This window comes from Pseudomonas sp. MYb541 (genome assembly GCF_037479595.1).
GTDB classification, from domain to species: Bacteria; Pseudomonadota; Gammaproteobacteria; order Pseudomonadales; family Pseudomonadaceae; genus Aquipseudomonas; species Aquipseudomonas canadensis.
This window is the reverse complement of record NZ_JBBGYS010000017.1, coordinates 56,628-112,577: the sequence shown is the minus strand read 5'-3', so window position 1 is coordinate 112,577 and position 55,950 is coordinate 56,628. Positions and strand designations below refer to the sequence as shown.

Sequence of the window (55,950 nt, the reverse complement as noted above, 5' to 3'; positions counted from 1 at the left end):
ACATTGATTCGCTGGACATGGTGATCAACGTCGAATTGGCCCGCGACTCGGAAATCCACATCCACCGCGTCGGCCGTACCGGTCGTGCCGGTGAGACCGGCATCGCCATCAGCCTGGTAGCACCGTCCGAAGCGCACCGCGCCCAGGCCATCGAGCAACTGCAGAAGTCGCCGCTGAACTGGGATCAACTGGACAACCTCAAGCCGCAAAGCGGTGGCCCGTTGCTGCCACAGATGAGCACCCTGTGCATTGCGGCCGGGCGTAAAGACAAGGTTCGTCCAGGCGACATCCTTGGCGCACTGACCGGAGAAGCCGGCATCCCGGGTGCCCAGGTCGGCAAGATCGCCATCTTTGATTTCCAGGCCTTCGTGGCCGTGGAGCGCGGGATCGCCAAGCAGGCGTTGCAGCGCTTGAACGACGGCAAGATCAAAGGCCGTTCGTTGCGCGTGCGGATCCTGTAAGAACACCACCGCCCCCCTGTAGGAGCGAGCTTGCTCGCGAAAAACCTAAGCGCGCCGCGTTTAACCAGACAACACGCGTTTTCGTTCACGTTTTTCGCGAGCAAGCTCGCTCCTACAGTGATCGTATCGATTCATGTATGAGGACACCGTTTTGCGCTCGACCGAAGTTGTGATCATTGGCGCCGGCGCCGCAGGCTTGATGTGCGCCCTGACCGCCGCCGGGCGTGGGCGCAAGGTGATGTTGATCGACCATGCGAACAAGGCCGGCAAGAAGATCCTGATGTCCGGTGGTGGCCGCTGCAATTTCACCAATATGTACACCGAGCCGGCCAACTTCCTCTCGCATAACGCGCATTTCTGCAAATCAGCCCTGGCCCGCTACACCCAATGGGACTTTATCGGGCTGGTGGCCAAGCACGGCGTGCCGTACCACGAGAAGAAGCTCGGCCAGCTGTTCTGCGATAACAAGTCCAGCGACATCCTCGGCATGCTGCTCGATGAGTGCATCCAGGTCGGCGTGAGCCTGCATCTGGACACATCGATCCAGGAAATCGCCAAGCTCGACAGCGGCTACCAGTTGCAGACCACCCTGGGTGAGCTGCGCTGCGAATCCCTGGTGATCGCCACCGGCGGCCTGTCGATTCCCACCCTGGGCGCCACCGGTTTTGGTTATCAGGTGGCCAAGCAATTCGGCCACGAACTGCTGCCGACGCGCGCCGGGCTGGTACCGTTCACCATCACCGATCAGCTCAAGGACTTGTGCGGCGAGTTGTCGGGCACGTCGGTGGATTGCCTGGTGAGCTGCAACGGCCAGAGCTTTCGCGAAAACATCCTGTTCACCCACCGCGGCCTGAGTGGGCCGGCGATCCTGCAGATTTCTTCGTATTGGGAATCCGGCGACACGGTGGAAATCAACCTGCTGCCCGACCATGACGCCCACACTTGGCTGCAACAGCAACAAGTCGAGCGTCCCAACAGCGAGCTGAAAACCCTGCTGGGCGAGATCTTCACCAAGAAGATGGCCAACCTGCTGGCGGACACCTGGTTTGCGTCCAAGCCGATGAAGCAGTACACCCACGCCGAAATTGCCGACATCGCGCAAAAACTCGGCAACTGGCAATTGGTGCCGGCAGGCACCGAGGGTTATCGCACGGCGGAAGTCACGCTGGGTGGTGTGGACACACGGGAAGTGTCGTCCAAGACCATGGAATCGCTGAAAAGCCCCGGCCTGTACTTTATCGGTGAAGTGCTGGATGTGACCGGTCACCTGGGCGGCTTCAACTTCCAGTGGGCCTGGGCGTCCGGCTATGCCGCCGCGCAATACGCCTGACAAAAGGCTGTACTCGGTCAAAATGTGGGAGCTGGCTTGCCTGCGATAGCGGTGGTGAATTCATCGCCGCCATCGCAGGCAAGCCAGCTCCCACTTTCGTTTTGGGGTGGCACTCAAAAATATGCAATGAGATGTGATTGCCACGCTTGCCGTGACGTCACTGATGGCTCAATTTAGCGGCATCGTCCCGGAAGACTCCAGACTTCATGTCATCGACCTCGTTCAAGCAGTCCATGCGGCGCCTGTGGGCGCTGGATAAATTCAGTTACAGCATTCGGGTGTTCATCGCCCTCACCGGCAGCATGGCGCTGTGCTGGTACCAGGATGAAATGACGCTGCTGATCCCGTTGTTCCTGGGGATTATCGCCAGCGCCCTGGCCGAGACCGATGACAGTTGGCAAGGCCGTCTCAATGCCCTGGCGGTGACGCTGGTGTGTTTCAGCATCGCCGCGCTGTCGGTGGAGCTGCTGTTCCCTTATCCCTGGATCTTCGCGATCTCCCTGGCCCTGGCCACCTTCTGCCTGACCATGCTCGGCGCCTTGGGCGAACGTTATGGCGCGATTGCATCCGCGACGCTGATCCTGTCGGTGTACACCATGATCGGCGTGGACCAGCGCGGTGGCGCCGTTTCCGACTTCTGGCACGAGCCGCTGCTGCTGGTGGCCGGTGCCGCCTGGTACGGCGCGCTGTCGGTGCTGTGGCAGGCGCTGTTTTCCAACCAGCCGGTGCAGCAAAGCCTGGCGCGGTTGTTTCGCGAGCTGGGGCGGTACCTCAAACTCAAATCGTCGTTGTTCGAGCCGATTCGCCAGCTGGATGTGGAAGCGCGTCGCCTGGAACTGGCCCAGCAAAATGGGCGGGTTGTGGCCGCGCTGAATGCGGCGAAGGAAATCATCCTGCACCGCGTGGGCAACGGTCGCCCTGGCTCGAAAGTCAGCCGCTACCTCAAGCTGTACTTCCTCGCCCAAGACATCCACGAACGCGCCAGCTCGTCCCATTATCCCTACAACGCCCTGGCCGAGGCCTTCTTCCACAGCGATGTGCTGTTCCGTTGCCAGCGCCTGCTGCGCCAGCAGGGCAAGGCGTGCCAGGCCCTGGCCGAGTCGATCCAGCTGCGCCAGCCGTTCATCTATGACGACAGCTTCGCCGAGGCCCTGGGTGACCTGAACGCCTCCCTGGAACACCTGCGCATCCAGAGCAACCCGGCCTGGCGCGGCCTGCTGCGCTCGTTGCGCGCACTGGCGGCCAACTTGTCCACCCTGGACCGCCTGCTGGGCGACGCCAGCAACCCCGACAGCCTGGCGGACGCCACCGATAGCAACCTGCTGGACCGCGCCCCGCGCAACCTCAAGGAAATGTGGACGCGCCTGCGTACGCAGATGACGCCCACCTCGTTGCTGTTCCGCCATGCCCTGCGCCTGTCCCTGGCGCTGACCGTGGGCTACGGCATGTTGCATGCGATTCACGCCTCCCAAGGCTACTGGATCATCCTGACCACGCTGTTCGTGTGCCAACCGAACTACGGCGCCACGCGGCGCAAGCTCGGCCAGCGGATCATCGGCACCGCCATCGGCCTTACTGTGGCCTGGGCGCTGTTCGATCTGTTCCCGAGCCCGTTGGTGCAGTCGATGTTCGCTATCGCCGCCGGCCTGGTGTTCTTTATCAACCGCACCACCCGCTACACCCTGGCCACCGCCGCTATCACGCTGATGGTGTTGTTCTGCTTCAACCAGGTGGGTGACGGTTACGGGCTGTTCCTGCCGCGTCTGTTCGATACCCTGCTCGGCAGCTTGATTGCGGGCCTGGCGGTATTCCTGTTCCTGCCGGACTGGCAGGGCCGCCGCTTGAACAAGGTGTTGGCCAACACCCTGACCTGCAACAGCATCTACCTGCGCCAGATCATGCAGCAGTACGCCGCCGGCAAAAGCGACGACCTGGCCTACCGTCTGGCCCGACGCAATGCACACAACGCCGATGCGGCGCTGTCGACCACCCTGGCGAACATGTTGATGGAGCCTGGGCACTTCCGTAAGGAGGCGGATGTGGGCTTCCGCTTCCTGGTGCTGTCGCACACGTTGCTCAGCTATTTGTCAGGGCTGGGCGCGCACCGCGAAACCCAGTTGCCGGCCGAGGTGCGTGAACATCTGATCGATGGCGCCGGGAAAACCTTGGCGGCAAGCATCGATGAAATCGCCACGGGATTGGCCAACAAGCAGCCGATTGCGATCCAGAGCGATGCCGAGGAAGCGTTGGCAGCCGACCTGGAACAGATGCCGGATGAGATCGATGAGGGGCAGCGATTGGTGCAGACGCAATTGGCATTGATTTGTCGTCAACTGGGGCCGTTGCGCACGCTGGCGGCGCACCTGATCAAGGACACCAGCGCGGCTTAGGCCGCTACATCCCATGCTGCTTCATCAACCGCGCATAACTGCCATCGGCCTTCATCTTGGCAATCTCTCGATCAAAGCTGGCAACGATCTGTTCATGCTCGGGGTTCTTCAAACTCACCAGGATATGCAGGCTGTTTTCACTCAACGGCTTGGGTAAAAACTCCACCGAATTGCGCACCCGAGTCGATTCACGCGACAGGTAATAACGCGCAACATATTCGTCCTCCACCGTAAGCCGAACCCGCTGCGCCGCGAGCATGCGCACCGCCATGGCGAAATTGTGCACCGGCACTTTCTGCAACTGCGCATCGCCATCGAACGCCGATGAATAGGCATACCCACGCACCACCGCGATGGGGTAGTCGTGCAGTTGCTCAAGGTTCTGGAATTCAATGGGATCGTCACGCCGCTTGATGAAACGCACGCGGTTGAGCAGGTACTCGTCGGAGAATTGCCCCAACTGCGTGCGCGCATCGTCATACCAGGCGTTCACCAAAACGTCATAACGACCGTCGCCCACGCCCATCAACGCCCGGGCCCAAGGCACCTGTTCGAAGTCACTGGCATAACCCGCGCGGGCCAGGGCAGTGCTGACGATATCGGTGGCCAGCCCGCCATTGATCAAGGTGGCGTCGGTAAAGGGTGGCCAGGCATCCGCTACCAGGCGCAGACGTTGCGCGAACGCTGGCTGAACCAGTAGCAACACTCCAATCAAAGCAACGGCACGAGAGAATCGCGGCATGCTCAAAATCCTTGGCAGGCAGGCGGTGGCCTTAGCTCAGGCGGGGCCTGAGGTTCTAACAGTAGCTCAGATTACACAAAGAAACCGGCGCAGGGCGCACTCAATGATGGCAATTTGATTTCACTCACAAAAATAGCCGATTTAGACACAAACGCCTGCCGCGCTTACTATCCGCAACAGACATCTATAAGAGAACATGCCATGACCGTTGAATGGGTTTGCAAGCACCACGATGACCTGGGCAAGGAGCAGCTTTACGCCATCCTGCGCCTGCGCAACGAGGTCTTCGTTGTCGAGCAGAAATGCGTCTACCAGGATCTCGACGGGCAGGATCTTTCCGGCGACACCCACCATTTGATGGCCTGGCAGGACGACCAACTGGTGGCCTACCTACGCCTGTTGGACCCAGAGACTCAAGGCGGTGACGTAGTGATCGGCCGCGTGATTGTGGCACCGGTGGCGCGTGGCACCGGGTTGGGGCATCGGATGATGGAAGAAACACTCAAGCGGATTGAGGACATCTGGCCTGAAACACCGATATTCCTGTCAGCCCAGGCGCATCTGCAGGGCTACTACGGGCGTTATGGGTTTGTGGTGGCGGGTGAGGAATACCTTGAGGATGACATTCCGCACATTGGCATGCGAAAAGGTCAGGGGTAACCCAGCACCTGCTTGATCTGCGCCAGATTTGCTTCGATCCAGCGCCGATCGATCGCTCCCCAGTTGCGAATCCGATAGTGCCCGGCGTGGTTGCGGGCACCGTCCTCCTGCTCGAATTCACACAGGATATCCAGGTCGGCCAACGCCGCAATCGTGTCCTGCGCCGTGCGCCGGGGCATGCCGGTAACGTCGGTCAACGCCGGGACATTGCTGGCCTGCCCGCTATCGATCAGGTAAGCCACATACAGGCGGCGGTAGAAGCTGCTCTTGGTCTTGCTCACATCCATGGTCGGTCGCCTTGTGGTCAGGGTTTGCCCTACAGGTCGCGGTACGTGAGGTAGACGCGCAGGTCGAATTCCACCTGATGGTAGCCCGGCATCATGTGCTCACAGAGTTTATAGAACGCTTTGTTGTGGTCCGACTCCTTGAAGTGCGCCAGTTCGTGCACGACGATCATGCGCAGAAACTCCGGCGCGGCCTCCTTGAACAGCGCGGCAATGCGAATCTCTTTTTTCGACTTGAGGTTGCCGCCCTGCACCCGGGAGATCGTGGTATGCAGGCCGAGGGCGCGGTGCGTCAGGTCCAGGCGGTTATCGAACAACACCTTGTCGATGGCCGGCGCGTTGCGCAGGTGTTCCTGCTTCAAGGCCAGGGCGTAAGCGTACAGCGCCTTGTCGCTCTGTACGGCGTGGCGTTCGGGATAACGTTGTTCCAGATAGGCACCCAACTGGTCCTTGGCAATCAGTTGGCGCACTTGTTCCTGGAGGGCGGCGGGATAGGCCTGGAGGTATTTCAGCGCGGTCATGGGGTCTGCAACAGGTTCGGATGGCCGTCAGTGTAACGAATTCAGCCCAGACGGGCGCGGCACCAGTGCGTCACTTCCTCGGCCATCAACGGCTGCGCCGCCAAAGGGCCTTGGATAAACGGGCAACCGTTGGCCTTGAGCCATTGGGCTTGCTCCTGGGTTTCGACGCCCTCAGCCACCACCACAACCTCAAAATGCCCACACAGCTCAATGATGCTGCGCGCCATCACCGCGTCGCGCGCGGAACCCGGCAGGCGCGCAACCAATTGCGGGTCGAGCTTGAGCGTATCGAACGCCAGATCGCGCAGATGCGCCAGGGAGCAATTGCCCAGGCCAAAGTCATCCAGGGCAATGCGCACGCCGATCTGGCGCAACAGCTTGAGCTGCTTGGTCGACTCCTCCAGGTTACTCATCAGGCAGTCTTCGCTGATTTCCACCTCCAACTGTCGCCCCTGCAACCCATGTCGCTCCATCACCTGCTGCAGTTGGCTGGCCAGGTTGGGCATATTGAACTGGTTGCTGGAGAGGCTCACGCTCAGCACCAGCTCATCACCAAACGTTGCTTGCCACACTTGGCGCTGCGCGGCGACCTGTTGATAAATCCAGGTGCTGAGCTGGCTGATCAACCGCGCCTCTTCCAGCAACGGCAGAAACAACCCCGGCGGCACATCGCCAACACTCGGATGCTGCCAGCGCAACAGCGCTTCAACGCCACGCAGGCGGCCGTCCTCCAGAGAAACTTGAGGCTGATAGACCAGGGTGAAATCCTTGTTCTGAATCGCCGTGCGCACACTGTCTTCGAGCATCAGGCGCGAGCGGGCGCGGCCGTTCATTTCCTGGTCGTAATAGCGATATTGCTGACGGCCAGCGCGCTTGGCTTCGTACATGGCAATGTCAGCGGCGCGCAGCAGGCCGTTCAGGTCCGAGCCACAATCCGGGAACGTGGCGATACCGATGCTGACCCCCAGCATCACATCCAGGCCGTCGATCTGCTGGCACACCGACACTCGTTCGATCAGTTTTTCCGCAATCTTCGCGGCTTGCTCCGGGAATTCCAGTTCCAGCAATGCCGTGAATTCATCCCCACCCATGCGCCCGAGCATGTCGCCAGATCGCAAACAGGCCTGCATCTGTTCCGATACCCAGCGCAACACCCGGTCACCTGCGTCATGTCCCAACGAGTCATTAACCCGCTTGAAGCCATCCAGGTCCAGATACAGCAACACCAGAGATAGCTCATTACGCTCGCTGCGCAGCAATGTGTTCTCTGCTGCCTGGTGGAAACCACGCCGGTTCAACAACCCGGTCAACGGGTCGGTGACGGCCTGGAACTCCAGTTGCTGGTGCAGATGACGCACTTCGGACATGTCCAGCACCGTCACCACCATGGCCTTCTGCTCGACAGGCAACGGCGCGCAAGACAGCGCCACCGGCACCTGCTGACCGCGACCGGTGCGTAAAATGGCGTCATGCTGGCGCCACGTTTCGCCTTTGCGGTACGCCTCGAACATCGCGAACCCCAGCCAGGCCGGCACATGGGGTTTTTGCAGAAAACTCAGGAAGCTCTCTCCCTGCAATTCCGTCATGGTGGCATTCAGCAGCCGCGAAATAGCCGGGTTGGCGTACTCGATCACACTGCCCTCGCCCACCACCAGAATGCCCTCGGCGGCGTTATCCAGCACCGAGGCATTAAAGGCACGGGCGGACTCAAGTTCATGACTCAGGCGCTGCAAGGCACGGCGATTACGCTGGTGCTCCAACAGGGCTTGGACCTTGGGCTTGAGGATATTCGGGTCAAACGGCTTGAACAGATAATCGACGGCACCACTGGCATAGCCTTCCAGCACCGCTGCGGGCGACTGGGCGTTGGCCGTGAGGAAGATGATTGGCGTCATGCGTGTGCGTTGGCTGCCACGCATCAACCGTGCCACTTCAAAACCGTCCATGCCGGGCATCCGCACGTCCAGCAACACTAGGTCGACTTCGTGAGCGAGCAGTAGCTCCAAGGCTTCCAGGCCGGAAGCTGCGGTAATCACCCGCCAGTCTTCGCGCTGCAAAAGCGCACGCATGCTGATGAGATTTTCCGGGTAGTCATCGACCACCAGAAGAACCGAACTGCCATCGCCGTGGTGTGGAGCGCATTCCATGCTACGTCTCTTCCTTGGGAGCCACTCCGGTCAATTCTGAGAGAAAACCCGGACAAACGCTGAGGCCTCACTCTAGCCCCGGTTCCAAAAAAGCAGAAGTAACGGCAGTGCCATCATTGCGCCAATTTTCAGGAAGCCGACTAACGGTCAACCGCTACAGCCCACGATTCACGGGAAACATGGCTTTTTGGCATTCCTTTGACGCCAATAAATTGCCAGCAAACGTTTAACAAGACGGTTAACACCACCTATAAAGAACCTGTCTGGCCCACGGGCCAAAGCCTTCACCTTCTGTAAAAAGGCAAATGCCATGATCGACCTTTCCACCTGGAACCTCAGCATCCCAGTAGGCTCCCCGCCCGCGACCATCGACACCCCGAAGCTGATGAACGGCTTCAAAGACCAGTATTTCCAGGCCGAAGGCAGCAACGTGCAATTCTGGACACCCGTCACCGGCACTCGCACCGAGAATGCCGTGTACCCGCGCAGCGAATTGCGTGAAACCTACGCCGATGGGCGGCTGCGCAACTGGACCTACCCCGACGCGGACAACTTCCTGCGCGCCACGCTGGAGGTCAATCAGGTGCCTTCCACCGGCAAGATTGTCATCGGGCAGATCCACGCCTATGACAGCCAGAAACCCCTGATCAAGCTGGAGTATCAATTCAAGGAAAAGACCCAGACCGGCAATATCGTCGCCAAAGTGCGCATGCGCCCGGATGAAGATGAAGGACAGGTGATCATCGTGGCGTCGAACGTGCCGCTGGAGAAGAGCTTTACCTACGTGATCAACCTCAACAAAGCCGGGCTGCTCAGTGTGTATGCCGCGGATGGTGAGTGGAATGAACGTATTGGTGCCGCGTGGGGGGCGAAGCCGTTGTACTTCAAGGCAGGCGCCTATGTGCAGGACAACAGTGGGGATAGCAAGGAAGGCGCACGGGTGACGTTTGCCAAGTTGGATATTGACCACGACTGAATTGCAGCCACAAAAAAGCCCGCATCGCTGCGGGCTTCTTTATATAAACGCTGAGGCTTAATTCACCTTGGCGTTCAACTCACCTTTCAAATAACGCTGGTACATCGCTTCCAACGAGATCGGCTTGATCTTCGAAGCATTGCCGGCAGTGCCAAAGGCCTCGTAGCGCGCGATACACACATCACGCATCGCGGTCACGGTCGCGCCGAAGAACTTACGCGGGTCGAACTCGCTTGGGTTGGTGGCCATCAGGCGACGCATCGCGCCAGTGGACGCCAGGCGCAGGTCGGTGTCGATGTTGACCTTGCGCACGCCGTACTTGATGCCTTCGACGATTTCTTCAACCGGCACGCCGTAGGTTTCTTTGATGTCGCCGCCGTACTGGTTGATGATCGCCAGCCACTCTTGCGGGACCGAGGAAGAACCGTGCATCACCAGGTGGGTGTTAGGGATGCGCTTGTGGATTTCCTTGATGCGGTCGATGGCCAGCACGTCGCCGGTAGGCGGCTTGGTGAACTTGTAAGCGCCGTGGCTGGTACCGATGGCGATGGCCAGGGCGTCAACTTGGGTCTTTTTCACGAAGTCCGCGGCTTCTTCCGGGTCGGTCAGCATTTGGCTGTGATCCAGCACACCTTCGGCGCCGATGCCGTCTTCTTCGCCGGCCATGCCGGTTTCCAGAGAACCCAGGCAGCCCAACTCGCCTTCAACCGATACGCCGCAGGCGTGGGCCATGGCCACGGTTTGTTGGGTGACGCGTACGTTGTACTCGTAGTCGGTCGGGGTCTTGCCGTCTTCGCCGAGGGAACCGTCCATCATCACCGAGCTGAAGCCCAGTTGGATGGAGCGCTGGCACACGTCAGGGCTGGTGCCGTGGTCCTGGTGCATGCACACCGGGATGTGCGGGAATTCTTCGATTGCGGCGAGGATCAGGTGACGCAGGAACGGGGCACCGGCGTATTTGCGGGCACCGGCCGAGGCCTGGACGATCACGGGGGAGTCGGTCTTGTCAGCGGCTTCCATGATGGCGCGCATCTGCTCAAGGTTGTTGACGTTAAAGGCTGGGACGCCATAGCCGAACTCGGCTGCGTGGTCCAGCATTTGACGCATGCTGATAAGTGCCATTGTGTTGTCTCTCCCGGTCGAGGGTCGTTAATCGTGCAAGCCTGCCGTAGCGGCGGCTGCTATTCAAGTTATTGCCGGCCAGGCTTTCAATACCTGGCCTGCTGAATCGTTATTGCTGTCAGGCTTACTGCGCTTTGCAGCCGCGCCCGATCAAATCATCGGTGGCAACCCAGTAAACCAGGCCTTCCTCACCTTTTGTGTGAAACGCCAATTGGCCGTCGCTGTACAGCACGCCCGAGGCGGCAACGTCCTGCTTGAGGCGGTAAACCTGATCGGAACCGCCCAAACGGACATCCACCTCGGATTTGGCCTGATTAGCAAAGCGCCAGTTCACCTCGGCTTTGCTGTCGCAGGTCCAAGTGGTCCACTTGTCGGCAGTTTCTGCCTTGTTGCTGAACATGTTCATGCTGCTGCAGCCGGCCAACAGGGCCAGGGCTGCCAGGGCGAAAACGCCTTTCATTGCCAATCCTCGTGAGGCGACCGATGGCCGCCAGTTGATCAGACCCGTCAAGGGCAACCCTGTTCCTGACCGTTGGGCGCGGCGTCGTATTTCTCCAGCCGTTCGTTGCCGATGCGCTTGTTGATCACCGGCATGGTCTCGGCTTGCCAGTCCGCCTGGTAGCAGCTCTTTTTCTGCTGTGCCGCAGGCTTGCCAGCGTCCGGCTCTGCGTTTGGCGTGCTGCCGCAGCCGGCCAACAGGCCCGCTGCGATCACCATTGCCAACGACTTGATCATGGGAATACTCCTTTTCCGGATCACGAGCCTCAGCCTTTGGCTCGGGTTTCCAACACTTCCACGGCCGGCAGAACTTTGCCTTCGACGAATTCAAGGAATGCGCCGCCACCGGTAGAAATGTAGGAGATTTGGTCAGCAACGCCATATTTATCGATAGCTGCCAGGGTGTCGCCGCCGCCGGCGATGGAGAAGGCCGAGCTTTCTGCGATGGCCTTGGCCAGCACTTTGGTGCCGTTGCCGAACTGGTCGAATTCGAACACACCCACTGGACCGTTCCACAGAATGGTCTGCGAGGCTTTCAGCAGTTCGGCGAAGTTGGCTGCGGTTTGTGGGCCGATGTCCAGGATCATGTCGTCGGCGGCCACATCAGCGATCAGCTTGACGGTGGCTTCGGCGCTTTCGGCAAATTCCTTGGCGACCACTACGTCGACCGGCAATGGCACGCTGACTTTGGCGGCGATGGCACGGGCCGTGTCGAGCAGGTCCGGTTCGTACAGGGACTTGCCCACCGGGTGACCGGCTGCGGCCAGGAAGGTGTTGGCAATGCCGCCACCGACTATCAACTGGTTGCAGATCTGGCTCAGGCTGTTGAGCACGTCCAGTTTGGTGGACACCTTGGAGCCGGCCACGATGGCAGCCATTGGCTGAGCCGGAGCCCCCAGCGCCTTGCCCAGTGCGTCCAGCTCAGCAGCCAGCAGCGGGCCAGCGGCGGCAACCTTGGCGAACTTGGCCACGCCGTGGGTCGAGCCCTCAGCACGGTGAGCGGTGCCAAATGCGTCCATCACGAACACGTCGCACAGCGCCGCATATTGCTGGGCCAGTTCGTCGCTGTTCTTTTTCTCGCCCTTGTTGAAGCGTACGTTTTCGAACAACACGATGTCGCCAGCTTTCACGTCCACACCGCCCAGGTAATCAGCCACCAGCGGCACGTCGCGGCCCAGGGCCTTGCTGAGGTAATCGGCGACAGGCTTGAGGCTGTTTTCGGCGGAGAACTCACCTTCGGTCGGACGACCCAGGTGGGAGCAGACCATCACGGCCGCGCCTTTTTCCAGGGCCAGCTTGATGGTCGGCAGCGAGGCCAGGATTCGCGCATCGCTGGTGACAACACCGTCCTTGACTGGGACGTTGAGGTCTTCGCGGATCAGTACGCGCTTACCTTGCAGATCGAGGTCGGTCATCTTCAACACGGTCATGGGTCGCAGTTCCTGAATTACTGTTGAGGTTGTTTAGAGGCGATGTGCAGATAATGTTCCGCAACATCCAGCATTCGGTTGGCAAAGCCCCATTCGTTGTCGAACCAGGCCAGGATGTTCACCAGCCTCGGGCCGGAAACGCGGGTCTGGCTGGCATCGACAATTGCCGAATGCGGGTCATGGTTGAAATCGCAACTGGCGTGCGGCAACTCGGTGTAGGCCAGCAGGCCTTTGAGCGGGCCGCTGGTGGCGGCGTCGCGCAGGATCCGGTTGACCTCTGTCGCATCGGTGTCGCTGACGGTTTGCATGGTGATGTCCAGGCAGGACACGTTCACCGTCGGCACCCGTACGGCTTTGGCCTGGATTCGCCCGGCAAGTTCCGGCAACAGTCGTTCGATACCGCGAGCCAGGCCCGTGGACACCGGAATCACTGACTGGAACGCCGAACGCGTGCGACGCAGGTCTTCGTGGTGATAGGCGTCGATCACCGGCTGGTCGTTCATTGCCGAGTGAATCGTGGTGATCGACACATAATCCAGGCCAATCGCCTGATCCAGCAGGCGTAACAGCGGCACGCTGCAGTTGGTGGTGCAAGAAGCGTTGGACACCAGCAGCTCATCGCCGGTCAGGCAATCCTGATTGATGCCGTAGACGATGGTGGCGTCGACATCCGCCTCGCTGGCCATCGGCTGGGAAAACAGCACACGCGGTGCGCCGGCGTCGAGGAAACGCTGGCCGTCGGCACGGGTGTGATAGACACCAGAACATTCCAGCACCAGGTCGACGCCCAATGCCTTCCAGTCGATGTCTTCGGGGGTGGCACTGCGCAAGACCTGCACGCAGTTGCCATTAATGTGCAGACAATCGCCTTCGACCCGTACTTCGCCGGGGAAGCGACCGTGGGTGGAGTCAAAGCGTGTCAGGTATTCGATGCTGGCCATGTCGGCCAAATCATTGATCGCGACAATTTCAAACCCGGCCGCCGCCCCTCGCTCGAACAGAGCACGCAAGACGCAACGACCAATGCGGCCGTAGCCGTTGAGTGCAACTTTGTAGGGACGCGGTTGAGGCATGGGGTTCTCGCATTATGGGCGACACAAACCATTGTAGGAGCTGGCTTGCCAGCGATGAGGCCATCAGCTTCAACATGGATGTTGGCTGGACGGACGCCATCGCTGGCAAGCCAGCTCCTACAAGGGGTGCGGCGGCCAGTTGACCGCCGCGTTCGCGCTTTAGTCTTCCAGCAGCTCTTCAGCCTGACCCAGGATGTTTTCCAGGGTGAAACCGAACTCTTCGAACAACGCTGGCGCCGGCGCCGACTCACCGTAGGTGGTCATGCCAATCACGCGGCCTTCCAGGCCCACGTACTTGTACCAGTAGTCGGCATGCGCCGCTTCGATGGCGATGCGCGCGCTGACCTGCAACGGCAGCACCGATTGCTTGTAGCCGGCGTCCTGGGCTTCGAACACGCTGGTGCACGGCATGGACACAACGCGTACGTTGCGACCTTGGGCAGTCAGCTTGTCATAGGCTTGAACGGTCAGGCCCACTTCGGAACCGGTGGAGATCAGGATCAGCTCCGGCTCGCCAATGCAGTCCTTGAGCACGTAGCCGCCACGGCTTATGTCGGCGATCTGCGCGTCGGTACGCACTTGGTGCTGCAGGTTCTGACGCGAGAAGATCAGCGCCGAAGGGCCGTCCTTGCGCTCGATGGCGTGCTTCCAGGCCACGGCGGATTCCACCGCGTCGGCTGGGCGCCAGCAATCCAGGTTCGGCGTGGTGCGCAGGCTGGTCAGTTGCTCGACCGGCTGGTGCGTCGGGCCGTCTTCACCGAGGCCGATGGAGTCGTGGGTGTAGACGTGGATCACGCGCTTCTTCATCAGCGCGGCCATGCGTACGGCGTTGCGGGCGTATTCCATGAACATCAGGAAGGTCGCGCCGTAAGGCACCAGGCCGCCGTGCAGGGATACGCCGTTCATGATGGCGCTCATGCCGAACTCACGTACGCCGTAGTACATGTAGTTGCCGCTGGCGTCTTCCGCCGACACGCCCTTGCAGCCTTTCCACAGGGTCAGGTTGGAGCCGGCCAGGTCAGCCGAACCGCCGAGGATCTCCGGCAGCAGCGGGCCAAAGGCGTTCAGGGTGTTCTGGCTGGCTTTACGGCTGGCGATGGTTTCGCCCTTGGCCGCGACTTCAGCGATGTAGGCCGAGGCTTTTTCCGAGAAGTCGGCAGGCAGGTCACCCGCGAGGCGACGCACCAGCTCATTGGCCAGCTCAGGGAATTCGGCGGAGTAGGCCGCGAAACGCTGGTCCCACTCGGCTTCGGTGGCCAGGCCTTTTTCCTTGGCATCCCATTCGGCGTAGATGTCGGCCGGGATTTCGAACGGGCCATGGTTCCACTTCAGGGCTTCACGGGTCAGGGCGATTTCCGCGTCACCCAGGGGGGCGCCGTGGCAGTCTTCTTTGCCCTGCTTGTTCGGCGAACCGAAACCGATGGTGGTCTTGCAGCAGATCAGGGTCGGCTGCGCACTCTTGCGGGCGGTGTCGATGGCGGTCTTGATCTCTTCCGGATCGTGGCCGTCGACGTTGCGGATCACCTGCCAGTTGTAGGCTTCGAAACGCTTAGGGGTGTCATCGGTGAACCAGCCTTCGACTTCGCCGTCGATGGAGATGCCGTTGTCATCGTAGAACGCGATCAGCTTGCCCAGGCCCAGGGTGCCGGCCAGGGAAGCGACTTCGTGGGAAATGCCTTCCATCATGCAGCCATCACCCAGGAACACGTAGGTGTGGTGATCGACGATGTCATGGCCAGGGCGGTTGAACTGCGCGCCCAGGACTTTTTCAGCCAGCGCGAAGCCAACGGCGTTGGCCAGGCCTTGACCCAGGGGACCGGTGGTGGTCTCGACGCCTGGGGTATAGCCGAATTCCGGGTGGCCCGGGGTGCGGCTGTGCAGTTGACGGAAGCTTTTCAGGTCGTCGATGGTGACGTCGTAGCCGGTCAGGTGCAGCAGCGAGTAGATCAGCATCGAACCGTGGCCGTTGGACAGCACGAAGCGGTCACGGTCGGCGAACGACGGGTTGCTCGGGTTGTGTTTCAGGTAGTCACGCCAAAGCACCTCGGCGATATCCGCCATGCCCATCGGGGCACCGGGATGGCCGCTGTTGGCTTTTTGCACGGCATCCATGCTGAGGGCACGAATGGCGTTGGCACGCTCACGACGGCTGGGCATCGCTGATCTCCTGGGGTTTGCTGAAAAGAAACGGAAAAAAGGACCGGCATTTTCCCTCAGCCACCGCCTGCGGGCAATGACAGATAGTCACTTGAGGACGTTTTTCCTGTGCTTTGGGCATCAATCCCTTGCAGAAACCTTTAGCCGGTTCGTCTAAAGGTTATAGCGGCGGCTTATAACCGCCACTTATCGATCAATATCAAAACTTTTTGATATTGGCCTTGCGATGCATTCCGCCCGTCACTAGACTGCTGGCCTTATGAATCTACCCATGCCCTCACTGCGCCCCGACGACGGCGATGAACTGGCAGCCTTGTGCAAGGCCGCTGGCGACCCGTTGCGCTTGAACGTGTTGCGCGCACTGGCCAACGATTCCTTCGGCGTACTGGAACTGGCGCAGATCTTTGCCATCGGCCAATCCGGCATGAGCCACCATTTGAAGGTGCTGGCCCAGGCCGACCTGGTGGCTACCCGCCGTGAAGGCAATGCGATTTTCTACCGCCGTGCGCTGCCCCATACCGAGCTGCTGGGCGGCAAACTGCACGCAGCCCTGCTTGAAGAAGTGGATAACCTGAGCCTGCCGGGCGACGTACAGTCGCGTATCGGCCAGGTGCATGGACAACGCGCCGCCGCCAGCCAGGATTTTTTCGCACGGGTTGCCGAGAAATTTCGCGCCCAGCAAGACCTGATTGCTGGCCTTGCCCAATACCGCGACAGCGTATTGGCGCTGCTCGACAAATTGAGCTTCAGTGATGACGCCACGGCACTGGAAGTCGGCCCTGGCGACGGCGGTTTCCTGCCAGAGCTGGCACGGCGCTTTCAGCAAGTCACAGCGTTGGACAATAGTCCGGCGATGCTCGAGCTGGCGCGCCAACTCTGCGAGCGTGAGTCGCTGGGCAACGTCAGCCTCCAATTGGCCGACGCACTGAACGGCACAAACTTAAAGGCCGACTGCGTGGTGTTGAACATGGTCTTGCACCATTTCGCCGCCCCCGCCGACGCCCTCAAGCAAATGGCCGGGCTGCTGCACCCCGGCGGTAGCCTGTTGGTTACGGATTTATGCAGCCACAACCAGAATTGGGCCAGGGAGGCCTGCGGTGATCTCTGGTTGGGTTTTGAACAGGATGATCTGGCCCGTTGGGCCACCGCTGCGGGACTTGTTCCCGGGGAAAGCCTCTATGTAGGTTTACGTAATGGTTTCCAGATCCAGGTCCGCCATTTTCAGCGGCCGGCTGGCGACACTCACCATCGGTAAATATCAGGAAAACATCGAGATGAGCGAATACTCCCTTTTCACCTCCGAGTCCGTGTCTGAAGGGCATCCGGACAAAATCGCCGACCAGATTTCTGACGCGGTGCTGGACGCCATCATTGCTGAAGACAAGTTCGCCCGTGTGGCGTGCGAGACTCTGGTGAAAACCGGTGTAGCGATCATCGCTGGCGAAGTGACCACCACCGCCTGGGTTGACCTGGAGCAGATCGTTCGTGACGTGATCACCGACATCGGCTACACCAGCTCCGACGTCGGCTTCGACGGCGCAACCTGCGGCGTGATGAACATCATCGGCAAGCAATCCCCGGACATCAACCAGGGTGTCGACCGTGCCAAGCCTGAAGATCAAGGCGCCGGCGACCAGGGCCTGATGTTCGGCTATGCCAGCAACGAAACCGACGTGCTGATGCCTGCGCCAATCACCTTCTCGCACCAGTTGGTACAGCGTCAGGCCGAAGCGCGTAAATCCGGCTTGCTGCCGTGGCTGCGCCCGGACGCCAAGTCCCAGGTGACCTGCCGTTACGAAGGCGGCAAAGTCGTCGGTATCGACGCTGTTGTACTGTCGACCCAGCACAACCCGGACGTGTCCTACGCCGACCTGCGCGAAGGCGTGATGGAGCTGATCGTCAAGCACGTGCTGCCGGCCGAACTGCTGAGCAAGGACACCCAGTTCCACATCAACCCGACCGGCCAGTTCATCATCGGCGGCCCGGTAGGTGACTGTGGCCTGACCGGTCGCAAGATCATCGTCGACAGCTACGGCGGCATGGCCCGTCACGGCGGTGGCGCGTTCTCGGGTAAAGATCCATCCAAGGTTGACCGTTCGGCTGCTTACGCGGGTCGTTACGTGGCCAAGAACATCGTTGCTGCCGGCCTGGCCGAGCGTTGCGAGATCCAGGTTTCCTACGCCATTGGTGTGGCCCAGCCTACGTCGATCTCGCTGAATACCTTCGGCACCGGCAAGATCAGCGATGACAAGATTGTGAAGCTGGTGCGTGAGATCTTCGACCTGCGCCCTTACGCGATCACCACCATGCTCGACCTGCTGCACCCGATGTACCAGGAAACCGCAGCCTACGGCCACTTCGGTCGTACCCCTGCGCAGAAGACTGTCGGCGACGACACGTTCACCACCTTCACCTGGGAAAAAACCGACCGCGCCAACGACCTGCGGACTGCTGCCGGCCTATAATCGCTATCGATGCACAAGAGCCCCGCCGAGTTATTTCGGCGGGGCTTTTTTATTGCGCGACGACCTTCACGCTTTTTGGATCCAAAGCTTGCAGGCCCAATGATGGCCCCTTAGAATCCGCGCCCTCTCGGGCCCTTCACCTTATTTGGATATTGCCCTGCGCCAGCCCGGGATTCATCAGTGCGCAGGCAATCGAACATTGAGGTTTTTCATGCGCATTTCCACGCTCGCCCCTGCCGCCCTTCTGCTCAGCCTGTTCGCCCTGCCGGTAAACGCCGCCGACCTGAGCGCACTGAGTGGCGCCCTTAGCGCCCAACTGGGTGGCGGCAACTCCGGCGATTGCCAGAAACAAGCCAACGACCTGCAAGCCAAGATCGATGCCGCCGAAGCCCAGAAAGACACCCTGAAAGTGAAGGCCTTCAAAGCCGCGCAGGACCAGATCAACAAAGGTTGTGACAAACTTTCTGAAGCCCAGGCCAAAGCCGACGCCAAGCAGCAAACACAGGAGGCCAAGGCCGATAAGCCAGACGCCGTGAAGGCCCTGGGTGGTCTGTTCAAGTAAACAGAAACACTCAGTAAAAAGCCCCGCAGCGTCGGGGCTTTTTTGTGCCTGAGTGGATCATTTAGGCTGGGCACCCTTTTCGAGCAAGGATGCTCATGATGCATTTACTGCTAGCGCTTTTACTCAGTATTTTACCCAGCGTGGGGTGGGCCGAGGAGTGTCCCGACGCAGCCCGGGCACAGGTCAAGACCTTGGCCGAACAGATACGCTTGTGGGACGACAGCTACCACCGCCTCAACCAATCACCCGTCAGCGACGAACTCTATGACCAGGCGCGTCAACGCCTGGCCCGCTGGCGCCAATGTTTCCCCGATTCTCTAACGAAACCCGACAAGCCACTGGCGAGTTCACGCGGCACCCACGTTCACCCCATTGCCCATACGGGTCTAGAGAAGCTGCTCGATGAACAGGCGGTCGGTACCTGGCTGCAAACACGCGAAGAGGTATGGATTCAACCCAAGGTGGATGGCGTGGCGGTGACGCTGGTCTATCAACGAGGTCGCCTGCGGCACGTGATCAGCCGGGGCGACGGCTTGATGGGCCGCGACTGGTCAGTGTCCGCGCGCAGGATCCCCGGCATTGTCCAGCAACTGCCGGAGCCTATCGACCTGGTGCTGCAAGGCGAACTCTATTGGCGACTCGACGACCATGTGCAATCGGCAAACGGCGGGCTCAATGCCCGCAGCAAGGTGGCCGGGCTGATGAGCCGCCTGCATCTGAGCGACGCCGACGCTGCCGGTATAGGCCTGTTCGTGTGGGCGTGGCCGGAGGGGCCTGACTCGTTTACCGAGCGCCTGGCCACACTGGCACGCTGGGGTTTTACCGATAGCCGACGCTACAGTCAGCCCATCCGGGATATCGCCGAAGCCACGCACTGGCGCGCCTATTGGTACAACCATCCATTGCCATTCGCCAGCGATGGGGTGGTGCTGCACCAGGCGCAGCGCGCACCCGCCAAACGCTGGCAAGCCAGCGAACCTTATTGGGCGGCGGCCTGGAAATATCCGGCTGCCAAGGCCCTGGCACTGGTGCGCAGTGTGCAATTCAAGATCGGTCGCACCGGACGCATTACGCCCATGCTTGAGCTGGAACCCGTGCGGTTGGATGACCGGCAGATCAGCCGGGTGAGTACCGGTTCATTGAAGCGTTGGCAAGCGCTGGATATCCGCCCTGGCGACCAGGTTTCCATCAGCCTGGCGGGCCAGGTGATCCCGCGACTGGATGAAGTCATCCTGCGAAACACTCACCGAGCAGACCTGAAAGTGCCTGATCCACGGGACTTTCATGCGTTGAGCTGCTGGCAACTGGACCCTGGCTGCGAAGAGCAGTTACTCGCGCGCCTGACCTGGCTGAGCAGCAATCAAGGCCTTGCATTACCCCATATAGGCCGCGAGACCTGGAACATATTGATCCAGGCCGGTCTAATCGCAGGCTTTCTCGATTGGTTAACCCTGGATGCGGCAGAGCTTGCTAACATTAATGGCTTGGGTGATCGCAGCCGCGCGCGCGTGCTCGAAAGCCTCCACAACGCGCGGCAACAGTCCTTTGCTCAATGGCTCAAAGCCTTGGGCGTACCGCCTGCGGCACGCAACAACCTGGAAGGCGACTGGCAGACGCTGGTCGCGCGCGACACCCAGGCCTGGCTGGCCATCGATGGCATCGGCCCGGGCCGCGCGGCGCAACTGAGCGCTTTTTTCCGCGACCCGCAAGTACAGGCCTTGGCAGACACATTACACGTGGCCGGCATCGACGGTTTTTGAACCCGAGCCGACCATCAGATTGCGACCTTGGAGCTCCACATGAAATTTCTAGCCCCCTTTGCCCTGCTGACCGTCGCAAGCTTCATGGCGACACCCCTGCTGGCCGCCGAAGAGGCCCCTCAGCTCACCGGCTGCGCTGCCAAACGCCAAGCCATCAGCACGCAGATCGAACAGGCCAAGGCCCACGGCAACAGCGCCCAGCAAGCCGGCCTGGAAAAAGCCCTGAGCGAAGTCACCGCCAATTGCACCGACGCGTCCTTGAAGAAGGAGCGCGAAAACAGGGTGCTTGATGCCAAGCATGAAGTCAGCCGCCGTCAGGCCGACCTCGACAAGGCCATGAAAAAAGGCGACGCAGACAAGATCAACAAACGTAAGGACAAATTCGCCGAGTCCCGCAAAGAACTGCAGGACGCAGTGGAAGAACTCGATCAGTAAAACCGGTCAGTGGTCCCGGAACTGCTTATGGCAGGCGCTGCAGGCATCTTCGACTTTCTGCACTGCCGGCCCCAGGTTGCTGGCTTTGTAAGGCTGAACCTGGCTCGCGGTCACCAATTCACCGGTGGCCGCTTCAAGGTCGCGGGCCAGTTGCTGGAATTGCGCCTGCTTCTGCCAGACATCATCCTTGGCACTGGTGTGATCTTCTTCGCGCACGCTCGGAAAATGCTTCCAAGGCTCATGGGACAACGCGTCCAACTTGAGCGCGCCTTCGGCAAATTTGGCGCCGTCGAACGGGATACGCCCACGCAGCATGCCGCCCAGGTCTTCGCCAGTCTTGAGCATCTGTTTGAAGATCGCCTTGCGCTGGCCCAGCGGCGAATTCGGATCCACGCCGCCACAGGCGGACAGTGTCAGGCAGGCCAGCAATACAACAGTCAGTCTTTTAAAAGTCATGGTTGCTTCGAGGTCACGGGAAACGGCGGCCAGTATCCTCGCCCCGCCCGCAAAGACCAATAGCCCTATTAATAATAAGGGTTGCCCAGCAGCGTTGCGACGCGGGCAACCGCTTCAGGAAGTGTTTGTATGAATGTCACCTTGAAACCCTGGAGCCGGCGCCTGGCGTGGGCTCTGCCGATGATCGCACTGCTGGCCGGCTGCGACGCGGGCAAAGAAACAGCCAAAGATGAAACACCCAAGCCCCACGCCGTCGCCACTTATGTCAATGCGCCGTGGGAAGCGTTGCCGGCGGTGTCCGACAGCGACTTGCTGGCGGGATTTGAATCCTGGCGCAGCGCCTGCCAGCGCCTCAAGGCGGACCCGATCTGGGGTGCGACGTGCGCAACCGCTGCGACCGTGCCCGCTAATGCTGCGGCGGTGCGGGGCTTCCTCAAGGAGCGTCTGGATGTGTTCGGCCTGCGCTCTGCCGACAACACGCCCAACGGCTTGATCACCGGCTACTACGAACCGGTCTACCCCGGCAGCCTGACCAAGACCGCCAAAGCCAACGTGCCGGTATACGGCGTGCCGGATGACCTGATCATCGTCAACCTGGAAAGTATCTACCCTGAACTCAAGGGCAAGCGCCTGCGCGGTCGCCTGGAAGGTCGTGTGCTCAAGCCTTACGACGATGCCAACGCCATCAACGGCCAGGGTTCCACGGCCAAACCGATTGCCTGGCTGACGGACCCGATGGACCTGCAATTCCTGCAAATCCAGGGATCTGGCCGCATCCAACTGGCGGGTGGGCGCCAACTGCGCGTCGGTTATGGCGACCAGAACGGCTACCCCTATCGCCCTATCGGCCGCTGGTTGGTGGAGCAAGGCGAGCTGAAGAAGGAAGACGTCACTATGGGTGCCATCAGTGCCTGGGCCAAGGCGCACCCGCAGCGCATTCCGGAACTGCTGGCGAGCAACCCGAGCTACGTGTTCTTCAGCGCGCGCCCCGACAGCAACGAAGGCCCGCGCGGCTCGTTAAACGTGCCATTGACCGCCGGCTACAGCGTGGCGGTGGATCGCAAGGTGATTCCGCTGGGCAGCCTGTTGTGGCTGTCGACCACCAAGCCCGACGGTTCGCCAATCGCACGGCCCGTCGCGGCACAGGACACCGGTGGCGCGATCACGGGTGAAGTGCGTGCAGATTTGTTCTGGGGCACCGGCGATGCGGCGGGTGAACTGGCTGGGAATATGAAGCAGCAGGGGCAGATCTGGATGTTGTGGCCAAAGGGTGCAGCGTTACCCCAGGTGCCTGATGCGCCTGCGGGGAACTAAGGGACGCTGAAAATCCAAAATGTGGGAGCGGGCTTGCTCGCGAATGCGGTGTATCAGCCACCTATGTACTGACTGGCACTCCGTATTCGCGAGCAAGCCCGCTCTCACAGGGGATCTTCATCAACCCGTCAGATCGAGACGAAGAAAAAACTCGCAATCAACGCCATCCCCACGAACCACACCAGCGAACGCAGCATCGCCCAGTCTGCCAAGTAGCAGATGATGTACAGCAGGCGGCTGGTGATAAACAGCACGGCCAACACATTGATGGTCACCAATTCGGCCGTGCCGGCCAGGTGCGCGATGATCACTGCCGCCGCGAAGGCCGGCGTGACTTCGAAACTGTTGAGCTGGGCACTGTGGGCACGCTTGGCAAACCCTTCAAGGGTGTCCAGGAAAGCACGCGGGTCATGGTTCTGCCGTGGGCCGAACTTGCCACCGCTGAACTTGGCCACACCTGTGCACAGGTAGGGTAGAAAAATTGCGATCAACACACACCAGAAAGCGACCGTCATCACACATTCCTTTTGTAGTTTTAAACAGCGATTAGAGTTTTAGCACTATAAATACCAAACCGCACTCACCCGCTATGAGCCCTGGCTCACCCAAAGGTTCTATGGCGTTTTATCCAATGCCTTGCAACATCGCGTCTGTGGCGCGGTCCATCCCCCCAACAACGCACTGCCACCCAACTTCCAAGGACCCCGGATGCTTGAACTTGTCGCCGCCTTTATTTGCCTCACCACCCTGCTCACCTATGTGAACTTCCGCTTTATCGGCCTGCCGCCCACCATCGGTGTGATGGTCACGGCCCTGTTGTTTTCGCTGATCCTGCAAGGCTTGAGCGTTCTCGGTTACCCAGGCCTGGAAGAGCGCATCCAGCAGTTGATCGGCCAGATCGACTTCGGCGATTTGCTGATGAACTGGATGCTGTCGTTCCTGCTGTTCGCCGGCGCCCTGCACGTGAACCTGAACGACCTGCGCAGCTATCGCTGGCCCATCGGCCTGCTGGCGACCTTCGGCGTATTGATCGCGACCGGGGTGATCGGCAGCCTGGCGTATTACATCTTCGCCCTGTTTGGTTGGCATGTAAGCTTCCTTTACTGCCTGCTGTTCGGTGCGCTGATTTCGCCTACCGACCCGATTGCGGTGCTGGGTGTATTGCGTACGGCCAATGCCTCGAAACCGCTGAAAACCACCATCGTCGGCGAATCGCTGTTCAACGATGGCACCGCCGTGGTGGTCTTCACCGTATTGCTGGGTATCGCTCAATTGGGTGAAACGCCCACCCTCGGCGCCACCGCCATGCTATTCGCCCATGAAGCCATCGGCGGCGTGGTGTTCGGCGGGCTGATTGGCTACCTGGTCTACCTGATGATCAAGAGCATCGAGCAGCACCAGATCGAAGTGATGCTGACCCTCGCCCTGGTGATCGGCGGCTCGGCGATGGCCACCGAACTGCACGTCTCGGCACCGATTGCGATGGTGGTCGCCGGCCTGATCATCGGCAACCTGGGCCGCAAGCTGGCGATGAATGACATGACCCGTCGCTACCTGGATGGCTTCTGGGAATTACTCGATGACATGCTCAACGCCCTGCTGTTCGCCCTGATCGGCATGGAGCTGCTGCTGTTGCCGTTCAATTGGCTGCATGTATTCGCCGCCAGCCTGCTGGCCGTGGCAATCCTGTTGTCGCGCCTGTTGACGGTGGCCCCGGCGATTCTGTTGCTACGGCGCTGGCGCACGGTGCCACGCGGCACCATCCGCATCCTGACTTGGGGAGGTTTGCGTGGCGGTGTATCGGTAGCGTTGGCACTGGCATTGCCGCTGGGCCCGGAGCGCGACCTGCTGCTGAGCATCACCTACATTGTGGTGCTGTCGTCGATCCTGTTGCAGGGGTTGACCATTGGTCGAGTCGTAAAACGCGTAGCCGAACCGCAGTAAGCCCTACACCATACGTTTGTCCATCGACGCTCTGCACAGGTGTTCAAGCAGATGCCGCATCGCCACCGGGCGGCGCGGCGTCGAGCTATGCATGACAACCAAGTCCCGCGCATAGCGAGGCGCGTCGTCGACCGGCAAGACGGATAGGCCACTGCATGACATCCCCGCCCACTGCGGTACCAGTGATACACCCATGCCTTGGGCGACGAGTATGGCAAGGTTTCCAAGGCATCCAACTCGCACAACACCTGTGGATCAAAGGACTGGTCCTCCAGGTAACGCTGGGCAATCTGCCCACCCCACGACCGAGCGTCGTAGCGGATCATTGGCTGTTCACGCAGCAATGCTTCCAACGTCTGCGTGCCCCACTCAGTGGGAGCAATCAGAATCAACGGTTCGACCCGCACCAAAGTCGCCGCCAACGCCTGATGGCTCTATTCCAAGCGCCCCGCAAAGCGTGCGCTCGAGCCTATGCGGGGTGATTTCAGATCTTTTCCTCACGCTGAGGATGCTGTTTCCCTGCGCCTGGGTGAGTACCAGAAGGCGCCTTGGTTTCGCTGCGAATCTGCGCGTGGCTGATCAACGCAAAGATAAAGCTGCCGCCAATGATATTGCCTGCCAAGGTCGGTCCGGCAAACACCAGCCAGAAGTCCTTCCACGCCAACTCGCCAGCAAACACCAAGTACGACACTTCCGCCGAGCCCACCACGATATGGGTAAAGTCCCCCAGCGCCATCAGGTAGGTAATCAAGATGATGATGAACATCTTGGCGCTTTCCATCGACGGGATCATCCACACCATGGTCGCGATCATCCAGCCGGAGATGATGCCTTTGGCGAACATCTGGCCAGCGTCGTTTTCCATGATCTTGCGCCCGATCTCGAGGAAGGCCTGGTCAGTCCGGGTATCGAAGATCGGCAGGTGCAGCATCACATACGCCACCAGCAGGGTGCCGCACAGGTTGCCGACCAGCACCACTGTCCATAACCGCAACAGTCGCCCGGCGTTGCCCAGCGTGGGCTTGCTCATTACCGGCAACACGGCCGTCAGGGTGTTTTCAGTAAACAATTGCTGGCGCGCGAGGATCACCGCCAGGAAGCCTGCGCAGTAACCAAAACTGGCGATCACCTTGAACGCTTCACCATCCGGCAGCCGCGAGTTCAGCAACCCCATCGCCATCAGCGACAACCCCATGGTCAACCCGGCTGCCAAGGCCGACCACCACAAGGCGGCGACGCTGCGCTCCAACTCCTGGTCGCCCTGGGTGCGGATGATTTCATGCAACACCGCCGCGCGAGGCGGCTGATTCTTGTCGACGTCCTGTTGCTCTTCCTGCGACAGGTTGGGGGTTTTGCCTGATTCGTCGGTGGCCATGATCTTCCGGAGTCCAAAGGGTGCGTGTAGCTACGACACGCCGCCGCGATGGCTGTTCAGTGGCCAGGCAACTAAACCTGCAACCTCCAGGCCTTGGCCATCTCCACGGTGGTTGAACGGGAGGCCTTGTCCCAGGAATTGTTACGCGCTTTGTAACTGTCAACGAGGGTGTCGAGTACCCGATTGAATGCGGCGGGTGTGGTGGCCCATGCCAGGTCCCGAGCCGCACGGTGCAACAGTTCAACATTGGATTTGGGCTGGCCGGGTCGAAACAGCGACGGGTAGATCACCTCCCCCGTGAAGTTTTCAGCTTTTATCGCAATATCACGCACGCTCATCTCAGCGACAGCCTTGCCAATGACCTTGGACATCGGCAATGCACCGCCTGCGATCTGTCTGGCCGCCACTTGCAGCAACTGCTGAAAGTTGGGTTGATTGGCGACGTTGAGGCGTCGCGCCAACCAATCAATTTGCTCAGGACGCTGGGCCAGGGCATCGAGATTACGCAGGGACGATAAGATTCTCGGCGTGAGCACCAGCGCGCCCTTTGCCTGGTTAGCCTCGGCAATCGAGGCATCCAGTACTTGCAACGCCTGTTGCGCGGTTTTCCGAAACATCAGCACATCCGAGGCGGCCGGGTCTTTTTGCAGCGCTGGCTGCACGCTGGCAAGCATTGCATCATCCATGGCCAACACCGCATCACTCAGCGACTGGAACGAGTGCTGCTCCAGTGCCGTGGTGCGGCGCTCCAAATGCGCATCTACCACCTGGCGCGCCTTCGCTTGCAGATGTTGCTTCTGCTCATCCTGCATCGTGAAGTTGACCGTGCCCGTGAGCAGCCCTCGAAAATCGCCTTTTTCGGTCTTCAGGGGCAATGTCACGATCTGCTCGGCGAACGCCTCGAGCTTTTTGTCTTGGAAGGCTTCAGCAGCCGTATGCGCAACGCCTGTGATGCGCTCTGCCACGCTGCCGAGAAAACTGCCACTGCGCGCTCGCGTATCAGGTGCGTCGGACTCGAACTTGACGATCAGCGACTCAGACTTGGCCAGAGGGCTCTCGGGAAACAACCGATCCACCCCCCCTGGCGCCGGGGTATTGAGCAGCAAGCCACCGTCCTTGAACGCGGTGCTTTCAGCTGAAGCCTGAAAACCGTGTCCTTGTTCCACCGGGCTTTTGAACACCAGCGGCAACGAACCGGAAATATGCGCCGCCCGGGCGATGTCCATCTGCGGGGTCAGGCTGGCATTGAACACCACCAACTGTGGACGGCCAGCGAACATGCCAGTGCCGGTGATGTTGAGTTGCTTGATTGCGGGAATGTGTCGGTTCAACACCTCAAGATCGCCAAACGTAGGGCCACTACCGGCACTCAACCTGTCAGCAATGCGCATGACTTCGGCCGAGCGGGTTTCCCGAGGGGTTCGCGCGATATGCCCCAGAATCGACCTGCGCGACTCGTTGCGGACCAGTTCATCAAGGGGAAATGCCTCACTCTGCAGGCGCGGCAGCAAGGTCATCAACAACTGAGAGGTACTACCGACGGCGCCGGGCAAGCGCCCCACAAGCTTGCCCAGTGTCGAACTGGCTTCCTGCATCCAGGCCGTCACGGCGTCTGTGCTGTTCAGCAGGCTGGGCAAATCTATACCGTCCGACAACCGGTCGAACGCTTCAGCGCCCATGCCACTGGCAATCAAGGCCGCCGAAATCGCACCGGCAGATGAGCCGGAGATCGATTGGATACCTTGCAACTTCTGGGTATCTTCAAGTGCCCGCACCACCCCCGAGAAAGCAATGCCCTTGGCGCCACCCCCACTGAGTACCAAGCTGGTGACAGGGGGTGCCGATAAAAAAACGTCTACCCGTCCCTGCTGATCACGCATGAGTGTCACATTGCGCGCGCCAACCCCCTCCACCAGCGGCGTCCCGACCACTTGATGGGTCGTGGAAGACGCCTTTTCAGTCAATGAGGGTTGGGTCTTGGCAATCGAGTTAAACACTTTCATCCATGGGCTCTCTCTACAGGGTGTAGTCCTGAGTGATGAGAGCGCCCGGGAAAGATCCGCGCGGAATGATTTGGTAAAGCAAATCAGGCCGCTGCTGGGTTACTCGGGAAGGCTATCGTCCTTGAATTGGTCCTTCACATACCTGATCTCGGTGCGACCGTGGGGCGCCGGCAAACCGTCTTCACCCAGGTTGACGAAGACCATCTTCTCTACTGTGAGGATGCTTTTGCGGGTGATTTTGTTGCGCACTTCACAGGTCAGGGTGATGGAAGTGCGCCCAAATTCGGTAGCCGTAATGCCCAGTTCGATGATGTCGCCCTGGCGCGAGGCGCTGACGAAGTTGATTTCGGAGATGTACTTGGTCACCACGCGCTGGTTGCCCAGTTGGACAATGGCGTAGATCGCGGCTTCTTCGTCGATCCAGCGCAGCAGGCTGCCGCCGAACAGAGTACCGTTGGGGTTGAGGTCTTCGGGTTTTACCCATTTGCGGGTGTGGAAGTTCATGGTCACTCCAAAGCGTCTTGCCGAATGATGGGCAACATCATGGCAGAGCCTGGGCCCAAGCTCTACGCGCCATTGCCTATCAACCCCATCAGCGATCTTCATATGGCCGACGGAAAGGCTTGGGAAGTCTGGCGCACACAGCTATAATCGGCGCCGTTTCAAAACGGTCATCTCTAGTTGATACCGTTCTCCCGCCACCTGTCCGAGGGGCGCTGCAGCAGGTTCAACCTGTCAGGCTCGGATGGGGCGTTGTCCGGCCTGGTTAGCCAGCTGGATACTAAACGCACAACGGCGCCCATTCGCACACTACGAATGGAGGCTCTTCATGAGCGCAGTAAACACGCCTGCAGATTTCAACGACTACAAAGTCGCCGACATGTCCCTCGCCGCCTGGGGCCGTCGCGAAACCTTTATCGCCGAATCCGAAATGCCTGCCCTGATGGGTCTGCGCCGCAAGTACGCCGCTGAGCAGCCGCTCAAAGGCGCGAAGATCCTCGGCTGCATCCACATGACCATCCAGACTGCCGTGCTGATCGAAACCCTGGTTGCCCTGGGTGCCGAAGTACGTTGGTCGTCTTGCAACATCTTCTCGACTCAAGACCAGGCCGCTGCCGCTATCGCTGCTGCCGGTATCGCCGTATTCGCCTGGAAAGGCGAGACCGAAGAAGAGTACGAGTGGTGCCTGGAGCAAACCATCCTCAAGGATGGCGCGCCTTGGGATGCCAACATGATCCTCGACGACGGCGGCGACCTGACCGAGCTGCTGCACAAGAAGTATCCGCAGATCCTGGACCGCGTCCACGGTGTGACCGAAGAAACCACTACCGGCGTACACCGTCTGCTGGACATGCTGGCCAAGGGCGAGCTGAAAATCCCGGCCATCAACGTCAACGACTCGGTGACCAAGAGCAAGAACGACAACAAGTACGGCTGCCGTCACAGCCTGAACGATGCCATCAAGCGTGGCACCGACCACCTGCTGTCGGGCAAGCAAGCCCTGGTGATCGGCTACGGTGACGTGGGCAAGGGTTCGTCCCAGTCCCTGCGTCAGGAAGGCATGATCGTCAAGGTTTCCGAAGTTGACCCGATCTGCGCCATGCAAGCCTGCATGGACGGTTTCGAAGTGGTTTCGCCGTTCATCAACGGCCAGAACGACGGCACCGAAGCAAGCATCGACAAGGCGCTGCTGGGCAAGATCGACCTGATCGTGACCACCACCGGCAACGTGAATGTTTGCGACGCAAACATGCTCAAAGCCCTGAAGAAGCGTGCTGTTGTCTGCAACATCGGCCACTTCGACAACGAAATCGACACCGCTTTCATGCGCAAGAACTGGGCATGGGAAGAAGTGAAGCCACAGGTACACAAGGTTCACCGTACCGGCGCAGGTGATTTCGACCCGCAGAACGATGACTACCTGATCCTGCTGGCTGAAGGCCGCCTGGTTAACCTGGGCAACGCCACTGGCCACCCAAGCCGCATCATGGACGGCTCGTTCGCCAACCAGGTGCTGGCGCAGATCTTCCTGTTCGGCCAGAAGTACGCCGACCTGTCGCCTGCCCAGAAGGCCGAGCGCCTGACCGTGGAAGTACTGCCGAAGAAACTCGACGAAGAAGTGGCCCTGGAAATGGTCCGTGGCTTCGGCGGCGTCGTGACTCAACTGACCAAGACCCAGGCCGACTACATCGGCGTGACGGTCGAAGGTCCGTTCAAGCCGCACGCTTACCGTTACTGATTTGCCTGCTGCCCGCCCTCCGTGTGAGGGCGAGCTTTTGTAGGAGCTGGCTTGCCGGCGATGGTTTCACCTCGGTTTTGCTGAGCCACCGAGGCGCTTGCATCGCCGGCAAGCCAGCTCCTACATGAATTGCGCACGTCTTTCAGGCCTTTGAGTTTCCAAGGATACGACCATGTCCCAAGATCGTCGCTACAGCTTCGAGTTCTTCCCGACCAAGACCGATGCTGGGCATGAAAAACTGATGGCCACGGCCACCCAGTTGGCCAGCTACAACCCCGACTTCTTTTCCTGCACCTACGGCGCCGGCGGCTCGACCCGTGACCGCACGATCAACACCGTGTTGCAGCTGGAAAGCCAAGTCAAAGTTCCCGCCGCTCCGCACTTGTCGTGCGTGGGCGACAGCAAGGACGACCTGCGCGGCCTGCTGACCCAATACAAGGCCGCCGGCATCAAGCGCATCGTCGCCCTGCGCGGCGACCTGCCGTCCGGCATGGGTATGGCCAGCGGTGAGCTGCGCCACGCCAATGACCTGGTGAGCTTCATCCGTGAAGAAACCGGCGATCACTTCCATATCGAAGTGGCGGCGTACCCGGAGATGCACCCCCAGGCACATAGTTTCGAAGACGATCTGCAGAATTTCGTGCGCAAGGCCAACGCCGGCGCCGACAGTGCGATCACCCAGTACTTCTTCAACGCCGACAGCTACTTCTACTTCGTCGAGCGTGTGCGGGCGATGGGCGTGAACATCCCGATCGTGCCGGGCATCATGCCGATCACCAACTACAGCAAGCTGGCGCGCTTCTCCGACGCCTGCGGTGCAGAGATCCCACGTTGGGTGCGCAAACAACTGGAAGCCTATGGCGACGACGTCAAGAGCATCCAGGCGTTTGGCGAGCAGGTCATCAGCACTATGTGTGAAGATTTGTTGCAAGGTGGCGCGCCAGGGTTGCACTTCTATACCCTGAACCAGGCTGAACCCAGTCTTGCCATCTGGAACAACCTCAAGCTGCCACGCTGAAGTTTGTCCGACTGTGCCAAGGCCTTCGTCTCTACGAGGGCCTTCGTCGTTTTACGTGCCCACGGAACCCAGCAGTCCATGAATACAGTGCCCACGACTTCCCGCCCGCAACTGGTCTACCTGGTCTTCGGCTCCGAGACCTACCACCAGGAAGCGGTGTTCAGCATCGCCAGTGCGCTGGCCTTCCTGCAGGACACCCCGGACGCCGCCGTGGATATCCAGGTATTCAGCGACAACCCCGAGCCCTATCGCCTTTTGCCCGTGCGCGTACGCCCGCTGGACGAAGCCACGCGCAAGCGCTGGAGCGAGCCCCACGGCTATCACTTCCGCACCAAGCATGTGGTGTTGCGCCAAGTGCTGGAAGAGTCCCCGGTGGCGATGCTGATCGACACCGACACCTTCTTCCATCATTCACCCTTGGACCTGTTCGAGCGCGTGCAGCCTGGCACCCTGTTGTGCAACGCCTTCTACACCAAGTACGGCGATAACCACGAAAGTATTCTTTACACCGCCCTGCACCAGCGTCTGTTGGATATGGGTGTGGCCGACGATGACATGATGACCCTCAATTCCGGGGTCATGGGCCTGACGCAACAGGACGCGCACATCCTTGATCGCTCCATCGAGTTGATGGACGAACTGTTTCCCCATGCCCAAGGCGCCTACACCCTTGAAGAGTTCTGCCTGTCGATCGCGGCCTATCGCACGGTCAACGTGCGCGAATGCCCGGACCTGATCCACCATTACTGGAGTCGCAAGCAACTGTTCCGCGCCAAGGTCAAGGCCTGGATCGCCAAGCATGCGTCAGCCCCGACCAGCGCATTGGCACTGGCCGACACTCGCCAGGTCTCCTCACACCTGCCACGCCCTCCCCGCCTGCAACGCCTGCTGTACAAGCTGATCACGCTGGTATTGCCCAAACACCAGCAGCAGTTCATCCGCGAAATTCTCTATGGTTGCTACGAGCACGAGAACGAATTCGACCAAGCCTGTGGCCCGGTTTGGTGGGACAAGGCCCGACAGAACCTGGAAGAACGCCAGAAACGCCCGCTGGAAGCCCACCAGTTGGAACACTGGTTCGCCAACCCCGTGGTGCGCCTGATTCTCGGCGAACGCCGCGCGGCGATCTATGAGCATTTGATGACGTCGCCGACCCAATAGCCCCGCCTGCGGATGCGCGTGCCAGAGCTTCTCTTTAAGGCAGGAGCATCGTAACCTCAGGGCATGCCCGTCATTCTCAAGTTGTTGACCGCCGCCCTCTTTACTTGCCTGAGCCTGGCCGCTTATGGCGAGAAACTGCGTATTGTCACCGAGCCATGGGCGCCTTATGTGTACGACGACAAAGGCACCATGCGCGGCCTGGACTACGAGGCCACCGTCATCGTATTCCAGCGCCTGGGCATTGAGGTGCAATGGCAGTTCCTGCCCTGGAAGCGCTGCCTGGCCATGCTCGACCAAGGGCATGCCGACGGGGCGCTGGATATTTTCCACAGCCATGAGCGCGACGCCTTGCTGCTGTACCCCAGCGAACCGCTGTCGGAGGTGGAGTTCGTGCTGTTCTACGCCAATGAGCGCCCCCACCCCGTTCAAAGCCTCGAAGATCTGCGCGGCCTTACTGTCGGTACGTCGCCGGGGTATCTGTACGGCGCAGCATTCAGCGATTCCACCCTGTTCAACCGCGAGCCTGCCCCCAGCCATGAGGCCAACTTCGGCAAATTGATGCTCGGGCGCATCGACGTGGTGATCACGGACCGCCGGGTGGGCCAGCATGTGATCAAGGCGCTGGGCCTGGAAGGCAAGGTCAGCCAGGCTCCCGTGGTGGTCAGCCGCCAGCAGCAGTTCCTCGCGGTGCGCCGTGGCGCGGGCATGGACCTGTTGGTACAGCGCTTTGCCGCCGAGCTCAAACGCTTCAAACAAGAACCAGCCTATAGCGTCTTGAGCGCCAAATATGGTGGAATCCAAGCGATTACGGGGTCTGGACACACCGTTGAGCAGCAGGAAAGCAGCGCGCCGTGATTGCTCTGTTATACTCCGGCCTTTCCGCCAGGCTCACGCCCGGCCGCTGAGGTCTTGAAAAAGGCACCCAACCCCGCTACAGCGCAGCTTTCAGCCCGCGCGAGCCGGTGGAGTGCCCGCCAGACGCAGCAGGACCGGACGGGATTTCGCTCCCCTAAGCGTCATTCACGCCCGGCAAGATTATCCCTTTGGGCCAAGCCCTAACTAAAACAGGATTACTCATGTCCTTTGCTTCCCTCGGTCTCTCCGAGGCTTTAGTCCGCGCCATCGAGGCAGCGGGCTATACCGAGCCTACTCCGGTGCAACAGCGGGCCATTCCCGCCGTGTTGCAAGGTCGCGACCTGATGGTCGCGGCTCAGACAGGTACTGGTAAAACCGGCGGCTTCGCCCTCCCGATTCTGGAGCGGTTGTTTCCCAATGGTCACCCGGACAAATCCCAGCGTCACGGCCCGCGCCAACCGCGCGTACTGGTCCTGACCCCCACCCGCGAACTCGCAGCCCAAGTGCACGACAGCTTCAAGCTGTATGCCCGCGACTTGAAGTTCGTCAGCGCCTGCATCTTCGGCGGCGTCGGCATGAACCCACAGGTTCAGGCCATGTCCCGCGGCGTGGACGTGCTGGTCGCGTGCCCGGGTCGTTTGCTCGACCTGTGCGGCCAAGGCAGCGTCGACCTGTCCCACGTGGAAATCCTCGTACTGGACGAAGCCGACCGCATGCTCGACATGGGCTTTGTCCATGACGTGAAAAAAGTCCTCGCCCGCCTGCCGGCCAAACGTCAGAACCTGCTGTTCTCGGCCACGTTCTCCCAGGACATCACTGCCCTGGCCGGCAAGCTGCTGCACAACCCGGAACGCATCGAAGTCACGCCGCCGAACACCACGGTCGAGCGCATCGAGCAACGTGTCTTCCGCCTGCCAGCCAGCCACAAGCGTGCGCTGCTGGCCCACCTGATCACCGCCGGTGCGTGGGAACAGGTGCTGGTCTTCACCCGCACCAAGCATGGTGCCAACCGTCTGGCCGAGTACCTGGACAAGCACGGCCTCACCGCCGTCGCCATCCACGGCAACAAGAGCCAGAACGCGCGCACCAAGGCCCTGGCTGACTTCAAGGCCGGCACCGTACGCATCCTGGTCGCCACCGATATCGCCGCCCGCGGCCTGGATATCGATCAGTTGCCACACGTGGTCAACTTCGAGCTGCCGAACGTCGATGAAGATTACGTGCACCGTATCGGCCGCACCGGCCGTGCCGGTCGTTCGGGTGAAGCCATCTCCCTGGTTGCGCCGGACGAAGAAAAACTGCTGAAAAGCATCGAGCGCATGACCAAGCAGAAAATCGCCGACGGCGACCTGATGGGCTTCGATGCCAGCGCCGTGGAGGCTGAGAAGCCTGAAGCGCGCGAGCGTCCGGACGTGCGCAACCCGCGCAACCCACGCGGTCCGAAGGGCGATGGCCCGAACGGCGGCGGTGGTGGCGGCGGTCGTCGCGACAAAGGCAAAGACAAAGGCAAGGAAAAATCCGCCTCCAGCGGCCGTGGCGAACGCCCAGCCCGTGAGCAGAAACCCCGTGAAGGCACCCCGGCCCGCGAACAGCGCCAGCCGAGCCAGCCACCTCGCGCTGCTGCCGACCGCGCTCCGGACGAGTTCCTCGACGACGATGTGGATAACTTCGGTAACCGCGTTGACTACGTGCCACAGGCCAAACCGGCCCAAGGCCGTGGCCGTCGTCCAGGTGCCCCGGCACAGGGCGCAGGCGCAGGCGCCCCTCGCGGCGGCCAGCCACAAGGCGGTCGCCAGAACGGCCCGCGCAACAGCAGCGGCGGCACCACCGGTACGCCGCCAGCCAAGCGCAACGGCCCGCGTAACGGTGCACCCCGTGACGGCCAGGCTCGCCGCGAAGACTCGCGCAGCAACAACCGTCGCCCAGCCCGTGACGACCAGCCTCGCTCCTCCGAACCGGCCGTGCAGAACCCACGCGGTGGCCCGGCGCCAAAGATCATCCACAAGGAGTCGAAGGCTGATCGCTTCCCGACACCCGAGCAGTTGGATCAACTGCCAGGCCGTCCTCGTGGTGAAAAACCAGCGTTGCTGACGCGCAACCGCTAGTTTAAAAACGCCAAAAAAAATGCCTCGCATCGAAAGATGCGGGGCATTTTTTTAGCGCTTTGAAACTGTAGGAGCCGGCTTGCCGGCGATAGCGGTCATTGGGTCACTGCAAACCTCAAGGGCCTCATCGCCGGTAAGCCGGCTCCTACGTACGAAGCATTACTTCGTCTTAACACCTTCCAGTGAGATGTCCAGATCCACGGTCTGCGAGGACGGGCCTGGGCCTTTGATGCCGAAGTCGTTCAGGTTGACAGTGGTCTTGGCGTTGAAGCCGGCACGCTCGCCGCCCCACGGGTCTTTGCCCTCACCGTTGAAGGTGGCCTTGAAGGTCACCGGCTTGGTCACGCCATGGAAGGTCAGGTCGCCGGTCACGTCAGCGGTTTTGTCGCCGGTGGACTTGACTGCGGTGGAGACGAACTTGGCATCAGCGAACTTGGCAACGTCCAGGAAATCTTTGCTGGCGATGTGCTTGTCACGCTCGGCGTGGTTGGACCACAGGCTAGCGGTTTTCACGTCGACCGCGATTTTGCTGGCCTCAGGCTTGGCGGCATCCCAGCTGAAGGTGCCATCCCAATCCTTGAAGGTGCCGTGGATGAAGCTGTAGCCCAGGTGGCTGATTTTCCAGTCGATGAAGGCGTGCTGGCCTTCTTTATCGATCTTGTAGTCAGCAGCCATCACCTGACCTGCAGTCAGCAGGGCAGTACCAATTGCCAGCGCAGCGAGTGTCTTTTTCAACATGCTTTCTATTCCTTGTGAGTCGAGGTTGAACATCAGGCTTTGCGCCCCAGCATACGAACCAGGGTCGCATCACGATCGATAAAGTGGTGTTTCAACGCAGCCACGCCGTGCAAGCCGGCGAAGACCACCAACACCCAAGCGAGGTACAGATGCACCAGGCCGGCGTTATCTGCCTGGTCCGGTAGTCCGGAAACCACAGCAGGAATCTCAAACAGGCCAAACACCGGGATACCGACACCGTCTGCGGTGGAAATCAGGTAACCGGCGATCATCACGGCAAACAACCCGAGATAAAGGAACCCGTGGCCGAAGGCAGCGCCGATACGGGTCATGCGGCTGTAGCTGGCCAGCGGTGGCGGCGGCGGGCTCACCAGGCGCCAGACAATACGCACCAGCATGATGGCGAACAGCGTGATGCCAATGCTCTTGTGCAAGTCCGGCGCGTCTTTGCGCCAGGCGCTGTAATAGTCGAGACCGACCATCCACAGGCCCAGGGCGAACAAGCCAAACACCACCAGGGCCACGCCCCAGTGCAAAACCATGCTGACCCAACCATAGCGGGCCGGTGAATTGCGTAACTGCATGTACTTAATCCCGTAGTAGTGCGCCCAAGACTAGCGATTTACCTATCGAATTAAAGCGGAAAATTTCGCTTTGAAATATCGAGAAATACGATCAACAGCCTATGCATAATAAATTAACAAGGGATTAAGACTATTCCTAAGATACGTGACAGACCGTCCTGCCTTTACCGTCAATTCATAGGTAATGGCTTGTGACACAGCCATGCATTGCATAGGCTTGCGCGATTGTTTTACCTGCGCCCGCCGCAGGACCGCTTCGAGGAGATCACCGATGGGCTTGAACAACCAGTGGATGCAACGCGACCTCGCGGTGCTGTGGCATCCCTGCACCCAGATGAAAGACCACCAGCAACTGCCGCTGATCCCGATCAAACGCGGTGAAGGCGTGTGGCTGGAAGACTTCGAAGGCAAGCGCTACCTCGATGCCGTCAGTTCCTGGTGGGTCAACGTGTTTGGCCACGCCAACCCGCGCATCAACCAGCGCATCAAGGACCAGGTCGACCAACTGGAACATGTGATCCTCGCCGGTTTCAGCCACCAGCCGGTGATCGAGCTGTCCGAGCGCCTGGTGCAAATGACGCCTGAAGGCCTGACCCGCTGCTTCTATGCCGACAACGGCTCGTCCTGCATCGAAGTCGCGCTGAAGATGAGCTTCCACTATTGGCTCAACCGCGGCCTGCCAAATAAAAAGCGCTTCGTCACCCTGACCAACAGCTACCACGGCGAAACCATTGCCGCAATGTCGGTGGGCGACGTGCCGCTGTTCACCGAGACCTACAAGGCGCTGCTGCTCGACACGATCAAAGTGCCAAGCCCCGATTGCTACCTGCGCCCCGAAGGCGTGAGCTGGGAAGACCACTCGCGCACGATGGCCCAGGTGATGGAACAGACCCTCGCCGAGCACCACGACACCGTCGCCGCCGTGATCATCGAACCGCTGATCCAGGGTGCCGGCGGCATGCGCATGTACCACCCGGTGTATCTCAGATTGCTGCGCGAAGCCTGCGATCGCTACGGCGTGCACTTGATACACGACGAAATCGCCGTAGGCTTCGGTCGCACCGGCAGCATGTTCGCCTGTGAGCAGGCCGGCATCCGCCCGGACTTCCTGTGCCTGTCCAAGGCCCTCACCGGCGGTTACCTGCCGTTGGCCGCCGTAGTCACCACCGATGACGTGTACGACGCGTTCTACGACGACTACCCGACCCTGCGCGCCTTCCTGCACTCCCACAGCTACACCGGCAACCCGCTGGCGTGTGCGGCAGCATTGGCGACCCTGGATATCTTCGAAGAAGACAACGTCATCGAGAACAACAAGGCCCTGGCCCAGCGCATGGCCACCGCCACCGCGCACCTGGTGGACCATCCGCACGTGTCGGAAGTGCGCCAGACCGGCATGGTGCTGGCTATCGAAATGGTGCAGGACAAGGCCACCAAGGCCGCCTACCCCTGGCAGGAACGCCGTGGCCTGAAGGTGTTCGAGCACGCCCTGGAACGCGGCGCACTGTTGCGGCCTCTGGGCAGCGTGGTGTACTTCTTGCCACCCTATGTGATTACGCCGGAGCAGATCGACTTCCTTGCTGAAGTGGCCAGCGAAGGCATCGATATCGCCACCAATAGCAAAGTGAGCGTCGCCGTTCCAGACAATTTCCACCCCGATTTCCGCGACCCAGGCTAGCCCCCTTGTAGGAGCCGGCTTGCCGGCTCCTACAGGGATTTGCCATCGCTCCCATTTTCCAGAGAACAGAAATGAGACTGTCCCGCTTTTTCACCGACACCCCGCTGAGCATTGGCGATCACGAACTGCCGGAAGCCCAGGCGCACTACATCAGTCGTGTACTGCGCATGGGCGAAGGTGACGCCGTGCAATTGTTCGACGGCTCCGGCCAGGAGTTCCGGGGCAGCCTGCTGGAGGTCGGCAAGAAACGCGTCACTGTGCAGCTCACCGAAAGCTTCGCCGGCCAGACCGAATCGCCGCTGCATATCCACCTCGGCCAAGGCCTGTCCCGTGGCGAGCGCATGGATTGGGCGATTCAGAAAGCCACCGAACTGGGCGTCAACGCCATCACACCGATTTTCAGCGAGCGCTGCGAAGTGCGCCTCAAGGACGAACGCGCCGACAAACGCCTGCTGCACTGGCGCCAGGTGGCGATCAGCGCCTGCGAGCAATGCGGGCGCTCCACGGTGCCGGTGATTCACCCACCGCTACTGCTGGCGGATTGGTTGAAACAGACCGAAGCGGACTTGAAGCTGGTGCTGCACCCGGTGGCCGAGCCAATGGTCAGTCACGCCAAGCCTTCCAGCCTGGCCTTTCTGATCGGCCCTGAAGGTGGGCTGAACGATAATGAAGTCGACAGCGCCCAAGCCGCTGGCTACCACGCCGCCCGCCTCGGGCCGCGGGTGTTGCGTACCGAGACGGCGCCGGTGGTGGCGTTGGCAGTCGCCCAACAGTTGTGGGGCGATTTCTAGGGTTTACTCCACTGGGTCGCTGACCGGCTTGGCAATGATCGCCTTCAACTCGCTGGTCATCGGGAATTCCAGGTTCAGGCCCTTGGGCGGAATCGGCTGTTCAAACCAGCGCTGGTAAATCCCGTTGATCTCGCCACTGCTGTACAGGCCGGCGAGTGTTTCGTTGACCACCGCCAGAAACTGCGGGTCGTCCCTTGCGCACCATGCAACTGTAGATTTCCCGCGATTGCTCCTCGCCCACCACGACCCAGTTGTGTGGGTCCTTGGCCTTGGCGCGCTCGCCGTAGAGCAACGCGTCGTCCATGTAGAACGCCACAGCGCGGCCTGTTTCGAGCATCTTGAACGCTTCGCCGTGGTCCTTGGCGCTGATCACGAACATGTTGGTCTTGTGCTCGGCGTTGTAGCTTTTCAGGAAACGCTCATTGGTGGTACCGGCGGTGGTCACCACGTTCTTGCCTGCCAGGTCGGGAAAGCCTTTGATGCCGCTGTCCTTGGCCGTGAGCAATTGCCCCTTCACGTAGATAAACCCGTAGGAAAACGCCACTTGTTTCTGCCGCTCGGCGGTCACGCCGGTGGAGCCGCATTCCAGGTCGACGGTGCCGTTCTGCACCAGCGGGATGCGGGTCTGGGAAGTCACCAGGTTGTACTTCACATTGAGCTTGGCCACCCCGGTTTTCTGCTGGATGCGCTCGACGATCTTGTTCGCCAGCTCCACCGAATAGCCCATGGGCTTGCCACTGTGATCCCCCACATAGGAAAACGGCACCGACGCATCGCGATAGCCCAAGGTTATAGACTTGGCGCTGGCGATCTTGGCCAGCGTGCCGTCCAGCGGCGCTTGATTCGCATAGGCCTGTGCGCTGAACAAAAGCCCCAGGGTGCAGCCGGTCAACAGGATCTTTTTCATTGTTATTCTCCGTTGGTCTTTGAAGTTACTTACGTACAGCGATCACACTGATTTCCACCAGCACACTCGGTCGCGCCAGTTCTGCTTGCAAGGTGGTGCGCGTTGGCGCCATGCCGGGCGACAGCCAGGCTGACCACTCGTCGTTCATCGGCGCAAAACCTGCACCGATGTCTTTCAGGTAAATCGTCGCGTTGAGCAAGTGATCCTTGTCGCTGCCTGCCTGGGCCAACAGCGCATCGATCTTGGCCAGCACTTCGCGGGTCTGCGTGGCCACATCCTGGCCTTCACCGGGCACTTGGCCCGAGAGAAACACCAGGTCCTTGAAAATGGCCGCGCTACTCAGGCGTTCATTGCTGCTGATTCGGGTGATGGTCATCGGTGCATCCTCATGCAGCGCGGGGCGCAAGGCCCTGCATATCAATGGAAGGGGCGCGCTGGCTGATCAGCTCGGCCAGCAGTTGGCCGCTACCGCAGGCCAGGGTAAAACCGAGAGCGCCGTGGCCAAGGTTCAGCCACAGGTTGCGATACATACTGGCACCAATCAGCGGTACGCCAGTCGGGGTGGCGGGGCGCATACCGGCCCACTCCACCGCATGGGTGTAATCGCCCGCCAGTGGAAAGGTCTCCAGAGCCTGACGTTTCATCAACGCAAGGCGCTTGGGTTCAAGGCGGGCGTCGAAGCCAACGATATCCACCATCGCGGCTACCCGCAGTTGCTCACCAATACGCGCGTAGACGATCTTGCGGTCGTAGTCGGTGATGCTCACATTCGGCGCCTGATGTTGCGTGCCAATCGGCACGCTGAGGCTGTAGCCCTTGAGCGGGTACAGCGGCAACGGCACCCCCAACTCGGCGCTGCGATACCCGGCCGCCAGCACCAGATGCTCGACCGGCATGACCTCATCGCCCAACTCGATGGCCTGCACCACTCCGCCAGCCTGACGAATGCCGGTGACCTTGCGACCCAGCAAAAATCGGCATCGTCCCGACGCTTCCAACCGCGCCGCCAACTGCTGGCAGAACGCATGACAATCACCGACCTCCTCATTGGGCGTGTAGATCCCGCCGACAAAACCACCGCCCGCCAGCGCGGGTTCCAAGCGTGCGCAATCGGCGGCCGAAAGCACTTGCTGTTGCAGGATATCGGCGACCTTGCTGCGCGCCTGTTCAAAAGAGCCGGCATTGCGGAAGGTCACCAGCTTGCCGTTGCGCCGCCAATCGAAGCCATCCAGGTGATCTTCGTCACGCCACTGCTGCAGGGTGTCCTGGCTCAGGGATGCCAGGCGCAGCAGGTGCGCGGCGTTGCGTTTGTTCACCGAGCCACGGCAGGCACCGAGAAACGCCGCCATCCAGCGCCACTGTTGCGGGTCGAGACGCGGGCGCAGCTTCAAGGGCGAGTCACCTCGCAACAACCAACCAATGGCTTGCAGCGGCACACCGGCATCGGCCAGTGGCGCGACGTAGCGATAAGACAGCTGCCCACCGTTGGCAAAGCTGGTCTCGCTGCCCAGGGTCTGGCGCGCATCGATCACCGTCACCTCATGACCTGCACGCACCAACGCATAGGCGCTGGCCAGACCAATCACTCCACCCCCGATGATGCACACCATTGCCGCCACCCGCCGTTGAATCAAGAGGCCTCAAGCCTAGGGGCAGGTGACAGGTCGCCGACAATGAATAAAGATGGCTAACCTATAAACAAAGGTTATGGACTTGCCATGCGCTTGCGTCATATCGAAATCTTCCAGGCCATCCGCCAAACCGGCTCCGTCAGCGCCGCCGCGCAGTTGCTGCACGTGTCGCAACCGGCAGTGACCAAGGTGTTGCAACACGCCGAATTGCAGCTGGGCTTCCCCCTGTTCTTGCGGGTACGCGGCAAATTGCAGCCCACCCCGGAAGCCCTGGCGCTGGAAAGCGAAGTGGAGAAAGTCACCGAAAGCCTGCAAGGGGTGCGGCGCCTGGCCAAGAGTCTGCGCCGTGCGCCGGGCCAGAGCGTACGCATTGGCGCGATCCCGGCGCTGGCCCTTTCGTTGCTGCCACCGGCGATTCTGGAATGGAAGCGCGACTATCCGGACATGGCCTGCGAGCTGTCCAGCGACCACAGCCGAGAGTTGGTGCAAAAGCTGCTGATGCGTGAGATCGACCTGGCGCTGACGCTCAACTTCTCCGGCCATCCGGGGTTGACCACGCAGGTGCTGGCCAACGGTGTGCTGGTGGCACTGGCGTCCAAAGGCTATTGGTCCGACGCCGAGCTGAGCCAGCCGCTACCCCTGGCGGACCTGGCAGGCACCGCATTGATTGGTCTTTCCAGCGCCGACCCGCTGGCAGCGAAACTCGACAGTTACCTGGAAAACGTCGACCCACCGCCGCGGGTGACGATCTCCGTACAAACCTACTCCCTGGCCCGCGCCATGGTGGAGTCCGGCGCCGGCCTCACAGTAATCGACCCCTTTACTGCCCTCGGTGCCTCGACAGCCACCACGTGCATCCGCACACTCACGCCGCCGCTGCCGATTACCCTGTACGCCCTCACCCGCGCCGATGAACCACCGCCGCACATGCTGGCCAATCTGCTGCAGATTTTTGGCCACCGAGCCCGTGAGCTTCTGGAGCGTTTATAGGACGTAATGCATGATCGCCACGAAGTGCAGCAAACTCCCGCCGATCACAAACAAATGCCAGATCCCATGGGAGTGGCGAAGGCGATCCTCCAAGGCAAAAAAGATGATGCCGACGGTGTATAAAACGCCGCCCGACGCCAGCCAGATAAACCCCGCCGTGCCCAATGCGGCGAGCAGCGGCTTGACCGCCACCAGCACGATCCAGCCCATCACCGCGTAAATCACGATCGACAGGATGCGCGCCTCGGAGCGCGGCTTGATCTCCTGCAGGATGCCAATCACCGCCAGCCCCCACACGATGCCAAACAGCGTCCAGCCCCACGGCCCTCTCAAGGTCACCAGGCAGAAGGGCGTGTAACTGCCGGCGATCAGCAGGTAGATCGAAAAGTGATCAACCTTTTGCATGATCTCTTTTCGACGCCCACGCACGCTGTGGTACACCGTGGACGCGCTGTACAGCACCATCAGCGTAAAGCCATAAATCGCCACGCTGACGATCTTCCAGGGGCTGCCGTCCAGGCTTGCCACTACCAACATCCATACGGCGCCAATACACGCCGCGACTGCACCGAGCAAATGGCTCCAAGCGTTGAATCGTTCCCCGTGGTACATGTGCCGCTGACCTCCTGTAACCGTTAAGGGCTGATGGGCAAGCGTCCAGCCTTGCGCATAAGAGTGCAAGTGGCGTGTGACGTTCCGGGGACGGCGCGCGGTTTTGCGGGCACAATCGAGGGTATTCGAACAAGAGCCACGGCCATGCTGATCGACGAAGAATTCACCCTCAAAAAGCTCGAGATCTTCCTGGCGTTCATGCGCACCGGCAACCTGGCCCGTGCTGCCGCCGAGCTGCAAACCAGCAACGTCAGCGTGCACCGCGCCATCCATTCCCTGGAAAATGCCCTGCGCTGCCCGCTGTTCAAGCACGAAGGGCGCAACCTCACGCCGCTGGAAAGCGCCTACGTCTTGGAAGAACGCGCACAGAAGCTGGTGGCCGATGTGGTCGACAGCGTACGCCTCACCCGCGAAGCGGCCGGCTTCTCGGCCGAACGCTTCAAGCTCGGCTCACTGTACTCGCTGACGGTGAAGACCGTGCCGCAGCTGATCATGGGCCTGAAGATCCGCCGCAGCGAACTCAATATCGACCTGATCCTGGGCTCCAACTTCGACCTGCTCTACAAGCTCAAGAACATGGAAGTGGACGCGATCCTCATCTCCCTCGACGAGCACGCCAACGACCCGGACTGCGAACAGATTGCCTTGTTCTCCGACGATATCTTCCTCGCCACCCCGGCGGATTCACCGTTCGACCGCGATCAACAGATCGACCTGGCGGATGTGCGCGACGCAACCTTCATCACCCTCACCCAAGGCTTCGCCACGCACCAGGATGGCAATCGCGTGTTCAAACAGGCGGGGTTCGAGCCGAAGGTGGCGATGCAGGTCAATGACATCTTCACGCTGTTGAGCATGGTCAGTTCAGGCGTGGGTTATGCGCTGTTGCCGGGCAGGATTGCCGCGGTGTATGAGAACCGCGTGAAGTTGATACCGCTGCAACCCCGGTACCGGTTGCAGCAGCATATTGGCGTGGTGTTCTTGAAGGCCAAGGAGCGTGACCCGAACTTGCTGGCGTTGTTGGCGGAGTGTCGGATGTATGCCAATCGCCAAGCGACAGTCTGACAAACCGCTATCGCGGGCAAGCCCGCTCCCACATTTTGATCTGTGAACACATTCAAATGTGGGAGCTGGCTTGCCTGCGATAGGGCCCTCACAGACGATTCAAATCAACCGACCAACCCGCGCACGATGAAATAGAGCAACGAAGGCCCGAGCAGGCAGCCCAGCCCAGTGTGGAACGTCGCCGTCAGCGCGCCATACGGCACCAACCGCCGATCTGTCGCAGCCAAGCCAGCGGTCACGCCGCTCACCGTGCCGGCCAACCCACCAAACACCATCGCCGAACGCGGGTTATCCAAGCCCATCCAGCGCGCCGCCACAGGCGTACCGACCATCACCAGAATCGCCTTGATCAACCCGGTGGCAATCGACAGCGCCATCACATCCGACGTCGCGCCAATCGCCGCACCGGTCACTGGGCCGACGATATAGGTCACGGCACCCGCACCGATGGTGGTCATGCTGATCGCATCGCGATAACCAAAGGCCCAGGCCATGCTCGCACCGACGATAAACGGCAGGATCGTGCCCAACAGCAGCGCAACCACACCGATCATCCCGGCCTTGCGCGCCTCAGTGGCTTGCACTTCAAACGCGGTGGCGACGATGGCGAAGTCGCGCAGCATCGCGCCGCCCATCAGGCCGATGCCGGAGAACAGCGCCAGGTCCGCCAGGCCTTTCTGGCCGCCGGTGATCGTGCCGCCGACCCAGGCCAAGACCAGGCCGATGACAATGGCTATCGCCGAGCCATGGATGCGCCCGAAGGTCAGGCGCTTGGACAGCACCACCGAAATCCACATGACCACGCCAACGAAGGCAAACGCGGTGATCAGGCCGTTGTGTTCCAAACCTTTTTCAATGAGATCCCACATATCAGCGACCTCCTACTGGTGCGATCAGCGGCTCTTCATCGGGCAAGGGTTCGCCCTTGTGCGTGCGGCTGATCAGGGCGATGGTGCAACCACATACCACCACCGACCCAATCGCGGCGAGCACCGCCACCGGCCCACCGTGCAGGGCGGTGACCACGTTTTGTTGCGCAGCCATCGCCACCACCACGGGGATGTACATCGCGCCCCAGAAGCCCACGCCCATTTCGCAATCCTTGGTCATGCCGCCGCGCTTTTGCATCCACAGGCGGGCGCAGATCAGCAGGATCATCGCGATCCCCACCCCGCCCACGTTGGATTTGACGCCCAGCAACACGCCAAGCATGTCGCCCATGATCACGCCCGCGAGCGTGCAGATCGCCAGCAATGCCACACCGTAGATAATCATTGTTGTTGTCCTCAAAGTGCTCGATCGAAATTGTTGTTGTTGTGCTTCGAAAGCCTTGGGTGATGCTTTATCGGTGGCGGCGCTCCTCCTCTTGCAGCAGGGCCTGCAAGGTGTCCAGGCGCGCGCCTTCGCAGGCGATCACCGTGCCTTGTTCGAATACGCGGCGTGACAGACCAGTGAGCACGGCGCCGGGCGGCAGTTCGATTTGCAGGCGCACGCCGCGCTCGTAGGCGCTTTGCACGGTGCCGCGCCAGTCGACGATGCGACACATGTTGAAGGCCAGGTCGTCGCGCAATTGTTCGGGGTTGTGGATCGGCCGCGCACGGGTGCTGCTCAGGTAGGTGATACGCGGTGCCTTGAGCGGCACGAAGGCGTGCGCCAAAGCCTGGGCTGGCTGCTCCAGCAACGCGCAATGAGACGGCACGCTGACAGCCAGTCGCTTGGCGATGCCGTTGCCTTTGATGCGACTGGCGACAAGCCTCATGGCCTGGTCGCTGCCGGCGATCACCGTCTGGTTGTCGGCGTTGATATTGGCCAGGTACACCGGGGTTTCGGGGCTGTGGATTTCGGCCAGCAGGTTTTCGACGGTGGATAACTCCGGGCCGATGATCGCGGTCATGCCGTAGCCCTGTGGATAAGCGTTGTGCATCAGCTCGCCGCGCAGGCTGACCAGCTTGAGAGCGTCGGCGAAATCCAGCGCACCGGCAATCACCGCTGCCGGGTAAGCACCGATGGACAGCCCTGCGACGTAATCCGGCGTGTGCTGCAGCAAGCGGGCGTGGGCCACGCCGGCGATCAGCAGGCAAAGCTGCACGGCGCGAGTACTCGCCAGGGCGTGCGCCGAATCCAATGCACGAACGTCTTCACCCAAGGCTTCGCTGGCGTGTTCCAACACATCGGCCGGCAACGCCTGGAGCATGCCGGGGCGTTGGGCGCCCTGGCCGGGGAAGACAAGAAGGCTGCTCATGCTACGGCCTGCCAAGGGTCGAGGACGAGGTGCGCACCGCTGACCGTTTTCAACAGCACCCGCCGCGATGGACCGGCCCATTCGCGCAGGGCGATAGCGCCGAAAGGTGTTTGCAGTTGCATATCCACAGCGCACGCGGCTTTGTCCAAGGCTGCCAGCAAGTCGCGTGCATCGTTGCGATCCAGCGGCTCGGGCGTGCGCAGAATCAGGTCCAGATCGCTCTGGGCATGCAGCGCTTCAATGCCCGTGGCCAGCTCAAAACCCGCGCTGCCCGTAACCCCCCAATTCAAGGGCGCCAGCACCGGCCGCAGTTGTTCCAGTGCCTGCAAGGCCGGTAAGTCCCGTGTCGAGGCAACATCACGCAGCGCTTCCGGCGTTACTCGCCGCTGCACCGCGGCAATCGGCATTTCGGCGGCAAACCGCTGCTCGCGCAAACGCCCGCGCACGCCTACCGCGACCCAGCCCGGCGTGACGGTGGCACGACGCACCACCACCGTGCCTACTGCCTCCACCGCCCACGCCGGAGCGTCAGCAGGTAGATGCGCCGGGGTCATGCCCCAGAGCAAGTCGTGGGCGCTCACCATTGTTCCCGCAGCAGTTGGCGCACGTGGCTGGAAGCCGCGCGGTTGGTCGCACCAAGGCGGCCGCTCAAGTCGGTGCTGCCAATATCCTTGATCGCACTTACCAGGCAATCGCTGACCCGCGCCACATCCTCCGGCGTGGGCTGTTCAATCTGGCTGACCGACAAGGTTTCCCACAGCAACCCCAGGCTGGCGTAACTGTCGATGTCGTAGGCCATGGGCGGCACGCTGGCGGCCAGGGCTTCCAACTCTTCAACGCTGCGCAGCGTCACGCGCGCGGCCGAGGCCTTGCCCATGGCGTGCACCATCACACCGGGATCGCGCAGGGCAATCAGGCGATTGGCTTGGTACCCATGAGCGAGAAACGCACCGGACATGGCCTTGCCGACCAACAGCGCAATCACCGGGTGCCCCGCCAGACGCGCACGGGCATAGCTGTCGGCGGCGGCGGCCAAGGCCTGGTGGACGCCGAGGGCTTCTTCGCGACGGCCATAGGCTTGGCTCGGTACATCGACGATGGCGATGATCGGGTGCTTGTCGCCAAGGGCGATGGCTTCATCGACGGCCTTCGCCAGACCCCAGCCTTCCAGCAGGCCGACTTCGCCGTTGCGTGCGCGGGGGAAGCGGTTTTGCGCGTCGGTGACCACAGCGATATAGCGCACGGGTTGTTCAGCCAACACACCCTCGGCGACTTTCAACGAGTGTGGCAAACCCTCAACGGCTGTCGCTCCGGCACTCAATGCGTTGAACCACTGCAAACCTCTCATGAGCGATCTCCTTGAAACAGCGCGCGTACCGTCGCCGGGTCGATTTGCGGCGTTGCGTCCAGTTCGGCCAAGCGCGCCAGGTAATAGTCGGCCTGACGACTGCGTTGTTGGGTGGGCAGGCCTTGTTGCAGCAATGCGCTGACGGTCTGTTGAATCTCGGCCACATCGTCAGCGACATAGCGATCGGCCAAGCCGCTGTTGAAGCGTTGCTCACCGCCGGTCAGGCTCCAGATGAAAGGCCGGTCGCGGGAGTCGTACTCCTCAAGCCCCGCTTCCTGTTCGATGACTTGCGGGCCATTCAAACCCAGGCGTGCTTCGCGGGTGACAACAAGGTAACTGCACAACCCGGCCGCGATCGACATGCCGCCAAAGCAACCGACACTGCCCGCCACCACGCCTATCACCGGTTGGTGTTGGCGCAGGTCGACAATCGCCGCGTGGATATCCGCGATGGCCGCCAGGCCCAGGTTGGCTTCCTGCAAGCGCACGCCACCGGTTTCCAGCAGCAGCACGGCGCGGGTGGGAATGCCCTTGCGATTGTCCTCGGCCGCCAGCTCCAAGGCGCCAGCGATTTTTGCGCCGCCGACTTCGCCGAGGCTGCCGCCCTGGAAGTTGCCTTCAATGGCGGCAACCACCACAGGCTTTCCGTCGATGCTGCCCTTGGCGATCACCACACCGTCATCGGCCTGCGGCACTACACCTTGGCGACTGAGCCACGGCGACATGACGCGCTGGAACGGGTCGATCAATTCGCGGTAGGAACCGGCGTCCAGCAACGCCTTGGCCCGCTGCCGAGCACCCAGCTCAACGAAGCTGTGTTTGGCGAGTAAGTCAGTCATGGCCGATCTCCTCGAAACCCTGCTCCAGGCGCAAACGCACCACGCCGGGGGTGGCACCGAAGTCGTGGATATCAATGTTCAAGGCCGGCGGGGTCTGCTCCTGGAAGATGCGCTCGAACAGATGCTGCCAGCGTTGCTCGGCACCATTCACCGAGGTCTGCACCTGGATGGTCAGCGTGCCCGGCGTGCCCGGTTCCAGCAGCACCTCCAGGTCGCCCGAGCCGACGCAACCCACCAGCGCACGGCCTTTTGGCGGCTGCCCGGCGGGGAATTCAAAGGATAAGGTTTCCATCACAACGCTCCGTCGAGGCGGTCGATAAACAGGCAGGCGGCCAACAGGTCGGCGGCGCCGCCGGGGGAGGCATTCAGGGCCAGCAGTTGAAGGTCTAACTCATGCAATTGGCGACGCCCGGCCAGCGTTGCGCTGCCACCTGCATCGAGTACCGCTTGAGCGCCCTGCTGCATCGCTAGCAGGCCTTCGGGACCGGCGCGGTAAAGCACGCAGGTGTCGGCCAGTTCGGTCATGATCGCCAGCAAGGCGTCCAGGCGGGCGTTCTGTTCGCCTGCATTTTGCTGGCGGCTTTTATGCAGTTGCGGCAAGCCACGTTGCACCACCGAGGGAAAGCCCAACTGGGCTTCTTCACGGGCACCGCGTGCGCCGTAGCGCTGGGCAACCTGGGCGCCGTGACTCATCGGTTGCGGGGCATAGCGGTCATTCAGCAAGGCTAATCTGGCGGCGTTCAGGGTGATGGCGCGTGGCTCCAGCGCCGCCGCTGCGGTGAGTAAACCGAGGGCCCAGATCGCGCCGCGATGGGTATTCACGCCGTGGGTGGTGACGAGCATTGCTTGCTCACCTTCACGCCCGATACGGCCGAGGGCTTCGCGCAGGGGCAAGCCGACTTCACCGAACTCAATCGCGGCTTCAGCCATCTCCTTGAACATCGGCCACAGCGACAACGCCGAGGCGTGCATCAGGCCCAGGTGCAGATCGCTATGGGCGCCGTTGCCGCGACGGTCCACCAAGGCAGGTTTGGGCGACAGGTCCGCTTCATCGATTAGCGCATCGACGGCCATGTCCGCCAGGCGTTCAGCGAGGCTCAATTCATGCAGTTTGAGTGCGCGCATTTACCAGCTCCTGAATTTGGCGGGCGGGTTGTACAGGCCACCGGACCAGTCCACCAGGTCGGCCACGCTTTTGGCGGCCAACAGTTCGCGGGTGGCGTCGGTGCGGCGGATGCCCAAGTCTTCGGGCAAGGCAATCAACCCTTCGCGGCGCATGCGCGCGGTGTCCTTGGGGTTGTGGCGCATGCCGATGGCGGTGACGCCTGCAACGGCAGCGATCATCGCCTGGCGTTCTTCCAGGGAGCGCGCCTTGTACAGATAGGCAATGCCCTCTTCGGTGAGCAAGTGGGTGACGTCATCGCCGTAGATCATGATCGGCGCCAGGGGCATGCCGCTTTTGCGGGCGACTTCCACAGCATCGAGGGTGTCGACGAAGGTGGGTTTGCCGCCTTCCTGGAAGGTCTCGACCATTTGCACCACAAGTTTTTTGCCGCGCTCCAACAAGGCTTCGGGCGCATCGTCGTGGCGCATATCCAGCCACGCCGGCGTGCCATGGCGGCGACCGCGCGGGTCGTGCCCCATGTTCGGTGCGCCACCAAACCCAGCGAGGCGGCCACGGGTCACGGTAGAGGAATGGCCGTCACCGTCGACTTGCAGCGTCGCACCGATAAACAGGTCCACCGCGTATTGGCCGGCGAGTTGACAAAACATCCGGTTGGAACGCATCGAGCCGTCGCGGCCGGTGAAGAACACATCCGGCCGTGCGGCGATGTAGTTCTCCATGCCCAGTTCGGTGCCGAAGCAATGCACACTTTCCACCCAGCCGCTTTCAATTGCAGGAATCAGCGTGGGGTGCGGGTTGAGGGTCCAGTTGCGGCAGATCTTGCCCTTAAGGCCAAGGGATTCACCGTAGGTCGGCAGGATCAACTCGATGGCGGCGGTGTTGAAGCCGATGCCATGGTTAAGCGACTGCACATTGTGTTTTTCGTAGATGCCACGGATCGCCATCATTGCCATCAACACGTGCACCGGCTTGATATGGCGCGGGTCGCGAGTGAACAGCGGCTCGATATAGAACGGCTTGTCGGCCACCACCACAAAATCCACCCAGCTCGCCGGGATATCCACGCGCGGCAAATCGGTGACGTCATCCACCAACTGGTTGACCTGCACGATCACGATGCCATCGCTGAACGCGGCGGGCTCGATCAGCGCCGGGGTGTCTTCAGTGCTGGCGCCGGTGTAGATATTGCCGGCGCGGTCGGCCATGAACCCGGCGGAAAGCACCACGTTGGGGATCAGATCCACCACCAGCCGCGCATAGAGTTCGATGTAGGTGTGGATCGCGCCGATTTCCAGCAGACCGTCTTCCAGCAATTGGCTGATGCGCAGGGATTGGGTACCGGCGAAGGAGAAATCCAGCTTGCGGGCGATGCCTTTTTCAAACAGGTCCAGGTGCTCGGAACGGCCGACGCTGGGCATGATCATGTGCAAATCGTGGAGCTTGGACGGGTCGGCTTTGGCGAGGGAGCGCGAGAGGAAATCCGCCTGTTTCTGGTTGTTGCCTTCCAGTACAACGCGGTCGCCGGGGAGGATCAACGCCTCAAGCGCCTCGACGATCCTGTCGCTGGGTAGCACCGCGCCGTCTGCAAACTGTTTGACCAGCCCGAGCCGCCGCTGCTTCTCGTCGCGCCGCCGCGTCCAGCGCGAGTCGGGGGTGATTGTTGTTGTCATGGTCGCTCCACGGGTTTGCTGTCGTGGGCTGTACCTTAGGAGTGATTCAGAGGGCCATCAATCAAGCTCGGCGGCGGATTATTACGGCTGGAGTAACGAAGTCCGTGCGAATGCTGATCGTGAGCCTGATGACATCAAAATGTGGGAGCTGGCTTGCCTGCGATAGCGGTGTGTCATCTGGCGATAAGTCGACTGGTACTCCGCCATCGCAGGCAAGCCAGCTCCCACATTTGATCGATGGTGTTGGTTAAATAGCGGTCCCAATCAGGGAACAATCAGTCCCTGTTTAGGACCGCTTCAAGAGGCTGGCGATGGGCTGACTTGCTCCAACGCTCTATCAACCAACAACTGACCCAACTCTGCCATTTGCTGAATCCCGAGCATGATCGCGCGCTGGGAGGTGTCCAGGTCGAAAGCGAGATTGCAGGTCAGTGCGTTGAGGGAGGACAGGGTTTCGCTGGCGTTGACCAGCAGGGTTTCGGTGTTTTCGTGCGGGTTTACGGTGAAGAGCGGCGGGTTGGGGGTAGGTTTGGCCCTGATGAAGCTCCTAAACAGTGAGTAAGGAGCGCCACCGTTCGCTTGCACGCGAATGAGGGTGGCGACCGTGCGCAGGTGTGCAAGACCGGGCCTGTTTAGGACACCCAGCAGGTCCGAAGACCTCCTGCGCGCAGCCGCCATAAAGCAGCGAGCACAAAAAACGCCCGTTGGATGGCTGGGCGTTCGTACGCCTAAACAGTTTCGTCGGACTTGCACGTCCGTGTCACCGTTTTTTGCGATGACAGGACGAAGACTAGGCGCGCTGACGGCACGCGACAAGTTCATGCACAGCCCAAAATCTTGCAGGAAAAATCCGAAGCCAGCCGGTCTACAACTTCATGTCTACTCTCACAGCCCCCAAACCTTCAAGCGGATAGCTGCGGTACTCATAAACCTCACCACGAACAGTGAGGTGGATGACGCCATCCTGCCGGGTCACTTGAACATCCGGCGCTTTGGTTTTCAAAAAGGGATGTGCCGAAACCAGCGCTGTCAGTATCTCCCGATCACTACCTAAGTCTTTATGAACGTAGTACCTGTAGGAAAATCCCACTGTCGCGCCGCCCTGACCGTCACGTGCTCCATAAATTGAGCTGCCGTTGCCCAAGGAGTGTTTCAAAACCACTTCGTCCAAATCCGGTGTACCGGATGACATGATCCAATTGCCCCCGATATAAATCAGGCAGGCTACCAGCAGGCAGTTGCGCAGGACCGGCAAGAGGCCCTTAGTAGCCCTGAGAAATTGCATACTCAATACCCCTCCTTATCCAATATTGATCTCGAGGATCATCGCCAAAAGGGTCTGCGCCCCACCATGATCCAAATTCCGGCTTGGTGGTTTTTGCGAATGCTTGAGCAACACCTGCTGCCCGTAACAGAACATGCTCGGGAATGCCCAGCACCGTACCTGTAGCACCATAATTGAAGTTACCAAAAGCTTCGTACTGACGCCCTCGCTTCTTGTAGTTCCATGGGCCGGCAGCCCTGACCTGTGAGTAAAACCAGGAATAAGCGAATGCCGAGCCTGGCTGGAGATGAGTGCCTTTACACTTGGCGGTCGCCATATTTTCGAGAAGAGAAACACCCGGCGGCATTAACGGTACGGCCATTTGCGAATCCTTGCTGGCTGTGAGGAGCGCTGAACCTAGCACCCCACCTGGCACTGAACATCCCGCGCAATCCAGATACAGAACTTGCCTACAACAACTCCATCCCGTTCCGACATATTGGTTTTCTCCACACAGAGCCTGGGAACGAGCGCGATTTAGTGTAGGAGCTGGCTTGCCAGCGATAGCGGTGGGTCATTTGTTAATGAGTGGGCTGGCAGACCGTCATCGCCGGCAAGCCGGCTCCTACAGGGATCTATGCCAAACCGGATTCGACCAGCAGGGCCTCAAGCCCCATCAGATCCGGCACCTTCGCCACATGCTCCCCCACCTGCACCGCCGCCAGCTCCAGCGGGCACAGCGGCACGTCCACGTAGCTCAATTCACTATCAAGCTTGTACGACCGGGGAATCCCCTGGATCACCAGCGCAATAAACTTCAGTGTCGGCCGCCCACCCAGCGCGTTCAACACCACTATCCGCGAGCGTTCGCCGGTCACGCTGGCTTCACCGCACACCGCTTCAAAGCTGATCAACGGGATTTGCCGATCGCGCCAGGTCACTTGCCGCAAATACCACGGCGGTGCATCGCTGGCCGGTTCGCCGCGCTGAAAGTCGATCAGTTCGGCGATGGCGACGTTGGGCAGCACCAGATGGCGGTCGGCCAGGGGCAGCAGCAGGCCGGTGAGTTGGCTGGTGCGGTGGTCAAGCATGGGACTTGCTCCAGTAGGCGATGCTTTCGAGCAGCACCGATTCCTGGTACGGCTTGCCGAGGTAGTCATTCACGCCGATGGCCATGGCGCGGTCGCGGTGTTTCTGGCCGGTGCGCGAGGTGATCATGATGATCGGCAGGCGCATCAGCCGGGGGTCGTTGCGCACTTGGGTGGCGACTTCGAAGCCGTCCATGCGCGGCATTTCGATGTCGAGCAGCATCAGGTCCGGGGTGTGCTCTTCCAGCACGGCGAGGGCGTCGATGCCGTCTTTGGCGGTGAGCACGTTCATGCCGTTGCGTTCCAGCAGGCGGCTGGTGACTTTGCGCACAGTGACCGAGTCGTCCACCACCAGCACCAGCAACGGACGCTTTTTCAGCGGGTCGTTGAGGATCAGCGGCGCATCCACTGACTGCGCCGGCAAGGCCGCTGGGCGGGCGCGGATATGCGCCAGCAAGTCGATGATCAACACCACGCGGCCATCGCCCAGAATCGTCGCGCCAGACAAACCCTGCACGCCGGCAAACTGCGGCCCCAGGCCCTTGACCACGATTTCCCGCGTGCCGGCCATGGCGTCCACATGGATCGCCACGCGCCGCTCGTTGCATTGCACCAGCAGTACCGGGACCGGTTGATATTGGCCCAACAGTTTCGGGCGGCTGACGGTGTGCAACAGGTCGCCCAGGTAAAACAGCTCGTAACGCTGGCCGGCGTATTCATAACGCGGTGGATCTTGCTGGTAGTGCCCCGCCAGCTCATGGGGCAACACACGCACCAGGCCTTCGATGGTGTTGAGCGGGATCGCATATTGGTCGTCCGCACATTGCACCATCAGCGCGCGGTTGACCGACACGGTGAACGGCAGGCGAATACGGAAGTGCACGCCCATACCCGGCGTCGAGTCGATGAACATCGAACCGCCCAACTGACGCACTTCCTCATGCACCACGTCCATACCCACACCACGCCCGGAAATCTGCGTGATCTTTTCCGCCGTGGAGAAGCCCGGTTGCAGGATGAACTGCAACACGTCGCGGTCGCTGATCTCCTGATTGGGATCGAGCAAACCACGCTTGATCGCCTTGCGCCGCACCGCCTCCAGCGGCACACCCGCGCCGTCGTCGCGCATGTCGAAGACGATGTCGCCGCCTTCGTGGGTCAGGTCCAGGGTGATGCGACCTTTCTCCGGCTTGCCGGCCAGCAGCCGTGCATCGCGGGACTCCAGGCCATGGTCGACGGCGTTGCGCAGCATGTGTTCCAGCGGCGCGGCCATGCGCTCCAGTACGTTGCGGTCCATCTCGCCCTCGGCATTGCCGACAATGAACTCCACGTCTTTGCCCAGCTCCCCCGCCACTTGGCGCACGATGCGCTTGAGGCGCGGCAGCATGCGTTCGAACGGCACCATGCGCGTGCGCATCAGGCCTTCCTGCAACTCGGTGTTGATGCGTGCCTGCTGCTGCAGCAGGTCGTGGGCGTCTTCGTTGCGGCGCTCAAGGGTGTCCTTGAGGTCGAGCAGGTCAGAGGCAGATTCGGACAACGCGCGAGACAGTTGCTGCAACTGCGAATGACGGTCCATTTCCAGCGGGTCGAAGTCTTCATAGCCCAGGCGCTCAGCCTCGGCTTGCTGGCGGCTGAGGATACGACCCTGGGTTTCGGTGTCGAGGCGACGCAGTTGGTCGCGCATGCGCTCAATCGTAGTTTCCACTTCGGTCAGGGCGATGCGTGCGTCGTTGACTTGCTGTTCGATGCGGCCACGGAAGATCGAGGTTTCACCGGCCAGGTTGACCAGGTCGTCGAGCAGCTCGGCAGAGATCTTCACCATGTCGGCCATCGGATCGACCACGGCCTCCGCCTTGCCCGCCGGCAACGCCAATGGCGTCACGGGCTCATCGCT

General features: G+C 60.8%; 55 protein-coding genes, 1 pseudogene and 1 riboswitch (2 of these 57 running past the window's edge). Of the genes and pseudogenes, 21 read left to right on the top strand and 35 right to left on the bottom strand.

Annotation, left to right across the window (positions count from 1 at the left end; genetic code table 11):
- The 3 genes from dbpA to yccS all read left to right on the top strand — a co-directional run.
- A protein-coding gene (gene dbpA, locus WH299_RS12835; RefSeq protein WP_233081520.1) for an ATP-dependent RNA helicase DbpA crosses the window boundary here: on the top strand, positions 1-461 show its 3' portion. 877 nt of this gene lie to the left of the window's left edge; the window shows 461 of its 1,338 coding nt (coding positions 878-1,338); its start codon lies off the left edge, out of view; its stop codon occupies positions 459-461.
- Positions 462-612: 151 nt separating this feature from the next.
- Positions 613-1,791: an NAD(P)/FAD-dependent oxidoreductase gene (locus WH299_RS12830; RefSeq protein ID WP_028618249.1), complete on the top strand. Its 1,179-nt coding sequence runs from the start codon at positions 613-615 to the stop codon at positions 1,789-1,791.
- Positions 1,792-1,997: 206 nt separating this feature from the next.
- Positions 1,998-4,181 (top strand): YccS family putative transporter, encoded by a 2,184-nt coding sequence (gene yccS, locus WH299_RS12825; protein ID WP_323622861.1) that lies wholly within the window; start codon positions 1,998-2,000, stop codon positions 4,179-4,181.
- Between the two features lie 4 nt (positions 4,182-4,185).
- Here the strand turns inward: yccS and WH299_RS12820 are convergent, their stop codons facing one another.
- On the bottom strand, positions 4,186-4,923 hold the full coding sequence (locus tag WH299_RS12820; protein ID WP_122729555.1) for a substrate-binding periplasmic protein: 738 nt from the start codon (positions 4,921-4,923) through the stop codon (positions 4,186-4,188).
- A gap of 201 nt (positions 4,924-5,124) precedes the next feature.
- Here WH299_RS12820 and WH299_RS12815 point away from each other — a divergent pair, with 201 nt between their 5' ends.
- Positions 5,125-5,583, top strand: coding sequence for a GNAT family N-acetyltransferase (locus tag WH299_RS12815; protein WP_028618252.1), 459 nt, complete (start codon positions 5,125-5,127; stop codon positions 5,581-5,583).
- Here WH299_RS12815 and WH299_RS12810 read toward each other — a convergent pair.
- From WH299_RS12810 to WH299_RS12800, 3 genes are read right to left on the bottom strand one after another with little or no spacing between them, the layout of a single operon-like run.
- Positions 5,574-5,870 (bottom strand): winged helix-turn-helix domain-containing protein, encoded by a 297-nt coding sequence (locus tag WH299_RS12810; protein WP_016977764.1) that lies wholly within the window; start codon positions 5,868-5,870, stop codon positions 5,574-5,576. The genes WH299_RS12815 and WH299_RS12810 overlap by 10 nt on opposite strands.
- A 29-nt stretch (positions 5,871-5,899) precedes the next feature.
- Positions 5,900-6,388, bottom strand: a complete 489-nt coding sequence (locus tag WH299_RS12805; protein WP_339550432.1) for a M48 metallopeptidase family protein — start codon at positions 6,386-6,388, stop codon at positions 5,900-5,902.
- 41 nt (positions 6,389-6,429) lie between these two features.
- Positions 6,430-8,535 carry a putative bifunctional diguanylate cyclase/phosphodiesterase gene (locus tag WH299_RS12800; RefSeq protein WP_339550431.1) on the bottom strand — a complete coding sequence of 702 codons (2,106 nt, stop codon included), beginning with the start codon at positions 8,533-8,535 and terminating at the stop codon, positions 6,430-6,432.
- A 310-nt stretch (positions 8,536-8,845) separates the two neighbouring features.
- On the opposite strand from WH299_RS12800, the gene WH299_RS12795 reads away from it, so the two are divergent.
- Positions 8,846-9,511: a polysaccharide lyase family 7 protein gene (locus WH299_RS12795; protein ID WP_339550429.1), complete on the top strand. Its 666-nt coding sequence runs from the start codon at positions 8,846-8,848 to the stop codon at positions 9,509-9,511.
- Positions 9,512-9,568: 57 nt separating this feature from the next.
- Here the strand turns inward: WH299_RS12795 and fba are convergent, their stop codons facing one another.
- From fba to tkt, 6 genes are all read right to left on the bottom strand, one after another.
- Entirely contained in the window at positions 9,569-10,633 is a 1,065-nt protein-coding gene (gene fba, locus WH299_RS12790) for a class II fructose-bisphosphate aldolase (RefSeq protein ID WP_003177554.1), read from the bottom strand.
- Positions 10,634-10,757: 124 nt separating this feature from the next.
- Positions 10,758-11,093 (bottom strand): MliC family protein, encoded by a 336-nt coding sequence (locus tag WH299_RS12785; protein ID WP_016977756.1) that lies wholly within the window; start codon positions 11,091-11,093, stop codon positions 10,758-10,760.
- Positions 11,094-11,140: 47 nt separating this feature from the next.
- The gene (locus WH299_RS12780) at positions 11,141-11,368 is read right to left on the bottom strand and encodes a hypothetical protein (RefSeq protein WP_016977755.1); all 228 of its coding nucleotides are present in this window, start codon (positions 11,366-11,368) and stop codon (positions 11,141-11,143) included.
- A 29-nt stretch (positions 11,369-11,397) separates the two neighbouring features.
- Positions 11,398-12,561: a phosphoglycerate kinase gene (locus tag WH299_RS12775; RefSeq protein WP_025857657.1), complete on the bottom strand. Its 1,164-nt coding sequence runs from the start codon at positions 12,559-12,561 to the stop codon at positions 11,398-11,400.
- A gap of 17 nt (positions 12,562-12,578) precedes the next feature.
- Entirely contained in the window at positions 12,579-13,634 is a 1,056-nt protein-coding gene (gene epd / locus WH299_RS12770; RefSeq protein ID WP_122729565.1) for an erythrose-4-phosphate dehydrogenase, read from the bottom strand.
- A 159-nt stretch (positions 13,635-13,793) separates the two neighbouring features.
- Positions 13,794-15,791 (bottom strand): transketolase, encoded by a 1,998-nt coding sequence (tkt, locus tag WH299_RS12765; protein WP_028618256.1) that lies wholly within the window; start codon positions 15,789-15,791, stop codon positions 13,794-13,796.
- Positions 15,792-16,050: 259 nt separating this feature from the next.
- Here tkt and WH299_RS12760 point away from each other — a divergent pair, with 259 nt between their 5' ends.
- From WH299_RS12760 to WH299_RS12740, 5 genes are all read left to right on the top strand, one after another.
- Positions 16,051-17,046, top strand: a complete 996-nt coding sequence (locus WH299_RS12760; RefSeq protein ID WP_122729567.1) for an ArsR/SmtB family transcription factor — start codon at positions 16,051-16,053, stop codon at positions 17,044-17,046.
- A 19-nt stretch (positions 17,047-17,065) separates the two neighbouring features.
- Entirely contained in the window at positions 17,066-18,256 is a 1,191-nt protein-coding gene (gene metK, locus WH299_RS12755) for a methionine adenosyltransferase (RefSeq protein WP_028618258.1), read from the top strand.
- Between the two features lie 211 nt (positions 18,257-18,467).
- Entirely contained in the window at positions 18,468-18,818 is a 351-nt protein-coding gene (locus WH299_RS12750) for a hypothetical protein (RefSeq protein ID WP_095013833.1), read from the top strand.
- A 95-nt stretch (positions 18,819-18,913) separates the two neighbouring features.
- Positions 18,914-20,578 carry an NAD-dependent DNA ligase LigB gene (gene ligB / locus WH299_RS12745; protein ID WP_339550428.1) on the top strand — a complete coding sequence of 555 codons (1,665 nt, stop codon included), beginning with the start codon at positions 18,914-18,916 and terminating at the stop codon, positions 20,576-20,578.
- Between the two features lie 39 nt (positions 20,579-20,617).
- Positions 20,618-21,013 carry a DUF1090 domain-containing protein gene (locus WH299_RS12740; RefSeq protein WP_339550426.1) on the top strand — a complete coding sequence of 132 codons (396 nt, stop codon included), beginning with the start codon at positions 20,618-20,620 and terminating at the stop codon, positions 21,011-21,013.
- 6 nt (positions 21,014-21,019) lie between these two features.
- Here the strand turns inward: WH299_RS12740 and WH299_RS12735 are convergent, their stop codons facing one another.
- A complete protein-coding gene (locus WH299_RS12735) occupies positions 21,020-21,469 on the bottom strand; it encodes a c-type cytochrome (RefSeq protein WP_339550424.1) in 450 nt (149 codons plus the stop codon).
- 129 nt (positions 21,470-21,598) lie between these two features.
- Between WH299_RS12735 and mltA the strand changes: the two genes are divergently transcribed.
- Positions 21,599-22,783, top strand: a complete 1,185-nt coding sequence (mltA, locus tag WH299_RS12730; protein ID WP_122729572.1) for a murein transglycosylase A — start codon at positions 21,599-21,601, stop codon at positions 22,781-22,783.
- Between the two features lie 128 nt (positions 22,784-22,911).
- Here mltA and WH299_RS12725 read toward each other — a convergent pair whose 3' ends face one another.
- Positions 22,912-23,298: an MAPEG family protein gene (locus tag WH299_RS12725; RefSeq protein ID WP_010207167.1), complete on the bottom strand. Its 387-nt coding sequence runs from the start codon at positions 23,296-23,298 to the stop codon at positions 22,912-22,914.
- 193 nt (positions 23,299-23,491) lie between these two features.
- Here WH299_RS12725 and WH299_RS12720 point away from each other — a divergent pair, with 193 nt between their 5' ends.
- Complete coding sequence (locus WH299_RS12720; RefSeq protein ID WP_028618265.1) at positions 23,492-24,727, top strand: cation:proton antiporter; 1,236 nt, start codon at positions 23,492-23,494, stop codon at positions 24,725-24,727.
- 484 nt (positions 24,728-25,211) lie between these two features.
- On the opposite strand, the gene WH299_RS12710 is transcribed toward WH299_RS12720, so the two are convergent.
- The 3 genes from WH299_RS12710 to WH299_RS12700 all read right to left on the bottom strand — a co-directional run bounded on the left by WH299_RS12710 (position 25,212) and on the right by WH299_RS12700 (position 28,609).
- On the bottom strand, positions 25,212-26,102 hold the full coding sequence (locus WH299_RS12710; RefSeq protein ID WP_122729574.1) for a formate/nitrite transporter family protein: 891 nt from the start codon (positions 26,100-26,102) through the stop codon (positions 25,212-25,214).
- Positions 26,103-26,173: 71 nt separating this feature from the next.
- Complete coding sequence (locus tag WH299_RS12705) at positions 26,174-28,105, bottom strand: patatin-like phospholipase family protein (RefSeq protein ID WP_339550421.1); 1,932 nt, start codon at positions 28,103-28,105, stop codon at positions 26,174-26,176.
- A 99-nt stretch (positions 28,106-28,204) separates the two neighbouring features.
- On the bottom strand, positions 28,205-28,609 hold the full coding sequence (locus WH299_RS12700) for an acyl-CoA thioesterase (RefSeq protein WP_010207175.1): 405 nt from the start codon (positions 28,607-28,609) through the stop codon (positions 28,205-28,207).
- Positions 28,610-28,807: 198 nt separating this feature from the next.
- Positions 28,808-28,913, top strand: a riboswitch (S-adenosyl-L-homocysteine riboswitch).
- 21 nt (positions 28,914-28,934) lie between these two features.
- Here WH299_RS12700 and ahcY point away from each other — a divergent pair.
- From ahcY to WH299_RS12675, 5 genes are all read left to right on the top strand, one after another.
- A complete protein-coding gene (gene ahcY, locus WH299_RS12695; RefSeq protein ID WP_016977735.1) occupies positions 28,935-30,344 on the top strand; it encodes an adenosylhomocysteinase in 1,410 nt (469 codons plus the stop codon).
- Positions 30,345-30,516: 172 nt separating this feature from the next.
- Positions 30,517-31,362: a methylenetetrahydrofolate reductase [NAD(P)H] gene (gene metF, locus WH299_RS12690; RefSeq protein WP_028618271.1), complete on the top strand. Its 846-nt coding sequence runs from the start codon at positions 30,517-30,519 to the stop codon at positions 31,360-31,362.
- A 78-nt stretch (positions 31,363-31,440) separates the two neighbouring features.
- Positions 31,441-32,523, top strand: a complete 1,083-nt coding sequence (locus WH299_RS12685) for a hypothetical protein (RefSeq protein WP_339550420.1) — start codon at positions 31,441-31,443, stop codon at positions 32,521-32,523.
- Between the two features lie 63 nt (positions 32,524-32,586).
- Positions 32,587-33,378 (top strand): substrate-binding periplasmic protein, encoded by a 792-nt coding sequence (locus tag WH299_RS12680; protein ID WP_122729591.1) that lies wholly within the window; start codon positions 32,587-32,589, stop codon positions 33,376-33,378.
- A 221-nt stretch (positions 33,379-33,599) separates the two neighbouring features.
- Positions 33,600-35,483 carry a DEAD/DEAH box helicase gene (locus WH299_RS12675; protein ID WP_122729593.1) on the top strand — a complete coding sequence of 628 codons (1,884 nt, stop codon included), beginning with the start codon at positions 33,600-33,602 and terminating at the stop codon, positions 35,481-35,483.
- Between the two features lie 159 nt (positions 35,484-35,642).
- Here WH299_RS12675 and WH299_RS12670 read toward each other — a convergent pair whose 3' ends face one another.
- Together WH299_RS12670 and WH299_RS12665 are read right to left on the bottom strand one after the other, a co-directional pair.
- Positions 35,643-36,221, bottom strand: coding sequence for a YceI family protein (locus WH299_RS12670; protein WP_339550418.1), 579 nt, complete (start codon positions 36,219-36,221; stop codon positions 35,643-35,645).
- A gap of 32 nt (positions 36,222-36,253) precedes the next feature.
- A complete protein-coding gene (locus WH299_RS12665) occupies positions 36,254-36,805 on the bottom strand; it encodes a cytochrome b (RefSeq protein WP_028618276.1) in 552 nt (183 codons plus the stop codon).
- A gap of 271 nt (positions 36,806-37,076) precedes the next feature.
- Here WH299_RS12665 and WH299_RS12660 point away from each other — a divergent pair, with 271 nt between their 5' ends.
- Positions 37,077-38,483 (top strand): adenosylmethionine--8-amino-7-oxononanoate transaminase, encoded by a 1,407-nt coding sequence (locus tag WH299_RS12660; RefSeq protein ID WP_339550416.1) that lies wholly within the window; start codon positions 37,077-37,079, stop codon positions 38,481-38,483.
- A gap of 71 nt (positions 38,484-38,554) precedes the next feature.
- On the top strand, positions 38,555-39,274 hold the full coding sequence (locus WH299_RS12655; protein ID WP_123474965.1) for a 16S rRNA (uracil(1498)-N(3))-methyltransferase: 720 nt from the start codon (positions 38,555-38,557) through the stop codon (positions 39,272-39,274).
- A 3-nt stretch (positions 39,275-39,277) separates the two neighbouring features.
- Here the strand turns inward: WH299_RS12655 and WH299_RS12650 are convergent.
- From WH299_RS12650 to WH299_RS12640, 3 genes and pseudogenes are all read right to left on the bottom strand, one after another.
- Positions 39,278-40,181: pseudogene (locus WH299_RS12650) on the bottom strand (transporter substrate-binding domain-containing protein).
- Between the two features lie 25 nt (positions 40,182-40,206).
- Entirely contained in the window at positions 40,207-40,557 is a 351-nt protein-coding gene (locus tag WH299_RS12645) for a RidA family protein (RefSeq protein ID WP_126569519.1), read from the bottom strand.
- A 10-nt stretch (positions 40,558-40,567) separates the two neighbouring features.
- Positions 40,568-41,800, bottom strand: coding sequence for a D-amino acid dehydrogenase (locus WH299_RS12640; RefSeq protein ID WP_323623041.1), 1,233 nt, complete (start codon positions 41,798-41,800; stop codon positions 40,568-40,570).
- A gap of 99 nt (positions 41,801-41,899) precedes the next feature.
- On the opposite strand from WH299_RS12640, the gene WH299_RS12635 reads away from it, so the two are divergent.
- Positions 41,900-42,802, top strand: a complete 903-nt coding sequence (locus WH299_RS12635) for a LysR family transcriptional regulator (RefSeq protein ID WP_122729606.1) — start codon at positions 41,900-41,902, stop codon at positions 42,800-42,802.
- Here WH299_RS12635 and trhA read toward each other — a convergent pair.
- On the bottom strand, positions 42,797-43,414 hold the full coding sequence (gene trhA, locus WH299_RS12630; protein ID WP_010207192.1) for a PAQR family membrane homeostasis protein TrhA: 618 nt from the start codon (positions 43,412-43,414) through the stop codon (positions 42,797-42,799). The two genes, WH299_RS12635 and trhA, sit on opposite strands and share 6 nt — an antisense overlap.
- A gap of 144 nt (positions 43,415-43,558) precedes the next feature.
- On the opposite strand from trhA, the gene WH299_RS12625 reads away from it, so the two are divergent.
- On the top strand, positions 43,559-44,479 hold the full coding sequence (locus WH299_RS12625) for a LysR family transcriptional regulator (RefSeq protein ID WP_122729608.1): 921 nt from the start codon (positions 43,559-43,561) through the stop codon (positions 44,477-44,479).
- Positions 44,480-44,583: 104 nt separating this feature from the next.
- Here WH299_RS12625 and madM read toward each other — a convergent pair whose 3' ends face one another.
- The 14 genes from madM to WH299_RS12555 form a co-directional block, all read right to left on the bottom strand.
- Positions 44,584-45,348, bottom strand: a complete 765-nt coding sequence (gene madM / locus WH299_RS12620; protein WP_123474961.1) for a malonate transporter subunit MadM — start codon at positions 45,346-45,348, stop codon at positions 44,584-44,586.
- A 1-nt stretch (position 45,349) separates the two neighbouring features.
- Positions 45,350-45,754 carry a malonate transporter subunit MadL gene (madL, locus tag WH299_RS12615; RefSeq protein ID WP_015886323.1) on the bottom strand — a complete coding sequence of 135 codons (405 nt, stop codon included), beginning with the start codon at positions 45,752-45,754 and terminating at the stop codon, positions 45,350-45,352.
- Between the two features lie 67 nt (positions 45,755-45,821).
- The gene (mdcH, locus tag WH299_RS12610) at positions 45,822-46,721 is read right to left on the bottom strand and encodes a malonate decarboxylase subunit epsilon (RefSeq protein ID WP_339550414.1); all 900 of its coding nucleotides are present in this window, start codon (positions 46,719-46,721) and stop codon (positions 45,822-45,824) included.
- Positions 46,718-47,305, bottom strand: a complete 588-nt coding sequence (locus WH299_RS12605; RefSeq protein ID WP_339550413.1) for a malonate decarboxylase holo-ACP synthase — start codon at positions 47,303-47,305, stop codon at positions 46,718-46,720. Before WH299_RS12605 ends, mdcH begins: the two co-directional genes overlap by 4 nt.
- On the bottom strand, positions 47,299-48,069 hold the full coding sequence (gene mdcE, locus WH299_RS12600; RefSeq protein ID WP_339550411.1) for a biotin-independent malonate decarboxylase subunit gamma: 771 nt from the start codon (positions 48,067-48,069) through the stop codon (positions 47,299-47,301). Before mdcE ends, WH299_RS12605 begins: the two co-directional genes overlap by 7 nt.
- The gene (locus tag WH299_RS12595) at positions 48,066-48,908 is read right to left on the bottom strand and encodes a biotin-independent malonate decarboxylase subunit beta (RefSeq protein WP_122729618.1); all 843 of its coding nucleotides are present in this window, start codon (positions 48,906-48,908) and stop codon (positions 48,066-48,068) included. Before WH299_RS12595 ends, mdcE begins: the two co-directional genes overlap by 4 nt.
- Positions 48,901-49,200, bottom strand: a complete 300-nt coding sequence (locus WH299_RS12590; RefSeq protein ID WP_015886328.1) for a malonate decarboxylase subunit delta — start codon at positions 49,198-49,200, stop codon at positions 48,901-48,903. The genes WH299_RS12595 and WH299_RS12590 overlap by 8 nt, the downstream gene beginning before the upstream one ends.
- Positions 49,200-50,033, bottom strand: a complete 834-nt coding sequence (locus WH299_RS12585) for a triphosphoribosyl-dephospho-CoA synthase (protein WP_122729620.1) — start codon at positions 50,031-50,033, stop codon at positions 49,200-49,202. The genes WH299_RS12590 and WH299_RS12585 overlap by 1 nt, the downstream gene beginning before the upstream one ends.
- Positions 50,034-51,704, bottom strand: a complete 1,671-nt coding sequence (gene mdcA / locus WH299_RS12580; RefSeq protein ID WP_339550410.1) for a malonate decarboxylase subunit alpha — start codon at positions 51,702-51,704, stop codon at positions 50,034-50,036.
- A 297-nt stretch (positions 51,705-52,001) separates the two neighbouring features.
- Positions 52,002-52,244: a DUF6124 family protein gene (locus WH299_RS12575; protein ID WP_339550437.1), complete on the bottom strand. Its 243-nt coding sequence runs from the start codon at positions 52,242-52,244 to the stop codon at positions 52,002-52,004.
- 325 nt (positions 52,245-52,569) lie between these two features.
- Positions 52,570-52,989, bottom strand: coding sequence for a hypothetical protein (locus WH299_RS12570; protein ID WP_122729624.1), 420 nt, complete (start codon positions 52,987-52,989; stop codon positions 52,570-52,572).
- Positions 52,967-53,350, bottom strand: coding sequence for a polymorphic toxin type 44 domain-containing protein (locus tag WH299_RS12565; RefSeq protein ID WP_122729626.1), 384 nt, complete (start codon positions 53,348-53,350; stop codon positions 52,967-52,969). The genes WH299_RS12570 and WH299_RS12565 overlap by 23 nt, the downstream gene beginning before the upstream one ends.
- A 253-nt stretch (positions 53,351-53,603) precedes the next feature.
- Complete coding sequence (locus WH299_RS12560) at positions 53,604-54,059, bottom strand: chemotaxis protein CheW (protein ID WP_010207210.1); 456 nt, start codon at positions 54,057-54,059, stop codon at positions 53,604-53,606.
- A protein-coding gene (locus WH299_RS12555) for an Hpt domain-containing protein (RefSeq protein ID WP_339550409.1) crosses the window boundary here: on the bottom strand, positions 54,052-55,950 show its end. It continues 3,906 nt past the right edge of the window; 1,899 of the gene's 5,805 nt are visible here — the last part of the coding sequence; its start codon lies beyond the right edge, outside the window; the stop codon is at positions 54,052-54,054. The genes WH299_RS12560 and WH299_RS12555 overlap by 8 nt, the downstream gene beginning before the upstream one ends.

Excerpts from the sequence above, each read along its gene's own strand:
- yccS (WP_323622861.1), top strand. The coding sequence starts at position 1,998 with ATGTCATCGACCTCGTTCAAGCAGTCCATGCGGCGCCTGTGGGCGCTG.
- WH299_RS12820 (WP_122729555.1), bottom strand. The coding sequence starts at position 4,923 with ATGCCGCGATTCTCTCGTGCCGTTGCTTTGATTGGAGTGTTGCTACTG.
- WH299_RS12815 (WP_028618252.1), top strand. The coding sequence starts at position 5,125 with ATGACCGTTGAATGGGTTTGCAAGCACCACGATGACCTGGGCAAGGAG.
- WH299_RS12810 (WP_016977764.1), bottom strand. The coding sequence starts at position 5,870 with ATGGATGTGAGCAAGACCAAGAGCAGCTTCTACCGCCGCCTGTATGTG.
- WH299_RS12805 (WP_339550432.1), bottom strand. The coding sequence starts at position 6,388 with ATGACCGCGCTGAAATACCTCCAGGCCTATCCCGCCGCCCTCCAGGAA.
- WH299_RS12800 (WP_339550431.1), bottom strand. The coding sequence starts at position 8,535 with ATGGAATGCGCTCCACACCACGGCGATGGCAGTTCGGTTCTTCTGGTG.
- WH299_RS12795 (WP_339550429.1), top strand. The coding sequence starts at position 8,846 with ATGATCGACCTTTCCACCTGGAACCTCAGCATCCCAGTAGGCTCCCCG.
- fba (WP_003177554.1), bottom strand. The coding sequence starts at position 10,633 with ATGGCACTTATCAGCATGCGTCAAATGCTGGACCACGCAGCCGAGTTC.
- WH299_RS12785 (WP_016977756.1), bottom strand. The coding sequence starts at position 11,093 with ATGAAAGGCGTTTTCGCCCTGGCAGCCCTGGCCCTGTTGGCCGGCTGC.
- WH299_RS12780 (WP_016977755.1), bottom strand. The coding sequence starts at position 11,368 with ATGATCAAGTCGTTGGCAATGGTGATCGCAGCGGGCCTGTTGGCCGGC.
- WH299_RS12775 (WP_025857657.1), bottom strand. The coding sequence starts at position 12,561 with ATGACCGTGTTGAAGATGACCGACCTCGATCTGCAAGGTAAGCGCGTA.
- epd (WP_122729565.1), bottom strand. The coding sequence starts at position 13,634 with ATGCCTCAACCGCGTCCCTACAAAGTTGCACTCAACGGCTACGGCCGC.
- tkt (WP_028618256.1), bottom strand. The coding sequence starts at position 15,791 with ATGCCCAGCCGTCGTGAGCGTGCCAACGCCATTCGTGCCCTCAGCATG.
- WH299_RS12760 (WP_122729567.1), top strand. The coding sequence starts at position 16,051 with ATGAATCTACCCATGCCCTCACTGCGCCCCGACGACGGCGATGAACTG.
- metK (WP_028618258.1), top strand. The coding sequence starts at position 17,066 with ATGAGCGAATACTCCCTTTTCACCTCCGAGTCCGTGTCTGAAGGGCAT.
- WH299_RS12750 (WP_095013833.1), top strand. The coding sequence starts at position 18,468 with ATGCGCATTTCCACGCTCGCCCCTGCCGCCCTTCTGCTCAGCCTGTTC.
- ligB (WP_339550428.1), top strand. The coding sequence starts at position 18,914 with ATGATGCATTTACTGCTAGCGCTTTTACTCAGTATTTTACCCAGCGTG.
- WH299_RS12740 (WP_339550426.1), top strand. The coding sequence starts at position 20,618 with ATGAAATTTCTAGCCCCCTTTGCCCTGCTGACCGTCGCAAGCTTCATG.
- WH299_RS12735 (WP_339550424.1), bottom strand. The coding sequence starts at position 21,469 with ATGACTTTTAAAAGACTGACTGTTGTATTGCTGGCCTGCCTGACACTG.
- mltA (WP_122729572.1), top strand. The coding sequence starts at position 21,599 with ATGAATGTCACCTTGAAACCCTGGAGCCGGCGCCTGGCGTGGGCTCTG.
- WH299_RS12725 (WP_010207167.1), bottom strand. The coding sequence starts at position 23,298 with ATGACGGTCGCTTTCTGGTGTGTGTTGATCGCAATTTTTCTACCCTAC.
- WH299_RS12720 (WP_028618265.1), top strand. The coding sequence starts at position 23,492 with ATGCTTGAACTTGTCGCCGCCTTTATTTGCCTCACCACCCTGCTCACC.
- WH299_RS12710 (WP_122729574.1), bottom strand. The coding sequence starts at position 26,102 with ATGGCCACCGACGAATCAGGCAAAACCCCCAACCTGTCGCAGGAAGAG.
- WH299_RS12705 (WP_339550421.1), bottom strand. The coding sequence starts at position 28,105 with ATGAAAGTGTTTAACTCGATTGCCAAGACCCAACCCTCATTGACTGAA.
- WH299_RS12700 (WP_010207175.1), bottom strand. The coding sequence starts at position 28,609 with ATGAACTTCCACACCCGCAAATGGGTAAAACCCGAAGACCTCAACCCC.
- ahcY (WP_016977735.1), top strand. The coding sequence starts at position 28,935 with ATGAGCGCAGTAAACACGCCTGCAGATTTCAACGACTACAAAGTCGCC.
- metF (WP_028618271.1), top strand. The coding sequence starts at position 30,517 with ATGTCCCAAGATCGTCGCTACAGCTTCGAGTTCTTCCCGACCAAGACC.
- WH299_RS12685 (WP_339550420.1), top strand. The coding sequence starts at position 31,441 with ATGAATACAGTGCCCACGACTTCCCGCCCGCAACTGGTCTACCTGGTC.
- WH299_RS12680 (WP_122729591.1), top strand. The coding sequence starts at position 32,587 with ATGCCCGTCATTCTCAAGTTGTTGACCGCCGCCCTCTTTACTTGCCTG.
- WH299_RS12675 (WP_122729593.1), top strand. The coding sequence starts at position 33,600 with ATGTCCTTTGCTTCCCTCGGTCTCTCCGAGGCTTTAGTCCGCGCCATC.
- WH299_RS12670 (WP_339550418.1), bottom strand. The coding sequence starts at position 36,221 with ATGTTGAAAAAGACACTCGCTGCGCTGGCAATTGGTACTGCCCTGCTG.
- WH299_RS12665 (WP_028618276.1), bottom strand. The coding sequence starts at position 36,805 with ATGCAGTTACGCAATTCACCGGCCCGCTATGGTTGGGTCAGCATGGTT.
- WH299_RS12660 (WP_339550416.1), top strand. The coding sequence starts at position 37,077 with ATGGGCTTGAACAACCAGTGGATGCAACGCGACCTCGCGGTGCTGTGG.
- WH299_RS12655 (WP_123474965.1), top strand. The coding sequence starts at position 38,555 with ATGAGACTGTCCCGCTTTTTCACCGACACCCCGCTGAGCATTGGCGAT.
- WH299_RS12645 (WP_126569519.1), bottom strand. The coding sequence starts at position 40,557 with ATGACCATCACCCGAATCAGCAGCAATGAACGCCTGAGTAGCGCGGCC.
- WH299_RS12635 (WP_122729606.1), top strand. The coding sequence starts at position 41,900 with ATGCGCTTGCGTCATATCGAAATCTTCCAGGCCATCCGCCAAACCGGC.
- trhA (WP_010207192.1), bottom strand. The coding sequence starts at position 43,414 with ATGTACCACGGGGAACGATTCAACGCTTGGAGCCATTTGCTCGGTGCA.
- WH299_RS12625 (WP_122729608.1), top strand. The coding sequence starts at position 43,559 with ATGCTGATCGACGAAGAATTCACCCTCAAAAAGCTCGAGATCTTCCTG.
- madM (WP_123474961.1), bottom strand. The coding sequence starts at position 45,348 with ATGTGGGATCTCATTGAAAAAGGTTTGGAACACAACGGCCTGATCACC.
- madL (WP_015886323.1), bottom strand. The coding sequence starts at position 45,754 with ATGATTATCTACGGTGTGGCATTGCTGGCGATCTGCACGCTCGCGGGC.
- mdcH (WP_339550414.1), bottom strand. The coding sequence starts at position 46,721 with ATGAGCAGCCTTCTTGTCTTCCCCGGCCAGGGCGCCCAACGCCCCGGC.
- WH299_RS12605 (WP_339550413.1), bottom strand. The coding sequence starts at position 47,305 with ATGGTGAGCGCCCACGACTTGCTCTGGGGCATGACCCCGGCGCATCTA.
- mdcE (WP_339550411.1), bottom strand. The coding sequence starts at position 48,069 with ATGAGAGGTTTGCAGTGGTTCAACGCATTGAGTGCCGGAGCGACAGCC.
- WH299_RS12595 (WP_122729618.1), bottom strand. The coding sequence starts at position 48,908 with ATGACTGACTTACTCGCCAAACACAGCTTCGTTGAGCTGGGTGCTCGG.
- WH299_RS12590 (WP_015886328.1), bottom strand. The coding sequence starts at position 49,200 with ATGGAAACCTTATCCTTTGAATTCCCCGCCGGGCAGCCGCCAAAAGGC.
- WH299_RS12585 (WP_122729620.1), bottom strand. The coding sequence starts at position 50,033 with ATGCGCGCACTCAAACTGCATGAATTGAGCCTCGCTGAACGCCTGGCG.
- mdcA (WP_339550410.1), bottom strand. The coding sequence starts at position 51,704 with ATGACAACAACAATCACCCCCGACTCGCGCTGGACGCGGCGGCGCGAC.
- WH299_RS12570 (WP_122729624.1), bottom strand. The coding sequence starts at position 52,989 with ATGCAATTTCTCAGGGCTACTAAGGGCCTCTTGCCGGTCCTGCGCAAC.
- WH299_RS12565 (WP_122729626.1), bottom strand. The coding sequence starts at position 53,350 with ATGGCCGTACCGTTAATGCCGCCGGGTGTTTCTCTTCTCGAAAATATG.
- WH299_RS12560 (WP_010207210.1), bottom strand. The coding sequence starts at position 54,059 with ATGCTTGACCACCGCACCAGCCAACTCACCGGCCTGCTGCTGCCCCTG.